The organism is Caulobacter sp. 10L414 (assembly GCF_056395525.1).
The window spans coordinates 109508-160795 of sequence record NZ_JBFTJR010000001.1; the positions used below are offsets into that span (position 1 = coordinate 109508).

Here is a 51288-nt window from a genome sequence, read left to right on the forward strand (position 1 = left end):
GCCCTCATGGGAGCTGGACACGATCATGGCGCTGGGCAGACCAATGCCCGGCGGCTGACCATAGCCTTGGCGCTGACCTCAACGTTCCTGGTCGCCGAGGTGGTTGCCGGCTTGGCCTTCAACAGCCTGGCGCTGCTGTCGGACGCGGCGCACATGTTCACCGACGCGGCCGCCCTGGCCATAGCCTTGACGGCGATCAGGATCGGGCGGCGCAAACCCACGGACACCTTTACTTTCGGCTATCGCCGCTTTGAGATCCTGGCGGCGGCGTTCAACGCCGTGCTCCTGTTCGCCGTGGCGATCTATGTGCTGGTCGAGGGGATCAAGCGGATCGTCGATCCCGAGCCCGTGCAGTCCATGGGCATGTTGGTGGTTGCCGTGCTGGGTCTGGGCATCAACCTGATCGCGATGCGGCTCCTGAGCGGGGCCAAGGACACGAGCCTCAACGTCAAAGGCGCCTATCTGGAAGTCTGGGCTGACATGCTGGGGTCGCTTGGCGTGATCGCCGGCGCCATCGTCATCCGCCTGACTGGCTGGCGGTTCGTTGACCCGATCGTGGCCATCGGCATCGGTCTTTGGGTGTTGCCGCGAACCTGGATTCTGCTGAAAGACTCGACCCGCATTCTGCTGGAGGGCGCGCCGGCGGGGTTGGCGCTGGCCAAGGTCCGGATGAGCATCGAGGCCATCTCGGGAGTGGCCGCCTCCCACGAGCTTCACATTTGGACGACCGGGGCTGACGAGGCCATTTGTACGGTGCACGTCGTCCTGACCGATCAGGCCGACGGCGAAGCGGTTCGCCGCGCCGTTTGCGAGCGGCTTGCCGCTGATTTTGATCTTCACCACGTGACGGTTCAGGTGGAGGCGTCATCCTGCCAGCCGGGGGGACACGGCTAGGGGCGCTGTCCTGGTCAGGAATGGGGAGGGCGAGTTTGTCCATGCGATATGAGCTGACCGCACGCGTTGTGGGCGGGGCGCCGCCCACAATTGGTCTGGAATCTGTGGAGTTCGAGGCTATCGGGCGCGCCGTCGATGGTCTGCGGGACATCTTCTGGATCGAGGAGATCTACGACGCCGTCACCCAGAACTACCGGGCCTATGAGGAAGGGCAGGTTCTGATCACGCTGGCCCACGCTCTTGGCTCCGAAGAGGGGTGGGACGAGATCGATGATGCGCGGCGCGGCTCAGCCCGGCTCCTCGATAACCTTCTCAGCACCGCCCGGGCCTTTCTCGATAGCGCGCCGCAGCGAATGCGCTCGATCGGCGGCGATGCGCTGATGGCGGCGTTCAAGGCGGCGACATCACGGGTCTACGACGACAGCCGCGCCTATCGGTTCATGGACGCTTTGCGCAACTATTCCCAGCACCGCGGCAGCAGCATCAGCGCCATGACGTTCGACCACAAGCGTCAGCCCGCCGGCGAGGACGGTAAGGATTTTAAGCTGGTCTATTCGATCAGGCCTCGCCTGCGCGTCGATGATGTCGAGATGACGTTCAAGGCCCAAGTCCGGCCGCTGCTGCAGGCCCTCAAGGACGACAAGGGCATGATCGACATCACGCCTCTTGTTCGCGAGTACCTGGTGGGTCTGAACCGGATCATGTTGGAGACCCGTGACTTGATCGCGCCGTTCGAGGCGGGCTTCTACGCCGTGCAGGACGATGCGGTTTCACGCTTGGAGGCGGTCTGGCCCGAGGCGCTGGACTATCCGGTGGCGGTGAAGGTGCTGGGCGAGGACGAGGTGGTTTCCCACTTTCTCGCCATCAGCCAACCCGAACGGACCGGCCGTCTGCGCAAGCGCAATGGCAAGATCGCGCACCTGCCGCGTTTGCAGTTGATCAGCTAGTCGCCGACGGCTCGTCCGGGGGACGCGGGCCTTCGGGCCGGAAGGCTTGGCCGATCTTCAAGGTACGCGCGGCCACGCCGAAAACGGGGCGAAGGCGTCGGGGGAGTAGACGCCTTGGATGTGACTGAGGGGGATCGGGTGCGGCGTCGAGAACAGTCCCGCTTCCTGGGTCAGGAACCAGCCGTTGGTGCTCGGAACCCGCTTGGACTGCACGAGCTGTCGGTTCACGTCCCAATCCACGCCGAGCACGGCCGGTTTCGCGCACGCGATGACAATAGGGTCGCCGCCTCGCCGGGCCGCCGCCTCTCGCGCGTGTTTCAACCCGATCTGCGGTGTGGCGGTGAGGCAGACGACATTCTTCGAGCCGAGCGGCCAGTGTGAAGGCGCCGAAGTGATCAGTCCTCCTGTGCGGATGGCGGAGAGAACGGTGTCGGAAGTCCCGTGGAAGAGGACGTCCGGCACGCGGCCGATGACGTCGGCCACCGGCGTACTCCAGCGGATCATTCCGCCCTGACAGACCGATTGCCGGTAGCCCAGGCCCAAGTGGCCTGTGACGCCGGCGGCGATCGTGGAGCTGCGGGGATCGATCGAGAGCGCCCCAGTCGCCATGGCGATCTGCCCGCCCGCCCAGGAGATACGGCCAATGAGCAGGTCCTGACGCAGATGCGCGGCGACCAAGCTCGTCAGTTTAATCAGCGAACGCACTCGGATGCCGAAGTAGGTCTTCAGACGCGTACGCACCGAGGGCGGAAGAACGTTCGTCGCCGCAAAGATGTAGCAGTGCGTCGGCGAGGCCACGACGATGTCGTTGTCCGCGCGGTTTGGTAGCTCTTGGATGAGAAGCAAAGCAAGATCCTGCTGGCGGCGGTGGAGGTTCCAAAGTCCGGTTGGCCGGGATCAGCCGTGGCTGGCGAACACCCGCGTGCGACCGGCTCGGTCAAGAACGAGCAGGGTGTCGAAGCGTTGGCGCGCGCCGCCGGGCTGCTCCATCCCCGGGGAGCCGATCGGCATGCCGGGCACGGCGAGACCCAGAGCCTTGGGCCGCTCCTTCAGGAGCCGGGTGACGTCGGCGGGCGGCACGTGACCTTCGAGCGCGTAACCGCCGACCATGGCGGTGTGGCAGGAGGCCAGAGCATCTGGAATGCCGAACTTGGCCCGAACGGGGGCGAGGTCTTCGCGCTCGACGATGGTGGGCGTAAAGCCTGCCCGGCGCATGTGCGTGACCCAGCCGGTGCAGCAGCCGCAATAGGGGGTCTTATAGACCGTCAACCCTCGCGCCTGGCCAAGAGCGGGGGCGGCGAGGCCGGCGAAACCGGCGGCCAGCAGCAGGCGCCGGCTGAGCCGATGGACGGGGTGAGGCTTGGGCGTCATGGTTGTACTCATACCAGGGCTATACGCCCGGGAGGACACCACCCCTTGGATTTTCTCGACGCCTGTCAGAACCCGTTATTCGATCAGTTTGGTGAGATCCAGCGGCTTGAGATGATCGTCGGGAGGGGTCGAGGTCTTTGGAAACTGGCGGCGCAGGGTGCGAGCCACGTCCCCGATCGCATCGGCTCTGGGGAGGGCGTAGTGGATCAGCAGAGCGACCACATCCTTGCTCGAGAACGAGCGACCTCGCCGGCGTTCGGCATGAAGCCCCTGCAGGCCGTTTCGCCAGGCGACGAGCGCCAGGGCCGGGTCGATCTGGTCGAATAGGGTGGAGAGCCCGGCAGGATCGCGCTCTGCGATCAGCGCCAACAGGATCGCAGCTTCGCTCCAGTAGGAGGGGCTGGCCTGGGTTAGGTTCTTGGCCATTGCCGCGTAGTGCGGCGCGAGCATAGCGCGCAGCAGGTCCGGCCGGGACGCTGCCAGCCTCCCTGCCACCAGGGCGGCTTTCAGCCATTCGACGCTGCTGTAGGGACAGATCGCCACCTGCTTGCCGGCCTGGACGTGGCGGATGGTCGTGTCCGGATTGAGATACGCAAGGTGGAGTGAGAGCTGAGCAATACGTGGTTCGTTTTGCTCGATCAGGGCTTTGACGGCGTTGTGGCCGGCTGGCAGCATTGACGCGACGCCCAGAAGCATCCGGGCGTCACCGATCTCATTCTCCCAGCCCTCGCCGATCGTCGCGTTCACCGCTTTCCAGTCTAGGGCTAGCACCGTGGCTTCGAATTGCTTGGGCGCGACTTTTTGCATGAACAGCAGAAGGCCCGCAGCGGTCTGGAAGTTTCGTGGTGCGCTGAGCGATAGCTTTGCGGCGAGGTCGCTGGGTTTCCAGCAGCGGCACAGCTGACGCGCCACCTGTTTCATCCGCTTGGTGGGGGCCAGCTTCCCGACGTACACCCCAAGGACGTCGTGCAGTCGAAGCGTGTCGCGAACGATGTCGTTGAGTTCATGGAACGCATACAGCGGGTCGGCGCGAACCCTTTCTGCGATCGCCGGGAGAAGCGCTTCAACCAAGTCCAGGCCCAAGGCTTCGTCTAAGTAAAAGAGATGCTGACAGTAGCTCGCAGCCGACGAGAGCCAGGCGTCGGCGGGCCACGACGAAACCAGCGTAAAGCACCGTTGGCGATCCAGCTTTCCAAGGAATTCGGTGTTCCAGGCCTTGTCGCTCCAAGACCGGAGCGCGGAGACAAGCTCAGTGATTTCGGACGCATAAAGCGCTGGCGCCGCATTGATCGCATTGGCGATTGTGGCGGCCGAGACCCGTTGGCGCAGCGCTGCCGCGGTCCCCTCGTGTTCCGAGCTTCGGCTGATCACGGCGCTCAAGGCATAACACGCGCCTTCGGGGGCGCTTTCGACCCAGCCAGCGAACACATCAAGATGCGCCTCGAAGTCAGCCATGGCGTCGGAAAGCTCGGAGCTGGATTCGTTGAAAAACCAGCAGGCTTCCCGGATCTCGGCGGTCRTCGCCGCAGTCCACGCGCGTGATCGCGCAAAGCCAAGCGCGGCTGGAGAGAGCAGGGGGCGCCAGCGTCCGTAGTCGCGCCCGAAGGTCAGTTCTCGCAGCAGCAAAGCAAATCCCCCCAACGGCAAGGCGGGGTCGGTAAGCGCCGCGGTGATCAGGCGGCCAATCAGGGCGCGGCCCTCGGCGGTTTGGCCGTCGAGAATCCGGTCGAGCAGCGCGCCCGCGAGGCGCTGGTGGGGGCAGCGCAGATCGTTCTCGCTGAGGAGAAGGCGCTGGCCGACCAGCCAGGCGACGGCGGCCTTCACCTGTTCGGGGTGCAGCTCACCGCCGACCAGGGTTTGCAGTTGGGGCAGGGCGCAGGGCGCATCGCGGGACGCCAGCTGACGAACTGCCGCCGCCGCCAGCACCAGATCAGCCGAGGCGGCCCTGGCCGAGTCGGCCATCGACCGGGCGCGGCGCCAGCCGCCGCCCAGGGTGAAGCAGAACTGCCACGGAAAGTCGGCCGCCTCGGCCGCTTCCAGGCGATGCTCGAGCCTTTCGTCTCCAATGCGATCGCCGACGCGATGATCAGCGGCCTTGACCGCCGCGAGAGTCTGCTCCGGCGTTGCACGAAGCCCGGCGGCGATCACCTTGACCGCGCGCTTGGCGTCCAGATGGACGGTTCCTGGAGCGCTCGTCTTACCGTCCAGGGAGGTGTGGGTCGTCAGAAGCCGGCGCCTGGCGTCTGTCGCTTCTTCCAGCACGCGCAGCTGGCCTGGATTGGCCAGATGAGCATCGTCAATCAGATAGATCGTTCGTTCGTCGTCGGCGGCGAAGGATGGGATGGCGCCCGTCGGGTCGAGCAGGCGCATGACACGCCATCCATGGGCGCGTAGCGCGTGCGCTGTCTGCAGCGCACAGATCGATTTGCCGGCGCCGGCGACTCCGGCCAGGCGGGCGCTTCCCGCACGAGCCAGGTCCTCCAGCAGTGTCGATACCTCGGGCAGGGTGGGGCAGGCGACCACATCGGCGGGACCCAGCGGTCTCCCCATCAGGGCCGGTCCGAGTCCCCGCTGCGCCTCGAACCGAACCTCCACCCAGTCGAGGGCTGATGTTTGGGGCGGGGTATGCCCCGTGGCGCCCCTGATGGCTTGGAGGAGATCGGCGAGTTGGCCGTTTGAGGGCAGGCCCTTCAACGTCGCCAAGACCTGCCGCAGGACGCCGGAATGCTCGGGATAGAAAGCGCTGATCACGTTCGGCTGCAGAGCGATCAACGCCAGCATCGTCTCCCACCCGAACGCGACCACCGGGAAGAGGCCTTGGGCGAGGCGTTGTTCGGAAACGGCCTGGGCATGGCGTTGGAGGGGGCCGTCGTCTGGCGCCGTTGTTACGAAGGTCCAATGGCCGAGCGGTGGACTGAAGAGCTCGGCCTTGGCCAGTTCAGCGTCGAACTCCTCAATCGTCGCAACGGCGCCGTAGTTGACGTTCTTGCCTTTGCACTGGACGCCGAAAGTTTTCCCAGGTGAGTCCACCGGGTTGCCGAAGACGTCGACACCGAACTGCTTTTGCCCCGAGCGCCCGTGACGGCGGGCGTGTGGATCGGACCAAAGCTCGGCGAACACCGCGCGGGTCAGCTCCTCGAACTTGTCCCAGGATCGCGGGGGTGCGATCTGCTTGTCGAGAAAGTCCATGGCGGCGCGGGGCGTCCCAGCATGCAGGCGACCGATGAATCGGCCCGTGGCCTATCAGCAAAATGGAGCTGCGCCTTGAGTGCAACCCAGGATCGGGAGCTGGCGTCTAGGTGAGCCGGTGGGAGACTTTCTCAAGCGCTGCAACGCCGGATCCGAAACGGGCCATCGCGTCGCGATGCTGCTCCAGCGCGCTGTAGGGCAGGTAGCGCACGCTCAGGTCCGCGATCCGGCTGAAGGCCGGGCGGGCGATCTGCGCACGCACGTCCGCTTCACGCTTGTCTGGCGCGACGAGGAACAGGCTGTGGAGGCCGCTTGCGTCGCCGCCCAGGGCGAGGTCCAGCATCCGCACGATCCCGGAATAGATCGAGGTGGTGTGCTCCACCTCGAAGGCGGCCACGATGGCGCCCGCCGTGTTCAACCACAGCACATCGATCAGGCGGACCGCTTCGGCGCCTGGGCGGCTATCAAGCGCCGGTGGCAATCGCTCCATACAGTGATCGCCCAGGCGGCCGGGACCGCACGGCCGCCCGCGGTCGTTTTGGGCGATCCAGACGTCGTAGCCGAGCGCGCGCCCTAGATCGCGTAGCCAGCCCTGGATTTCGGTATGGGTCCGCGCGTCCGCCTCAGCCGCCGAGGGTTTGGCGGCCTGGGCGCGAACTTTGGCCAAATCCGCTGCCCAGTCAGCTCGCGCAACGGCGTCATTGGTTCGCGGGGGCGGCGCATAGAGTCCGACGCCCAAGTCGAAACAGAACGCTGCTGCCGCTCCAAGGTCGTTGGATAGCAGGTCCCGGTGTTTGCTATTGAACGCGATCAGACCCTGCCGCATCGCAAGGTACTCATCCCATCGGCCAAGCTTCACGTTGGCGCCAGTCAGGGCGTTGTAGCCGCGCACGATCGCGGTATTGAACGGCGGAGCTATGGTCGGGTGCAAGAAGTAGAGGATGTTGGCCACCGCTGGACCCAGGCCTTTGATCTTCAGCGCATCGATCCGGCGGATTTCCGCCAGGACGTGCTCTTCGGTGTCGCAACAGACGCAGGCGTCCAGCAACCGGCCGAAGGCGCGCTGGTTTCCTGGGTGCTCATAGATGTCGGGGATCCGCAGTTTGGGCTTCCACAGAAAGGCATGGTCTGCCCCCTTGAACACCTGTCGCTGCTCGGCGATCGAGTGGACGACAGTCTCTAGGGACGACCCGCGGTAGGTCACGCCAAATCGCTCCGCCTCGATCTCGGCGGCGACTTGCTGGACGCCTCGTCGGATCGATCGGAAGTTCTTCAGGCGATCCTCCCAAAGAAACCAACTTTGATAGGCGCCGCTTGGATCGTTCCGCCAGCGGCTCAGCAGTTCACGCGTCAACTCGTCGGACAATCCCGTTCCCCCTCTTAAGATATGCCCGCTCGGAGCGCTGATCTGCGATTACGAGCTCTCCTGCGTACGGAGATGTCGGACGCCACACCTCAGTCATGGACCGTGCGCGCGGGGGCGAGGCTATTGTGGATGGCGGTCGCGGCGATCGCCGCCTCACCGACGGCGACGCTGATCTGGTTAAGACCTCGCGCGACGTCCCCCGCGGCATAGATGGTTGGAAGGTTCGTGCGCTGGTGCTCATCGACGAGGATACATCCTGATCGGTCGACGCCGACGCCAATCGCCTGGGCGAGGTCCGATTGCGGCTTGACGCCCAGGGCGCCATAAACGACCTCGAAGGGATCGAGCGCCAAGCCATCCATCCGCCGGGCACGCAGCCGACCACGCTCCACCATCAGGTGGTCGGACTGAACAGAAATCAGCGGTATGTTCGCTGCATCGAGAGCCTCGCGACTGCTACGCGAGACCTCATGGTTGGGACCCAGGGTCAACATGCTGACACTGGGGCTGTAGGCGCGAAGGAACAACGCCTCGTTTGCGGCGTGATCGTCCGCCCCGATGACAGCGATCCTATCCAGCATAGCTTCGAAGCCGTCACAGATCGGACAGAACCGAAGTAACCCATCACGGATCGCCTGGTCAGGCTCGGAGATTGGCGGTCGCCGGTCGACCACACCCGTTGCAAAAAGGATGGTCCGGCCGAACACAGCCCGATCGGCTATGGTCGCGCGCCAAACGGTCTCGTCGACCCGATCCAGCCGCGTTACACGGCCCGCCCACTCCACGGGGCCGAACGGCGTCAGTTGCTCGCGCAGCTGGGCAAGCAAGTCCGCCCCACGGATACCCCCGGTGAAACCCGGAACGTTGTGGCTGCGCGGGATCAACGCTGCACGGCTTTGTCCGGCGTCGGCGATCAACACGGTTCGGCGAAACCGCCGCAGATAGAGCCCCGCAGCGAGCCCGGCCGGACCCGCTCCGAGGATCAGGCAGTCGAAGATATCGTCCATCAGAAGCTCCGGATCGAGGGCATGGCCGGGTTGTCGAGGCTTGCCCTTGCACACGTCAGTGGTCGTGGCCGGGATGAGCGTCCGGTTCTTTGGGCGCCATTGTCATCCCTGGCATCGCCATGCCCGGCATCCCGCCTTCCTTCATCATCTCATCGTGGTCGGCTGGGGCGCTCTTGATGGCCGCTTGGTATTGTGCGGGAGACATCGTGGGTAACTGGCGGACAAACGCCACCATGTCCCAGATCAGCTCATCGTTGTGGGTTCGTCCCCACGCCGGCATGGCCGTCATCTTGATGCCGTGTTTGATCGCCCAGAACTGTTCACCGGCGGTGAGGTCTACGCTCTGCCAAAGCTCCGGCGCTTGAGKATAGAGCCCCTGGCTCATCTCGGTCTTTTCGAGGCCAGGCGCGAGATGGCAGCCGCTGCACATCTCGGTGTAAAGACCCGCGCCGCTCGCGATCCGCTTGGGATCGCCCAGGTTCGCTGGCGGCTTAATGTCCGCCGCCCGGACACTGATGGACCGGTCGCGCAGGGTCTGCAGCACCTTGTAGACTGGCCGCGTGTGAGGCGCGTCGGCGCCGATATTGTAAAGCCCCAAGCCTATGGTTAGGCCAACGGCCATCGCCGCTAGCAGTGCAGCTGCGCCCAGCACGACGACGATTCCGAGATGCGTTCTCGGATGTCTCAGATCCCACCCCATCACTTGCATCGGTCTTACCTCCCTTTTGAGTTCTACAAGGCTGAGATCGCCGCCACGGGCCGCGCCTGTTTCGAAAGTATGGTGAGGTCCGCCGCCGCCCCGTGCGGCTACATCGCAGCGATCCGTTGCGCGATTTGCTCCATGAATTTCTTCATCAGGGCGGCCATCATCGGCAGGAAAATCAGGAGCGTGATAAAGATCGCCACGATCTTCGGAGCGTAGACGAGCGTCTGCTCCTGGATCTGGGTCAGGGCCTGAAAAAGACCGATTGCGACGCCGACAACCAGGCCGGCGATCAAAATCGGCGCCGAGATTTCCACCGTCAGCCAGATCGCGGCTCGGGCCACGTCTAGAACTTCGGCGCCGTCCATCAGCGCCCCGGGGAGGGCGCTGGCCCCCGGAAATCACGATGTGGGTAGGAGATCCAAATCCGGTCATCGGCCTTGGGTGTGTTCGCTGCGAAGATTTCGTACGCGGTCGGTCCGACGCCAAAGGTGGCGATGAGGGGCGCCGCCGTCCCCAAAAGGGGACCGGGCCGACGCCGACGTGCGCGATCGTGTCTCGTCTTTTGGCGGACCATAGGATCCCCGCTGTCAGCGCTTTTATGGGGTTACGCATCGGGACCCGCTCACCCCTCAACGCGCGCTAAATCGTCAGATCGGGCCGTGGTTGAACCTGCGCTGGCTTCAAGCTGTCTTGGCGCTTGCGAGAAGATCGATGAGAATCTCGCTACCAAGGTGAGGAACGTTGCCAGGCGCGGTAAGCACCGCTGTCTGGTCAAGCTGAGGACAAGCCTAGAGGTCGACCAAGTACGTGATCGAAACTCCGGATCTGGCTGCTCTTGAGGTCATGGCGGCTCAGCTTGAAGCCAGCGGCCGCTATCGCCTGCTGCGTCGGCTAGAGTCCTGCACCCTGGCGCCGATCACCAACGCCGCACTGCTGAAGGACGGCGTCTACATCGATACGGAAACCACCGGGACGGATTCCTCCCGCGACGAGATCATCGAACTGGCCATGGTGCCGTTCAAATACGACGCCGATGGGCGCATTTGCGCGGTCGGTGAGGCGTTCACCGCCCTGCGCGAACCGAAAGTCCCGATCTCCGCGGAGATTACCCGGATCACCGGCATCACCAACGAAATGGTCGCTGGTCACGCCATCGATCCCAACGACGTCGCCGCCTTCATCGCCCAAGCCGCCGTGGTCATCGCCCACAACGCTCAGTTCGACCGGCGCTTCGTCGAGCGTCTGTGCGAGGCGTTCAAGCTGAAGGGGTGGGCATGCTCGATGAGCCAGGTCGATTGGGCCGGGGAGGGCTTTGAGGGGACCAAGCTTTCGTATCTCGCCAGCCAGTGCGGTTTCTTCTTTGAAGGCCACCGGGCCGAGAACGACTGCCTGGCGGGACTGGAGATCCTGGGCCGTCCGCTGAAGAGCGGTCGCACGGCGCTCTCTCATCTGCTCGAGGTCGCTCGCCAGCCGAGCTGGCGCATCTGGGCCGAACGTTCGCCTTTCGACCTGAAAGATCGGCTGAAGGCGCGTGGCTATCGCTGGAACGGCGAGGAGGGGCCAACCCCCAAGGCTTGGTACATCGACGTGGCCGAGGCTGATCGGGACGCGGAGCTGGAGTATCTCGCCAAGGAGATCTATGGCGGCGAGATCCACCTGCCGACCCGGAAAATCACGGCGTTCGAGCGCTTCTCGGATCGAATCTGAGACAGGGAGCCCGCGTTTGTCGATCAGGGCGGGGCCGGCGCCACGCCGGTCGTTGGCGGCGGTGAGGGCCAGGCGTCGTATCCATAGGCGTAGGTTTCGAGCCGCTTGGTGGGCAGATAGGGTTCTCGATACTTGTTCTGGCGTCCCTGCTCGGAGATCAGGTGCAGGTGCTTTCTGGCCCTGGAGCCGATGACGTACAGGAGCTTGGTGGCGCTGGCTTGCCCCTCCGGATCGCTGAAATGAGGGACCATATCCTCGAGCAGGCAGTAGGCGATCACCGTGTCGAACTCCAAGCCCTTGACCCCATGGATCGAGGAGACGGTGATGCCGGATCGCTCGGAGAACACCTTCTGAAAAGCGCTCAATTCCGACAGGCCCTCGCCGCCCTCCTTGACCAACAGCTTCAGCCGGGCCGTCGAAGCGTCGAAGAACGCGACGTGGTGGTCTTTGATAGTGTCGTAGTCGTCGATCGACAGACCCAGCACGTCCAGTAAGGCGTCGAAAAACAGGCGCAGATAGGTCAAGCCATCCAGCTCGTTCAGGCGGATGCCGTTGCAGAGTCTGAGGAAGTCTCGCCGCGACAGGTGTTCGACGGGCGCGCCGGCGTTGATCAGTTCGCGCAGCACCTCGCCAGCCCAGCGCAGCCGGCGGACAAACAGCGCCGGGTGGGGTTTGGTCAGGACGATCCGGCTGACCTTGTACCAGAAATTGTCCGGGCTTCGGGCGAAGGGAATGGCGCCGGGTCCGTTGAACTCGTACTCTGGCAAGGCCGCGATCAGGGCCCGGGTCATTGTCGCGAGCTTGGCCCATTGCGGCGCCACGACGCAGACCTCGTGCGGTGCGATCTTTTCGACCTCGATGCTACGCCGGATCAGCCGCACCAGTTCGGCCTCCAGGTCCTTCTGGTGGGTCTCTGTGTCGTAGGTGATGAGGCTGGCGAAGTCCCGATGCTCGCCGGCCGCCTCGATGGTGGCCGTCAGCTCGTTGAAGTGTCCGAAGTACTCAACGATCCGCCGCGAGGAGCGGTAGTTTCGCGACAGGTCCTTCTCCACCAGGGCTACGCTGGCCAGGGTGGCGAAGTCGGCGACCGCCATGGCGTGGCCGCCAAGCGAGGCCAGGATCGCCTGGTTGGGGTCGCCGACGATGAAGGCGCGGGTCTCGCCTCCGCCGGCCTTCAGGATCGCGGCCAGAATGCCGTACTGGATCTCTTTGGTGTCCTGGTACTCGTCGACCAGGATACAGGTGAAGATCCGGCTGAGGATCTTGGCGACGGCGTCGCCACGCTTGATGAGCTGATAGGAGAACTTCAGCATCATCTCGAAATCGATCTGGCGATCGGCCTGCAGTCGAGCCCGATACTGCTTGAGGATGGTCTCCACATGCGGGGCCAGTGTGGCGTCCCGGCATTGGAAGATTGTCGAGCTGGTCGTGACATAGTGGTCGCATTCCCACCGCGACAGGCCCGGGACCTTGCTGGCCGCGCACAGCTCGTCGAGCAGCGCGTCGCGCGCTTGGGGGTCGATCACCCGAAATCCATTGCGCAGCGAAGGATGGTAGATCCCGTAGGGCTTGAGGATCCATTCCAGACAGAAGGCGTGGATTGTTCCGATCCAAAGTCGTGAGCTGTCCACGCCCAGGCCGTCGATCCGGTCCTGGATCTCTTCGGCGGCGCGATGAGTGTAGGTGATGGCCATCACGCGCTGCTGGGGGGAGGTCAGGAGGGAGAGTTCGCGGGCGATCCGATAGGTGAGGGTGCGGGTCTTGCCGCTACCGGGGCAGGCGGTGAGAAAAACGCTGCCGGGCTCCATCACGGCGGCGGCCTGCTCGGCGTTGAGGTCATCTTCTGCCCAGACGAACATGGTCAGAGCCTGCTTAGAATTTCCGCGAGCGTCCCTTCCGGGTAGTTCGCAAGTAGGCTGGCCTTCAGCGCATCCAGATCGATCTCGCCGGTGCGGTACTTTTCCACCTCCACGCCCAGCATCAGGATATCGAGCTCGTCCGCGCCGTTGGCTTGCAAGGCCGCGAGTCGATGGTCGATGATCGCCGCGATCGTCGGCGCCGACAGCGGCGCATGGACCTTCAGCAGTGCATCTAGGATGTAGCCTGGCACGATGGTGTCGGCCGTGATCAGTCGGCCCAGCATCACCGCGAACCAGCCCTTGCCGGCCTTGTTGGCCAGGAACAGCACCTGGGGGCCGTACTCATCGAGTTTGCCTGACGCCAGGCGCGCGATGGCCGCGTCGCGATAGGCCTTCTGCACGTAGAGTTCAGGCACGACGTCCACGACGGTCTGGACGTTGCCTGCCTTGATGAAGTCGACCTCGAAGGTGTGATCAGCGAAGTGGCAGCTGACCAGCGGGTTGGCCGCCTCCATGGCCGTCAGGCGCTCGTGACGGTCCGCTCCGGCCTTGGCCGAGCGCTCGGCGACGCCCTTGTCGGTGATTGTCTCTTTGGTGTCGCCCTCATGGACCGTGATGTCGATGGTTGGCGCATCCAAGTCGGTGATGATCGCGCAGCGTTTGCGGATGCGGTCGGCGTGGAAGAGGACCGAGATGTTTTCGAAGCCGGTGCTGCGGATGTTGATCAGGCTGACGCCCATCTCGTCGAGGCTGATCCCGAGCACCTGTTTGACCAGGATAGGGATGAGGATTTCCTCGGCGTCGCCTTCCACGAGGATCACACTCTTGGCGAAGAGTAGGTTGGATCGCACCGCGTCGAGGTAGCGTTCGAGCGCACCGATCTGGTCGGTATCGAGACCGACCGAGGGCTGATAGGCCTCGCAGCTGGCTCCCGACCGCGCCAGGATATTGATGCTGTCGACCTTGCTGACCTCGGAGATGTGGGTCGAGTGGGTCGAATAGATGATCTGGGTCTCGTCGTACTTCAGTCGCTCGAACAGGGTCTTCTGAATGTGGGTGTGGATGTGGGCTTCCGGCTCCTCGATCAGCAGGATGTTGGCGCAGGCCTGCTTGCCCTTCTGGTATTTGAACTCCAGGAGCTTGAGAGTGAGGTAGATCAGGTTGGCGCCGCCCAGGCTGAGATCCTGGACGCCGCCCTCGTGGCCGTCGTCGGCCTCGCCGACAAAGAGTTTCAGGGACTGGAACAGGCGGTCGGCCTCGGTCGGCAGTTCCGAACGGATCGAGAGCTTGGTGGGCGAGTAGGTCACCCCCGCAGCGTCGGAAATCGTCTCGCGGATGTTCCTGCGGACCTCCTGAACGTCGTCGAGGTCGGAGATCTTGCCGTTGAGCTGATCAACCAGGGCCGTGATGGGGTCCATGGTCGCGGCGCTGATCTTGCCGCTTTTGCTCCGCAGCAGCCCCAGGAGCGGATTAGTGCGGTTGTTGCGGAACTCCTCGACCACGTCGCGCAGGGCCTGGATGTACGTGAAGCAGACGTGGTCGTAGATCGTCATCGCCCCCTGGATCCGGAAGCCCAGGCCAGGCGGCTCCAGTTCGGCTGGAAAATGGACGGCGCTGAAATCCCCCACCAGGGCCGTGTAGGCGGCCGGATCGGTGAAGTCGGCCGTGCTCTTGCCGAATAGCGCTGTCTCATAGTCGTCGATGGTCATCTCGGCGCGGATCGCGTCCAGCCCAGCGACGTCACCGGCCGCCAGTTTGGAAAGCTGGACGCGGCGTGGCGCTTTGGGCCGACAGACGAGGGTGTAGCTGGCCCGATCGACGGCGCCGCCCGCGGCGGCGTCACCGGCGCCGTGGAGGAACATGGCCTGTACCGCCTCGTCGTCCGAGACGTCGGCGAAGTCCAAGCTAATGATGATCCAATGGCCCTGCCAATCGGGGCCTAGGCCCCGATGAAAGTCGTCGCGGGTCATGCGGCTGGCCGACCAGGAAAGGTTGCCGTCGAGCAGCAGGCGAATGGCGCGGAAGAGGTTGGTCTTACCCGAGCCGTTCTCCCCGATGATCGTGTTGACGCCGCCTTTGAACGTCACGCTGGTTCGCGCGAAGTTGCGGTAGTTGACCAGCTGCAGTCTAGAAATGTGCATGTACGCTCGCCACGGCCCAGCTTGATTGGGGCACCTTGGCGGATCGCAACTTCGCCGTGAAGTGGTGGAGGCGATACTCGCTATGGCACGGGCGGGATAGGTGGCGTCTTTGCCTCGCCAATCCGAAGGCGCTGTGACTGAAACGCCTTGCGCCACAGGCTTTTCATGAGAGGGCGACGGTATTTTTCAGATGAGCCTGGCTGACCATTTTGGGGATGCAGAGCGGCAGGCCGGATGGAATGAAATGGGCGCCCGCGCACGCTGTCGGTCTCGAACGCGCCGACTCGGCCGGGTGGGGAGAGTTTGGGGAGGGCTGGAGCGTAGTTCGGGGTGGTTTGGGTGTGTTTTTGTGTAAGTATATAGTGTGGATATATATTAGGCTGTACTTGATGCAAAAATCAAATGGCGCGCTATGGCGGTCGTGTCAAGTTGAGAAATTTCCCATAAAAAACAATGTGATAATATTCCGGCGATTTCGTCGGCGGGATAACAAATGTGTGATTAGAAAATCTCTTTAATTACAGTGTCTTGAGTGATTTGAGTATTATTGAGTGGGAGTAATCAAGGAAGGCGCTTTCAGCGCCTTCTTTTTTTGTCTCCAACCCGGACGCCCGCTTGGCGCATAGCCTCAAAACGCCTTGATTTCAGAGCCGTTATCGGTCGGTGACGGTAAATTGCGCCTGCTCTCCCAGGCTCTAAATGGGGCTTTCGCGCGGGGAGGGTAGTGGTTTTGGAGGGCGATCAGGCGTGGGGCCGGGCGGGCGAGATCGCGTCGGACGACGTCGGCAGGCGGCTTGTTCGTGAAGTAATGGGAGCGTCTCGGTCTGGCGCGGTTACGCCCTAGGCCCAGGCGTGTTCTGGATGTCCCAACCAGAAGGCGAGACGACGCATCCTGTCGTGCGATCTTAGCTTGTATCCTTCGCGACCCGGTCAGTAGTCTGCAGCCCAGAGTCGGGGGAGTGATGGTGGCGCTGTCGCGCAGCGAGATCGAGGCGATGGCGCCGGACCAGAGCGCGCTGAAGGCGGCCGCAGGGCTGCTTAAGCCCGCTAAATGGTCTTCTCGGGGCGCGTCGAGCGGCCTCATCTGGGGTGAGTGCCAGGGCTCCGGAGCAAACCCCTATCGGGTCGCGGCCGATACGATCGATATCGGCAGCAAGTGCACCTGTCCGTCGCGCAAGTTTCCGTGCAAGCACGCTATCGCTCTGATGTGGCTGCATGTCGATGAGCCAGGCGCGTTTGCACCGGCAGAGATCCCCGATTGGGTCAGCGACTGGATGGGGCGGCGGCGCAAGTCGTCCGGAACGGCTCCGCCCACCGCCGCCGCAAGGCCGACGCCGGGCCCCAAGAGCCTGGAGGCTGCGACCGCCGAAGAGGTCGTCGAGGCGCTGGATCCCGCCGCCGAGGCCAAGCGCAAGGCCGCGGCCGAAAGGCGGGCGGCCGATGTCCGGCGGCAGGTCGAGGCGGGGCTGGACGATCTGGAGCTCTGGATCTCCGACCAACTTCGCACCGGTCTGGGCGCGTTCCTCGCCGAGATGGGCGAGCGCTGCCGGCGGATCGCCGCCCGCCTGGTCGACGCCAAGGCGGGGGCCTTGGCCAGCCGGCTGGACGAGACGCCGTCGCGCCTGCTGCAGTTGCCGGCCGAGGAGCGGATCGATGCGGCCATCGTCGAGCTCGGGAAGCTGACGTTGCTGGCTCGGGCCTGGCGCGCTTCGCCCGACGATCCGGAACTGCGGCGCGAGGTGATCGCCACCGAGACCCGCGAGGAGTTGATCGCCGCGCCCGACGCGCCGCGCCACGCCGGGGTGTGGGAGGTGCTTGGAGAGCAGATCGCCACCCGCCGCGACGGTTTGGTCAGCGTCTCGACGTGGCTCCTGAATACAGCTGCGGAGGGGCCGCGCTTCGCCCTGTTGCTCGACTATTTCCCGGCCTCGGCCGGACGGCGCAGCGGCGCCTTCGCGGCCGGCGGCCGTTTCAGCGCTGAGCTGGTGTTCTACCCGGCGCGAGCGCCCCTCAGGGCGCTGATCGTCGAACGTCTGGAGGCCGAGGCCTCGTCGCCGGACGGCCAGACCTGGCCGCAAGCTGCGACCAGCGATCCGCTGGCCTCCTATGCCGAAACCCTGCTGGCCGCGCCCTGGTCGCTGGCCGTGCCGGTGATCCTGCCGCCCGGCCGCATCGCCGAGGACGCCGCGGGGCGACCCTGGTGGCTGGGAGAGGGCGGCGCGCTGCCGCTGGAGGGCGCGGCTCCCGATGTGTCGCTGGGGGCTCGGCTCGACGGCGCAGCGGGTCTCTGGAACGGGGCGAGGCTGACGCTTCTGGCGGCGCGGACCAACTGGGGGCGGGTCGGTTTTGACGCTTGAGCTGGAAGACCATCTCGCACGCATCCGGGGCGCCTGGATGTCGGGCCGTGGGGCGGCGGATTACGCGCCTGCGGAGTGGCGTGACGCTGTGGGGCAGGGCGTGGGCTCGGAAGCCGCCCTGGTCGCCCTGGCCGGCCAGGCGCTGCAGGTGCTGTTCCGGCCGGCCGCGCCGCCTCTGACGCCGCGCGCGCTGCTGCCGACCTTGTCGTCGCCGACGCCGCCGGAGGTGACCCGCGCCCGCATCCGCCGCATTCTCGCGACGCGCCGGACGGAGGAGGGCGGCGCCGCGCCCCTGGTCCGCTTTCTGGCCGCTCGCGGCTATGTCATGCACCCGGCCGACTGGTTGCCGCGCGCGACCGACGACTGGACGCCGGCCGTCTATGCGCCATGGGTGGCCTGGGCGGCTTCGGAAGCCAGGCAGGCTGCCTCGAGCGCCCTTACGGCCGAAAACTGGGGCGACTGGCCCTGGGCCGAGCGGCGGGTCGCCCTGGTCGCCTTGCGCCGGGCCGATCCGGCGGCCGCGCGGGCGCTGATCGCCGCCAAGGCCGGCGGCGAGGCGGCCGAGCGCCGCCTGAAGCTGCTGGAGATCCTGGAAGACAGACTGTCGTCCGACGACGCGTCGGTGCTGGGCGGCTTCGCGGGCGATCGCTCCGAGCGGGTCCAGGCCCTGGTCCGCCGACTGCTGGCGCGGCTGGGGCTGGGGGAAGGCGACGTCGCGTCCGCCCAGGAGCTGGCCGCGATGGTGGAACTGGGCCGCGTCGGCCTGATCAAGCGCCGCAATCAGCTCAAGTTGAAGCCTCTGAAGACCCAGGCGCAGGAGAGCCGCAGGATCAACCTGCTCGGCCAGGTCACCCTGGCCGACCTGGCCAGGGCTCTGGCCGTGGATGAGACGGCCCTGTTGGAAAGCATGCCCGTCGGCGAGCCGTGGGTATTGAACAGCTTCATGACCATGGTCGAGGAGACCGCTTCGCCGGCCGCCTGGCGCGCCTTGTTCGACCTGGCGCTGCAGGAAGCCGACACGCCGGTCGAAATGGTCGCCTTGCTGGCCCGGCGGGCCTCGCCAGAAGAGCGGCGCGCCGCCTTGCCGATCGTCCTGGCGCGGGAGGGCGTCTCGAGCTTCCGGAGCAGTCTCGCGATAGCCGGTGATCTGCTGGGCGAAACGGGCCGCGGGGCTCTGGCGTCGTCGCCCGGCTACAAGGAACTGCTCGCGCTCGTCGCGGCCAGCCTGTCGGAAGATAACCGCATCGCAGCGCAGCCTCTGTCCGTGGGCCTGGCCAATCTTGGCCTGCTGCTGGACCGGATCGCCGCCCAGGCGGTGATCGACGCTTGCGTCGCCGCCGGGCTTTCAGCCGCCGATCCGCGACTTGATCCGCTGCATCTCAACATCGCCCTCGAACCGGAGCGTCAGACTTGACCGATATTCTGCGACTGCCCGCGGAGACGACCTACGCCGCCGAGCTCGAGGCCCTGAAGCGCAAGGACGACGCGCCGACCCCGCGCGGCTGGGCGCTGTCGCCCAAGGCCGTGGTCACCTACCTGATGGGCGGCAAGGCGGCGGACGGCACGCCGATCAGCGCCAAATACGTCGGCGACCGCCGGCTGATCGAGACAGCCGTGGCGACGCTGGCCACCGACCGGGCGCTGCTTCTGCTTGGCGTGCCGGGCACAGCCAAGTCCTGGGTGTCGGAGCATCTGGCGGCGGGGATCTGCGGCGACTCCAGCCTGGTGATCCAGTGCACCGCCGGCACTGACGAGAACCAGATCCGCTATGGCTGGAACTACGCCCAACTGCTGGCGAACGGCCCGTCCCGCGAGGCCCTGGTGCCGACGCCGCTCTATCGCGCGATGGAGGCGGGCAAGCTGTGTCGCCTGGAAGAGCTGACCCGGATGGGGTCGGACGTGCAGGACACGCTGATCACCGTGCTGTCCGAGAAGATGATGCCGATCCCGGAGCTGAACGACGCCGTCTATGCGCGGCGCGGCTTCAATGTGATCGCGACGGCGAACAACCGCGACAAGGGCGTGAACGAGCTGTCCTCGGCGCTCAAGCGCCGCTTCAACGTGGTGGTGCTGCCGCTGCCGGACGACATGGAGGAGGAGATCGCCATCGTCACGCGTCGCGTCGGCGAGATGGCCCTGAGCCTCGATCTGCCCGCGCCCAAGAATGTGGCCGAGGAAGTCGCCCGCGTCGTCTCGATCTTCCGCGAGTTGCGCGGCGGATCCACCATCGACGGCAAGGTGACGCTGAAGACGCCTTCAGGCTCGTTGTCGACCGCCGAGGCGATCGCCGTCACCGTCGGCGGCCTCAGCCAGGCGGCCTATTTCGACGGCGGCAAGCTCAATGCAGAGGGGATGGCGCCCAGCCTGCTCGGCGCCATCGTGAAGGATCCGGTGCAGGACAAGATCGTGCTCGAAGAGTACCTCGAAGCGGTCCTGAAGAAGCGCCCGGACTATGCGGGCTACTATCGCGCGCTGGTCGACCTGGTCTGATCGCGTGGCGGCGGACGTCCATTATTTCGCGATCCGGCACCATGGACCGGGATCGGCGCGCCGGCTTCTCGACGCCCTGGAAGCACTGCGCCCGACAACGGTTCTGATCGAGGGGCCGTCGGACGCGTCGGACCTGCTGCCGATGCTGGCCGACCCGGCCATGGTCCCTCCGGTGGCGCTGCTGGTCTATGCCTCGGACGATCCGGCGCGGGCCGCGTTCTGGCCGTTCGCCGTCTATTCGCCGGAATATCAGGCCGCCTGCTGGGCGGTGCGCAATGGCGCGGCCGTGCGGTTCATCGACGTCCCCGCCGCTTGGGGGTTAGCGTCCCGCGATGAGCCGGCTTCTGAACCGGAGGCTGAACCGAGCGATGCAGCTGAAGCGCCCGTGGGCGAGATCGCCGTGCGGCTGGAACGGGACCCGATCGGACTTCTGGCCGAAGCCGGCGGCTACCAGGACGGTGAAAGCTGGTGGCGGGACGTCATTGAGGAGAGCCCGGCGTCCGACGCCGTCTTCGCCGCCGTCGCCGACGCCATGGCGGCCTTGCGCGACGCCGCGCCGCCCGCCGAGGGGCGTGAGGCCCTGCGCGAGGCGCACATGCGGCTGGAGATCGCCAAGGCCGCCAAGGAGCAGGAAGGGGTGGTGGCCGTCGTCTGCGGCGCCTGGCACGAGCCGGCGCTGAAGGCCAAGGTTCCGCTGTCGCGGGATCGAGACCTGCTGAAGGGCGCGCCAAAGCAGAAGGCAAGCGCCACCTGGGCGCCCTGGACCTCGCCGCGCCTGGCGTTCCAGAGCGGCTACGCCGCCGGGGTCACCGCGCCCGGCTGGTGCGGCCATCTGTGGGAGACGCCGCGCGAGGAGGTGACCGTCCGTTGGCTGGGCCGCATCGTCCAGGCGCTGCGCGAAGCCGGCCACATCGCCTCGACCGCCTCGCTGATCGAGGCCCAGCGCCTGGCGGTCGCCCTGGCGGCGATGCGCGACCGCCCGCATCCCGGCTTCGAGGAACTGCGCGAGGCGGCGATCGCCTGCCTCTGTCATGGCGAGCGGCTGGTCTGGGAGACCATAGCCGCCAAGCTGCTGCTGGGCGACGCCGTCGGCGAGATCTCGCCTGACGTGCCTCTGGCCCCGCTGATCGAAGATCTTCAGCGCGAGCAGCGCCGCACCCGTCTCAAGCCCGAGGCGCTGGAGCGTGAACTGGCCATCGACCTGCGCAGCGAGGGCGGGCTGGATCGTTCGACCCTGCTGCATCGGCTGTCGATCCTGGACGTCCCCTGGGGGCGGCAGGTCGACGCCGGCCGCAGTCGGGGCACATTCCGCGAGCGCTGGCAGCTGCGCTGGGAGCCCGAGTTCGCCGTCCGCCTGGTTGAGAACCTGGTCTACGGCCCGACCCTGGCCCGCGCCGCCGCCGGCCGCCTGACCGCGCATTTCGCCGAGGCGGCGGACCTGCCGGCGCTTTGCGGCCTGACCCTGTCGGCGCTGACGGCCCAACTGCCCGACGCCGCACATGCCGGGGTCGAGCGGATCGAGCATCGCGTGGCCCTGACCAGCGACTGCGGCGAGCTGCTGTCTTCCCTTGCCCCGCTGGGAGACATTGTCCGCTACGGCCAAGCCCGACGCACCGACGCGGTGCAATTGGAGACCCTGTTCGTCCGGATCCTGTCGCAAGGCGCTCTGGCCCTGCCGTACGCGGTCAGAGGGCTGGACGCCGAAGCGGCCAAGCTTCTGCGCTCGGCGCTGCTGGTGGCCGACGTCGCGGCGGTGCTGGCCGAGGCCGACCTGACCGACTGGCGCGGGGCGCTGTCGACGGTGGTCGAGGACGAGCAGGCCGCGCCGCTGCTGGCCGGCGTCGCCGCGCGGTTGCTCTACGAGGCCGGGACGATCATGCCCGAGGCGGCCGCGGACCTGCTTGGCCGCATGCTGTCGCCTGGTCGGGCCGTGGCGGACGCCGCCGGGTTCTTCGAAGGTTTCTTCGACGGTGCCGGCGAGCGGCTGATCTACGACCAGGGCCTGCGGGCGGCGGTCGACGGCTGGATGCAGGGGCTGGAGGGAGAGGATTTCACCGCCTTCCTGCCGCTGTTCCGCCGCGCGCTGGGCAATCTGGACCGTATGCAGCGGCGGCGCTTGCTGGACGCTGTCTTCGGGCGGGGCGGGGCGGGCCTGCAGGGCTGGGCGCGTGCCGCCGACGCCGATGCGATCTGGCCCGCGCATTTCCAGCGCCTGACCGACATCCTGACCGCGAGGCCGGCTCAATGAACGAGGAACGCGAACGCCGCTGGCGGCTGGCCGTCGGCGGCGAGGACGAGGCCTTGCCGGCCGGAGACGATCAGCGGCTCTCCAGCGCCCTGACCATGCTCTATGGAGAGGGGGAGGGGCCCGGCGGCGGCGGCAAGGGGCGAGGCGGCCTGGGTCGGTCGGCGCCGAGCGTCGCCCGCTGGCTGGGCGACATCCGCCAATTCTTCCCGACACCCGTGGTCCAGGTGGTGCAGAGGGACGCCATGGACCGGCTGGGCCTGCAGCAGATGCTGCTCGAGCCCGAACTGCTCGGTGCGGTCGAGGCGGACGTCAATCTCGTCGCCACCCTGGTGAGCCTGCGCAACGTAATGCCGGCCAAGACCAAGGCCATCGCCCGCGAGGTCATCGCCAGAGTCGTCGCCGCGCTGATGGAGCGCCTGGAGCAGAAGACCGCCGAGGCCGTGCGTGGAGCGGTCGATCGTGGCCGCCGTACCGGGCGTCCGCGCTTCTCCGACATCGACTGGCCGCGCACCATCCAGGCCAATCTGCGGCACTATCAACCCGAGCATCGCTCCGTGGTGCCGGAACGACTGATCGGCTTCATGCGGCGTCAGCGCCGGCTGGTGGATCTGGACGAGGTCGTGCTCTGCGTTGACCAGTCCGGCTCGATGGCGCCGTCGGTGGTCTACGCCTCGATCTTCGCCGCCGTCATGGCCTCGCTGCCGACGGTGAAGACCAAGCTGGTCTGCTTCGACACCGCCATCCTGGATTTGACCGAGGATCTGGCCGATCCGGTGGAGGTGCTGTTCGGCGTCCAGTTGGGCGGCGGCACCGACATCAACCAGGCGGTCGGATACTGCGAAAGCCGGATCGAGCGTCCGGCAAAGTCGCACTTGATCCTGATCACTGACCTGTACGAGGGCGGCGACAGCGAGGCGCTGGTCGCCCGACTGGCGCGGCTGGTCGCCTCCGGCGTCAACGTCATCACCCTGCTGGCGCTCAGCGACGAGGGCCGTCCGGCCTACGATCCGCAACTGTCCGGCCGAGTGGCGGCGTTGGGCGTGCCGGTTTTCGCCTGCACACCTGATCAGTTCCCCGACCTGATGGCCGCCGCCCTGAAGCGCGAGGACGTACTGGCCTGGGCCGCCAAGGTGGACATCAAGGCGGTCCGGTCCAGCGACCAGGGATAACGAGATCGGTTCGGACGAAATCGGTTCGTCTCAATGTCTGGATGACAGAGTGATCGCAGAGCCGGAAACTGGCGCGCTTCGACCCCGCCTTCACGTCATTTCGGCCGGCCCATCACTCACGGCTCGTCCTTCGTCTCCTGGCGAGCCAGCTTGGCGGCGCCCCAGGCGACGGCGGGAGGAGGGCTGTCGCCGTGCGCGACGGCCACCAGTTCCAGCGTCTGGACGCCTTGCACCCGCGCGGTGAGGTCGACCGGGGGCTGGCCTCGACGCAGGGGCTTGCTGCGGGCGAGCAGCCGGCCGTCGCCATAGACCAGGAACCGCACCTCGCCGAGCGCCGCTGGCGAGGCGTCGTCGACGCCGACCCTGGCCGAGAAGCGCTTGAACTCGGCTTCGGCGCGCACCTCCAGGCGGGAGTTGGCGAGAAGGCCGATACCGTGCGGAATGGAGCGCCCGGCGACCGTCAGCGGCGTGCGATAGGGCGAGGCGTCGATCTGGGCGCCGCCCGGGCGTCCCGCGGCGTTGGCCGGACCGTCGAAGCCGTCGGCGGGCGGCGCCCAGGTCGGCTCCTGCGCGACGTGGATACGCGCGGGCATTTCTGACAGCAGCACCGAGTCGGCCAAGGCCGTGGCGCGGGTCTCGAACACCAGGGTCTCGTGCGGGCCAAGCGCGAAGCGCTGCTCGCCCTTGAAGGGCGGCAGATCCGCCTTGCTCCAGAGATCGCGCAGGGCGATCGGGACGTCGGCGGCCAGCCGCAGGTGCTGGCTGGTCAGGGTGGCGCCGGCCGGCTTGTCGCCGCGATTGAACAGGGCCACCGCCGTGCGGCCGCCGCTCAGGGTTTTGACCAGGATCTGCACGTCGCCCTCGTGGGCCGCCAGGGCCGCCTGGTTGCCCAGCGGGTCCTGGTTGACGGCGATGAGGTCGGCGTTGCCCCAGATGTCGAGCAAGGACCTGGGCGCGTCGCGCAGGTCATAGCCGATCAGCAGCGGCGCATTGACCATGGCCCACAGCGTGAAGTGGCTTCTGGCCTCGGTCAGGTGGGTCTGGTCGAAATCGCCGGCCCCGATGAACAGCATGTCCGGATCGTTCCAGGCGCCGGGGCGGGCGTAGAGCGTGCGGGTGGCGACGCTGTCGAACGAGCGCAGCATCGAGCTCCACCTGGACCCGATGTCCGGGCTGGTGCGCCAGAGGTTGCCGACCTGGCCGCCCCAGGCGCGCACGTCGCCTCGGCCCCAGGTGCAGATCGAAAAGACGTAGTCGCCGTCGGGGCTGTGCCTGGCGATCGACTGGCCGACCTCGACATAGAGGTCGCGCACGGCCTGCGAGCGGTCCGCCGCCGGATCCTTGCGCACGATCAGCGGGTCGCTCGGGCGATAGCCGTTCTTGGCGACCACGGCGGAGCCCGGGGCGTAGTCGGCCAGGCCGCAGGCGTCGACCTTGACGTAGTCGAATCCCCATTCGCCGAAGAACAGGCCTATGTCCTGGTCGACATGGCCTTCAAGGCCGACCTCGCGTTCCTGCACGGTTCCCACCGGCAGGTTCGGCGATTTCAGGTCCCAGGCCTGCGAGCAGCCGTTGCGGCCGACGTCGGTATAGATGCCGGCCTTGAAACCCATGGCGTGCAGGCGGTCGACGAACGGTTTGAACGAGGCCTCGCCGCCGTCCTTGGGCGTGGCGCTCGGAAACAGCGCCGTGCGGATCTGCAGCCGGCCGTCGGAGGTTCGGCGCTGGAGCCACCAGCCGTCGTCGAGATTGACGTACCTGTAGCCGAGCCTCGCCAGGCCCGTATCGCGCAGGGCCTGGGCCGAGCCCATGACCTTGGCCTCGTCCACCTCGGTGCGGAAGGCGTTCCAGGCGTTCCAGCCCATGGGCGGGGTGGCCGCGGCGCCCATGCGCGGCGCGGTCCAGCGACCGGTCGGTTTCAGGCCGTCCTGGGCGAGGGCCGGGGAGACGGCGAGAAGGCTTGCCGCGGAGGCGATCAGGAGTTTGCGCAGCATGTTTCAGGCCTTGGGTTTGACGCGGAAATCATAGTCGCCGGAACCCACCTTCACGGTGATCCGGCCATGTTCCAGGCCGATCTCGGCGGTCTTCAGCGCCGCCAGCGGCCTGCCGCTTTCGCGGACGGCCGGCGGGGTCATGAGCGTTGGCGGGATGCGGGGGCGCCGATGGACAGGTGATGTTCGGCCGCCGCGCACCGGATCAGCGCCAAGAGGTCGACGATCATGGCGCGCATCAGCAGGGATGCTTCATCGGCCTGCCGTCCCAGGATCGCCACGACCAGCGCTTCATGGCGGGTCAGGGCGATGGCGCGCTCCTGGCGTCCGCTGGCGAACCTGATCGAGATGCGCAGGGCGGTGCTCACCAGGTCCTGAAGGCCGACGTAGAAGGGGTTGCGGGTAGCGATCAGGATCGCGCCGTGCAGGGCGATCTCCGCGCCGAGCGGATCGTCGAAGCCGGCGTCGGCGGCCTTGAGCCGCGCCATCGCCGCGCGGATCTCGCGCTGGCCCGCACTGTTGGCGTGGCTGGCGGCCAGGGCGGCGGCGGCCGGCTCGATGCCGAGGCGCATCTCGGTGAACTGCGACAGGTGCCGAAGCGTCGACTTGCGCTCCAGCATCCAGCGCAGGACGTCCGGGTCCAGCACGTTCCACTTCGCCTGGGGCTCGATCGCCGTGCCTTGCCTGGGGCGGCCGGCGAGCAGGCCCTTTGCGACCAGCATCTTCACCGCCTCGCGCGTCGCCGTCCGGCCGGCGCCGTGCTTCACGCCCAGCTCCCGCTCGGTGGGAAAGTCGGCGTTGTCGTAGGCGCCCGCGACGATCGCCTGGCCGATCTGTTCGACCAGGCTGTAGGTCAGGCTAAGTCCCATGGTGTTGCGCATTCTGCCTTCGCCCCCGCGACGCATCAGCCGGAGCGAGAACGTCTTGCAGCCTTGCGGGCGGCATAGATCGGGGTCTGGCGGGGCAGTGCGCGGGCCGGCCTGGGCGTTGGTCCGCCGATGGGGCCGGCGGTCAGTTCGCCGAACCAGGGCGTACTGAGGCGCGTACGCTCGGCCCCCGCCAGCAGTCCGATCATCCCTTTGGCGTAGAGCCTGTTTTCGGCTGTCAGCACCACCTGATCGTTGACCAGGCCGGTGATGCGGCTGCCTTCGAACCGCAGGGAGAGCCTGATCCACTGGCCGGCCGCGACGCCGGCCAGCATGGTGTCGCCCAGGACCAGTTCGCCGCCTTAGCCGTCGAACTTGCCGGCCTTGATCTGGGCCTGCTGCTCAGCGTCGCCGACCAGGGCCTTGGGATCCTTCTTGCCGCGAATGGCGACCAGTCGGCAGCGGCCGTCGTGCGCCAGTTCCAGGAAGTATCCCTTCGGGATGAAGCCGTAGCCGGTGCCGACGTGGTTGATCCGGCCCATGACCGCTGCGGTGTCGCCCGGGTTCAGCCAGACAGTGGTCGAGACCTCGTAGTCGCTCCAGGCCGCGTCGCCGAGGATGGTGTAGGGCCGCCAGTCCGGCGCCCAGGAGATGGTCGGGATCGGGACCGCCTGGCGCAGGCAGCGTCCCTTGCCGTCGGGGCGTTCGGTCAGCTCGAAGGCGCCGGCGATGTCGGCAGTGTAGCGCGGCAGCCAGCCGTGGGCGGCGGGCGCAGCGTAGGTCTCGAAGGTTTCGCGGTAGGGGAAGGGGAAGGGCGCGGGCTTGGGGATCGCCTCGAAGCTTCCCTTCTGCTGCCCGCGGGTGGTCGACAGAGAATAGATCGCATCCGGTTCCGCGATCAGGCTCACCACGCCGTCGACGGGCGTCAGGTCGGCCTGGCGGGAGAACTGTTCGGCGGCGGTGCTGCGCCAGACGCAGAGCGGCTTGGGCGACAGGCCTTCGCCGATCTCGATCCTGACGGTCTGGGTCCGCGTTGCGCCCTGGGTCTCGACGACGAGGCTGTAGTCCGCGCCCGGAGACTTCAGGGTCGTGTAGGAGCCGCCCCCAGGCAGCATGCCRCTGGCTCCGTCGAGATAGGTCCAGCCGATCTCGGTGAACTGACCGTAGTGGGCGTAGCCCCATAGAGCTTCGCGAACCTTGTAGTGGCCGCTCCACGGCTCGTGGGCCAGCACGGTCGCCGGGTCTTCGGAATAAGGCTCGAGCGGATAGAGGCCGGCGATGTCGTACCAATTCACGACCTTGGTCGCGCCGCTCAGGATCCAGTTGTGGTTGAAGGCCCGGACGATGCCGATCGCGCAGTCGAAACCCTTCAGGTAGACGTGGTCTTCGGTGTTCCAGATCGGCTTGCCCATGGCCTTGGCCATCGCCTGCTGCTCGGCGCTGGCGTAGGCGTTGGCGTAGAAGACGTGGGCGCTGATGATGTCGATGGCGTCGCGCAGTTCGGCGTCGGTCGTCATGTCCTTGACGAAGTCGAGCTTGTCCTTGGGCCAGTTGTCGAAGGCGTGGACCTTCACCTTGGAGAAGCCCTTGGCGTCCAGCGTGCGACGCAGGGCTTTGACGAAGGCGTAGTCCTGGCCTTTCTCGTTGCGGCAGCCGATGGCGTCCAGCTCCAGCCCGTAGGCGCCGCGCAGGCCCTCCAGCCATTTGACGTAGTAGTCGACGGCGTCCTGCGACCAGAACTTGCCGCCGCCGATCCAGCCCGGCGCGCTCCAGGCCGTGGCGTCCAGCGACAGGGCCGGATTGCGCTTCTTGGCCTCCTGCAGGACCCACCAGATGTAGCCGCGCTCGTAGCTGAGGTCCTCGCGCGTGTGCATGTGGCTGGGCATCGACCCCTGGGTCGAGTTGCCGTCGCCCGGGATCTCGGCCAGCAGGGCGCTGACCGAGGCGCCGAACTTGGGCTTGTAGAGCAGGTCGAGGATCTGGCTGCGCTGGGGCTCGGGATAGTCCTTGAGCAGCACGGCGGTGGCGCCGCCTCCGGTGACCACGCCGATGCCGTCGAACCGTGCGCCGCCGGCGTCGCCGCGCAGCCTGATCACGTGGGGCGAGGCGGGCTGGGCCAGGGCGCGGCTCAGCGGCGCCAGGCACAGCAGCGAGCCGGCCGCGAGCAGATGCCGGCGTCGCGACGGGTCGAAATTGCCATGCCCATCAGCGGCCGCTTGGCCGCGCGCGCTTACGCGCTCCATTGTTCCCTCTCCCAATTCTTATGTCGTGAACGCCGAGCTGGCTCGGTGTTCGCCGGTCTCCATCGGCGTTGATCGCGATGGTGCATCCCGAGTGTTTCGCGCGGCGAGAGCCGTGAGAAACCGTCTCACCCCTGAGGGGTATGACCAAATTATTGCACGCTCGAAATGAGCGGGCAAGTCATTCGTAGGACAAATATTATTGTTACCAAAAGCCTCAAGTGATAAGAAAAATCAGTGGGATAGCGCTGTAATTTTCGACATGTTCAGAGCGTGAGAGTCGCGTCCTCGGCGGGCGAACAGGCAATCGAGTGGCGCGGAGTAGCCGTGTTTCGGCGGTGCTCGAAGTTTACTGGTATGACCAATCATGTTGGCTCGGAACCTGCTCGCAGGCCCATAGGTGGGCGCTAGATCGCAGTCTTGGGTCTTCCCTCAGGGGGCATGTCCCGGAGGGTGTTCGACTTGGCCCAAGAGTGCTGAAAGCTGGCCCGCGGGCGGCTAGAAAGAGGCAGGCTGCCAGCCGGTAGCGCAGAGATTCGGACCATGCGGGCAGCGACCCCCCACAAGAGCGTCACCGACACCATCGTTCAGGATCTTGGTGCGGCGATCGTGACGGGTCGCTACGAGGGCGTGCCGTTCCCGACCGAGCAGGAACTGTCCGAGAAGTACGGCGCGGCGCGCACGGTTACCCGCGAAGCCGTCAAGATGCTGGTCTCCAAGGGCCTGCTGTCGTCGCGGCGCCGGCGCGGCATCGTCATCGAGAACGAGGACAGCTGGAACCTGCTCGATCCTGACGTCATGCGCTGGATGCTGCAGCGCGAGTTCTCGCTCGACCTGCTGATCGAGTTCACCGAGATCCGCCTGAGCATCGAGCCCGGCGCGGCGGCGCTGGCGGCCAGGCGCGCCGACGGCGACCAGCGGGCCGCCATCGATCACGCGGTCAGGCGCATGTTCGCCGCCGATCGCGGCGAAGACGACCCGCTGCTGTCGGACATCGCCTTCCACGTCTCGGTCCTGCGCGCCAGCGGCAACCGCTTCTATCGGCAGCACTGCGAGATGATCGATACGGCGCTGCGCTTCAGCATCCGCAAGACCAACGACCTCAAGGGCGTGCGTTTCGCCAGCGCCGAGGATCACAAGCGGGTCGCCGACGCCATCCTGGCCGGCCACGTGCGCGAGGCCGAGACCCGCATGCGCGATCTCATCGGCGGCGCGCTCGACCTGATGCAGCGCAGCCGTGACGAGGAGCGCCGCCGGGATCGCCGCTGAAGGCGAGGGCGGGGCGGCGCACGGGCTCATCGTCTAGAGTTTGGCCAACCGGCCTCCGTCGGCGACCAGTTCCGCGCCCGTGACGAAGCGTGCCTCGTCGCTGAGCGCGAAGGCGACGACGGCGGCGATGTCCTGTGGTCGCCCGACATCCTGCGGATCGAGAACCTCAAGGCCCGCCTTGATGTTGGGGCTCTCGCGCAGCATCGGCGTGTCCACCGCGCCGGGCAGCACGCAGTTGGCGCGGATGCCGCGCGGGCTTCCCTCGATGGCCGCCGTTCGGGCCAGCGAGGTCAGGGCCGCCTTGGCCGCGGCGTAGGGGCCGACGAGAGGCGAGGTCTGGCGGGCGTGGATGCTCGAGACGTAGACGAGGCTGCCGCCGGCCTCCATGCGGTTGAAGGCCTGTCGCGTGAAGTAGGCCGCGGCGTAGAAGTTCACCGCCATGATCCGCTCCCAGTCCTGGCCGGTAAGCGCGTCCAGGCCCTTGTAGATCATCGCGCCGGCGACGCTGGCCACGCCGTCGACGCGGCCGAAGCGCTGGATGGCCGCCTCGAACGCGGCCGCCGCCTCGGCTTCCACGCTGACGTCCTGCACGCGAACCATCACCCGCTTGGGGGAGGCCAAGGTCGCCTGGGTGGCGGCCAGCGCTTCGGCGTCACGGTCGATCAGGACGAGGTCGGCGCCTTCGTCGTGGAGGCGTTGAGCGCAGGCCTGGCCGATGCCGCCGCCGGCGCCCGTGATGAGGATGGTCTTGCCGGTGAAGCGCATGGTCACCATTCCCGCAGGTCGCCATGGGGGCCGCGCCAGGCCGGGTTGCGCCAGGCCGGCGCATCGCGGCTGAGCCGGCGGACCTTTTCTTCGTCGATCTCGACGCCAAGGCCTGGGCCGGTGAGCGCCTCGACCGTCCCGTCCTTCACCGAGAAGACTTCGGGGTTGAGCATGTAGGTCAGCAGGTCGTGGCCGTCGGTGTTGTAGTGGATGCCCAGAGACATTTCCTGGATCACGAAATTGGGCGTCGTCAACGCCAGCTGCATGCAGGCGGCCAGGGCGATGGGGCCCAGCGGGCAGTGCGGGGCGATGGCCACGTCATAGGCTTCGGCCATCGCCGCGATCCGGCGTACTTCGGAAATCCCGCCCGCGTGGCTGAGATCGGGCTGCAGGATGTCGATCGAGGCCGAAGCCAGGAACGGCTTGATGTCCCAACGGCTGTAGAGCCGCTCGCCGAGCGCGATGGGCACGGCGGTCTGCAGGCTGAGCTGGGCGATGGCCTCGGGATGCTCGCTGAGCAGCGGCTCCTCGACGAACAGCGGACCCAGCGGCTCCAGGGCCTTCACCAGTTGCCGGGCCATCGGCTTGTGCACCCGGCCGTGGAAGTCGACGCCGGCGTCCAGGCCCTCGGCGCGCACGGCGGCGAGGCGGTCGACCGATGCGGTCAGGGCGCTGGGGCTGTCCAGCCAGCCCAGGTCCTCGACGCCGTTCATCTTCACGGCCTTGAAGCCCTGCGCCTTGCGCACCCGCGCGGCCTCGACGACCTCGCCGGGGCGATCGCCGCCGATCCAGGCGTAGACCGGGATGCGATCGCGCACGCGCCCGCCCAGCAGTTGGTGCACCGGGACCTTCAGGGCCTTGCCCTTGAGGTCCCACAGGGCCTGGTCCAGACCCGACAGCGCCGACATCAGCACGGGGCCGCCACGATAGAAGCCGAGGCGATAGGCGGTTTGCCAGATGTCCTCGATGCGGTCCGGATCGACGCCGATGAAGCGGTCGCGCAGCGAGGCGAAGGCGCCCTCGACGGCCTCGGTGTGCCCCTCGAGCGAGGCCTCGCCCCAGCCGATCAGGCCGTCCTCGGTCTCGACGCGCACGAACAGCCAGCGCGGCGGCGCGGGGAAGGTTTCGATGGATCTGATGGAAGCGCCCGGCGTCGTCTCGGCCTTGGCGCGTGCGGGGTCGTCGACCATGAACGTCCTCACGGGGATGGCGCGAGACTGTCCCGGATCCCCCTTGTTGTTGCCGGAATGGCTAGCACTTAGCCCATCGCTGTCAACGATATATATTACAAATAAGCTGGTGCGATGGGGCGTTGAGTTGGGCTCTGCCGGTTGGGTTTCGCGTTCCTGTCTCGTTCATAGCCCAGCTCGGGTTGGTGTTGGGATCGGAAAGCGGTCTCCGCAGAGCACTGTCAGGCAAGATAAGTAATACAAATATGTTGACGACGAGGCCGCCGCACGGACTTATTGGCCGCGAAAGGCGGGCCCGTCGCTCCTTGCGACCCTGACGGGTACACGCCCAAGCAAGGGGGCGATGTCCAGATGCACACGATGTCGAGCGGCCGAACCGAGCAGGCCGCTTCGGGCCAGCTGAACCTCGCCTACATCTGGACGATCTCGAGCGTGGCGGCCTTGGGCGGGCTGCTGTTCGGCTACGACTGGGTCGTGGTCGGGGGCTCCAAGCCGTTCTACGAACCCTATTTCCACCTGACCAGCGAGGCCCAGGTCGGCTGGGCCAACAGCTGCTCGCTGCTGGGCTGCCTGCTGGGCTCGGTGTTCAGCGGCCTGGTCAGCGACCGGATCGGCCGCAAGAAGCTGCTGATCATCGCCGCGGTCCTGTTCGGCGTATCGTCGATCCTGACCGGTTGGGCGCAGGGGTTCTCGACCTTCGTGTTCTGGCGGATCGTCGGCGGGGTCGCCATCGGCGTGGCTTCCAACATCTCGCCGACCTACATCGCCGAGATCAGTCCAGCCGCCTGGCGCGGTCGGCTCGTCACCCTCAACCAGCTGACCCTGGTGGTTGGGATCCTGGCAGCCCAGGTTGTCAACATGCTGATCGCCGGCGATGTCGGCGGCGCCATGGGGCACGAGGCGATCCGCGACACCTGGCAGGGCCAGTACGGATGGCGCTGGATGTTCACCGCCGTCGCCGTTCCGTCGGTGATCTTCTTCTTCTGCGCCTTCCTGGTGCCGGAAAGCCCGCGCTGGCTGCTGAAGGCCGGCCGTCGCGATCGCGCCCAGGCTGTGCTGCGCAAGATCGGCGGCGAGGCCTATGCGTGCGAGGCCCTGGCCGAGATCGAGGCCGGCCTGGAGCGCGAGCGCGCCGACACGGGCGCGGCCAACGAACTGCTCGCGCCGGCCGTGCTGGGCGTGCTGCTGACCGGCGTCGGCCTGGCCGTCCTGCAGCAGTGGAGCGGCACCAACGTCATCTTCAACTATGCCGAGGAGATCTATCGCGGCGCGGGCTACGACCTCAACGGCGTGATGTTCAACATCGTCATCACCGGCGCGATCAACCTGGCCTTCACGCTGGTGGCGACCGCCACCGTCGACCGGCTGGGACGGCGCACGCTCATGCTGTGGGGCGCGGCGGCGATCGCGGTGATGCACGGCCTGCTCGGGTCGGCGTTCTTCTTGGGGATCCAGGGACCCGTCGTCCTGCTGCTGACCCTGGGCGTCATCGCCGCCTACGCCATGTCCCTGGCGCCGGTGACCTGGGTGCTGCTGTCGGAGATCTTCCCCAACCGCGTTCGAGGGGCGGCGATGTCGATCGCGGTCTCGGCGCTGTGGATCGCCTGCTTCGTGGTCACCTTCACCTTTCCGATCCTCAACCAGCGTCTGGGCGCGGCGGGGACCTTCTGGTCCTACGGCGTCGTCTGCCTGGCGGGCTTCATCTTCATCGCCTTGCGCGTGCCCGAGACCAAGGGGCGAACCCTCGAGGAGATCGAGGCCGCCCTGTCGCGTCGCCGCGATCGCTGATCCGCCCGCGCGCCGAAACAGACACCGTCAGGAACCGTCCCATGACCCTTCGCATCCGGACCCTCGCCCTGGCCACGGCCTCGGCGTTCGCAACGGCGATCGCGGCCCAGGCGGCCGACCTGACGGTGGACGCGACCCGTCCGCCCGCCGCGGTGCGCTCCGAGCACCTGCGCATGGGCGCCTCTACAGCGCCCGACGGCCAGACGCTGGGCGTCAACAACCGCTACCTGACGCGCAATGGCCAGCCCTGGATCCCGGTCATGGGCGAGTTCCACTACACCCGCTATCCGCCCGAGAACTGGAACGCCGAGCTGGCCAAGATGAAGGCCCAGGGCGTCGACATCGTGGCCACCTACATCATCTGGAACCACCACGAGGAGCGCGCCGGCCAGTTCAACTGGGCGGGCGATCGCGACCTCAAGCGGTTCGTCGCGCTGGCCAAGGCCAATGGCCTGATGGTGGTGATCCGCATCGGCCCCTGGGCCCATGGCGAGGTGCGCTGGGGCGGCACGCCCGATTGGGTGGTCAACGCCATGCCCACCCGGCGCGATGATCCGGTCTATCTGACCTATGTCGAGCGCTACTGGCGCGAGATCTACGGGCAGGTCGAGGGCCAGCTCTGGAAGGACGGCGGTCCCGTCGTCGGCGTCCAGCTGGAGAACGAGTACAACGTCGGCGGTCCTGGCGCCGGCGTGGGGCATATCGCGACGCTCAAGACCCTGGCGCGCAAGATCGGCTTCGACGTGCCGCTCTACACGGTGACGGGCTGGGACAACGCGGTCTATCCCAAAGGCGAGGTCATTCCCGTCTTCGGCGGCTATGCCGACGAACCGTGGAGCGCCAGGCAGGGCCGCCTGCCGCCCAAGGAGGTCTACGCCTTCCGCTTCGCCAGCCGCGTCGGCGGGGATCTCGGCGCGCAGACGACGTCGCGCAATCCCGGCACGATCGAGACCGACATGGACAACACCCCGTTCCTGGGGGCGGAGTTCGGCGGCGGCGTGCCGATCATGTATCGCCGCAGGCCCTATCTGTCGCCCGACGACGTGGCCGCCATGCTGCCGGTGCAGCTGGGCTCGGGGGCCAATCTCTACGGCTACTACATGTTCCATGGCGGCCGGAATCCGCAGGGCCGCACCACCCTGGAGGAGGACGACCGCCAGGGCGGCTACAACGGCATGCCGATCATCAACTACGACTTCCAGGCGCCGCTGGGCCAGTATGGGCAGGTCCACCCCGTCGCTGACGCGGTCCGGCCCTATCACCTGTTCATGAAGGCGTTCGGGGCCAGGCTCGCGCCGATGGAGGTGCAGCGGCCAGCCGAGCGGCTGAGCGGCCGCGACGACGTCTCCACCCCGCGCTGGTCGGTGCGCAGCCAGGGCGACCGGGGCTTCCTGTTCTTCAACAACCACGTGCGGCAGTTCGAAACCCCGGTCCAGGCCAGGACCCGCTTCGAGGTCAAGCTGCCCGGCGGGCTGGTGGCCTTCCCGAGCCGTGCTGTCGACATCCCCGCCGGCGCCTATTTCGTCTGGCCGATCAATCTGGATCTCGACGGCGCCAACCTGGCCTGGGCCAGCGCCCAGCCGCTGACCCGGCTCGAAGACGCCGACGGGCCGGTCTACGTCTTTTCGGCCACCAGGGGCGTGCCGGTGGAGATTGCCTTCTCGGCCGATGTCGAGGTCACGCTGAACGGCAAGCGCCTGAAGGCCGCCGGCGGCCGCGTGGTGACCCCGACCCTGACGCCCGAGGGCGTGCGCGAGCTGGCCGTACGCGTCCCTGGCGGCAAGCGGGTCCGGATCGTGCTGATCAGCGCCGAGCAGGCCAGGCAGGCCTATCTGCTGCCGTTCGGCGGCAAGGAGCGGCTGGTGCTCAGCGAGGATCCGATCTTCGCCGATGGCGAAGGATGGTCGGTGCGGTCCAAGGCCGACGCGGGCTTCCATCTCTCGGTGCTGCCCGCGCTGGACGCCGCGCCGGTCGCCAGCCTGCCGCTGCGCCGCGTGAAGGGGCAGGGAGCCTTCCAGGTGTTCGAGGCCCAGGCGTCCGCCAAGACCCTGACCGCCGGGATCAAGCCGCTGCGCGAGCCCCAGGGGATGCCGGCTCCGGAGATCGGTGGTCGGGCCAAGGCCGTGCTCCAACCCTATGCCGAGCAGTACGGGCGCTCGGGCGCCTGGACGCTGAGCCTGCCGAAGGGCGCGCTCGACGGCCTGAGCGAGGCCTGGCTGGAGATTGACTATGCCGGCGACGTGGCGCGCCTGTTCGACGGCGTCGAAATGCTGGACGACCAGTTCTACTACGGCCCCAAGTGGGAGGTGGGGCTGAGCCGCTTCGGCGACAGGCTGGGCCGCGACTGGACGCTGACGGTGCTGCCGCTGCGCGCCGACAATCCGCTCTATATCCAGCCCGAGGTGAAGGCGCCGATCCCGGCCGGCGGCCAGGTGGGCGAGGTGAGGGGCGTACGGATCGTTCCGGAGTACGAACTGCGGCTGACCTCGGGGACAAGCAAGTGACGGCCAGGGAGTCCTTCACGCGGCGCTAGGCGGCGCCGGGCGGACCGATGTCGTGGCATGAGGCGCCTGTGGTGCGAGCTCTGGTTGTTCTTTGATGCGTCTTGGCATACCGGTTGCTGATTGTCGCCAAGTCGACACAGTTTGCGACCCAGCGCACCAAGATGACGCCCGACCCGTCCCGATATTCCGTCTCGAGCGCCTTCGCCACGTTCACCGACCCCGAGACGATGGCGCTGGCGATCGGCGACATCAATTCGGGCGCGAAGCCTCTTCCGCTCGAACGGGGCAGCCTGCGGTTCGACGGCATGCTGGCGCGGGCGAGCTTCGGCGGACTGAATCTGGGCATGGGCCGGTTCGCTCAGGGGATCGCCCAGGCCGCGGCCATCCCCGGCGTCCACACCTTCATGTTCGCCACCGAGCCGGGGATCATGCGGCGGGTCTCGGGGCGCAAGCTCTTCGGCCGGCACATCTTTCACTTCCGGCCCAACGAACGGACCGTCACGAGCTCGCCGCCCGGCATGCCCTGGGCCTTCGGCATCGTGACCATGCCGTTCGAGCGACTTACGGCGCACGCGCCCGATCTGATGGGCGCCGGGCATGGCGCGCCGCTGGACGATGACCGCATGTTCGTCGCGCCGGCGGCGGCGATGAATGAGCTCATCGCGCTGATGGGCGACATTTCCGGCGTGATCCGGAGCCGGCCGCATATCCTCGCCGAGCCGCAACCCTCCAAGGCCCTGGCTGGCGCGGTCGTAGACAGGCTGATGGCCTGCCTCTCACAGGGGCTGGTCAAGCCGGACAGGGCCGCCCTCGGGCGTCATCGCCAGATCGTCGCCCGCTTCGAAAGCGCGCTGGAGGAGCGGCCGGAGGAGATGCTGTCGCTGGGCGACATCTGCAGGGTCGTGGGTGTTGCCGAGCGGACGCTGAACCTGGCCTGCCAGGAATTCGTGGGGGAAAGCGCGGTGCGCTACGCCCGCAATCGCCGGCTGGACCTTGTCCATGCGCGGCTGCAGGCTTGCGATCCCGCCACCACGCTGGTGACCAACATCGCCATGGACCACGGCTTCTGGGAGCTGGGCCGTTTCGCCCAGGCCTATCGCCTGCGTTTCGGCGAGCGTCCTTCCGACACCTTGCGCCGGAACGCGCACTGATCCTGCCGCTCCAAGCGCCGCTGTTCATGCTGGGATTGCATAGGCGCTCACCCGTCCCGCTGGCAGGGACGGTCGACACGCGTCATGCGGATCATCGACGCGGCGCGCGTAAGGCGCCGCCGTCGGCCGCTGCTTGCGCGTGCGTTTCAGGGGGATCGGGCCAGGCCCAGCCGAGCGCGTCGCGTGATGCGTTCCAACGTCCCTGCGGTTCAGGAGAGGCTCGCCAAGACGGGCCTGGCAGGTGTCAAAGTGCGGCAGTCGTTCAACAAGGCGCGGGTCATCCGCAACTCGGTCTCGCTCACGGTGCTCGCGCTGGCGGTCGGCCTCGGCGCCCCGATGGCGCAGGCCCGGCAGATCACCAAGGGCGGGGGCGACGGCGCCGGCTATACTCCCCACACGCCTCAGGGCGGTATCGCGGGCGGCGGCGGCGGGGCCTCCGGCGCTGGAAGCTACGGCGGGGCGGCGGCGACTGCACCGACCGGCTCGGCGGAAGCCGGGGCGGGTGCGGCCGGAGGGCAGCCTGGGGCGCTGAACGACCTTTCGGCCGGCGGCGGCGGCGCGGCCGGCGGCGGCGCTGGTGGCGCTGGCGGCCTGGGCTCGCAACTCGCCACGACCGGAACCGCTTCGTTGACCGTCGACCTCATCGCGACGGACGGCGCGAACGGTGGTGCGAGCGCGGCGGGCGGCGGCGGCGGCGGCGGGCTCGTTCTGACGGGGACGAACGTTCAGCTGTCGACCGCGGGCTATGACGTCACGGGGGGCGACGGCGGCGCGGGCAGCGGCGGCGTCGGCGGTGGCGGTGGCGGCGGTGGCGGCGGCGCCGGACTGGTGTTGCTGAACGGCGGCTCGGTGACCGTGGGCGGCGGCGCGGGCGGTTCGGCCAGCGCCATCACGGGCGGCGCGGGCAGCTCGTTCGGCAACGGCGGCGCCGGCCTGTTCCTCTACAGCGGCGGTTCGTTGAACGTCGTCAGCGGCACGATCACGGGCGGGGCAGGGGGCACCTTCGCCAGCTGGGCCGGGGCCGGCGCCGCCGGCGTGCTCAGCAACCTGGGAACCATCACGAACGCCGGCGCGATCACGGGCGGCGAGGGCGGCTACGGCTATTCGAACGGCGGCGCGGCCGGAAACGGCGTGATCGCCTGGGGCGGCAGCATCGAGAACAGCGCGACCGGCGTCATCGCCGGCGGCGTCGGCGGGCGTGGCAACGGCGGTTTCGGCAGCAACTATTCCGGCGCGGGCGGTGCGGGCATCGTCTTCACGGGCGGCCAGCCGGGACTGCTGGTCAACGCCGGAACGATCCAGGGCGGGGCGGGCGGTCGGCCCTCCAACGCGATCCAGCCGGGCGCCGGCGGCCGGGGCGTGGTCGGCGCCAGCACCGGCTCCACCACCATCATCAATTCGGGCACGATCATCGGCGGCGTGAACAACCGCTCCCAGCGCGCCTACGCGATCGAGCTGTTCGGCAGCGACAACCGCCTGGAGCTGCACGCGGGCTCGTGGATCCGTGACGTCGTGGCGGTGACCGGCGGCGGCACCAACAACGTGCTGGCCCTGGGCGGCGCGGACGACGACATCTTCAACGCCTCGCATATCGGATCGGACGGGTCCGTCGACGGCTACGGCCTGATGGGCTTCGACACCTTCGAGAAGCTGGGCGCCAGCACCTGGACCCTGACCGGCACGGGCAACCAGACCTGGTCGGTGCTGGAAGGCGTGCTGAAGGGCGACAGCAACAGCCTGGCCGGCAGCGTGGTCTTCGGCAGCGGCGCCGGCAGCCGGGGCGTCATCTTCGACCAGGCGTTCGACGGTGCCTATGCCGGCCAGATCTCCAGCGGCGGCACGGTGACCAAGGCTGGCGCGGGAACGCTGACCGTGAGCGGCGAGATCGCATCGGACTGGACGATCTCGGGCGGCGGCGTGATCGCCGGGACGGATACGATCCGTGGCGCCATTGCGATCGCAGCCGGCGCGTTCCTCACCTTCGACCAGAGCAGCAACGGAACCTATGGGTTCGAGCTTTCGGGCGCTGGCGCGTTCCGCAAGGCCGGCGCGGGCAAGCTGATCCTAACCGAAGACTCGTCGGCCTTCACTGGCGCGACGGCCGTCAATGCGGGAACCCTGTCGGTCAACGGCTCCCTGGCGGGATCGACCGTGACCGTCGCCTCCGGCGCCACCTTGGGCGGTTCGGGAACGGTAGGTGACACTATCATCCAGAGCGGAGGCCATCTGGCGGCCGGCAACTCGGTTGGTACGCTGACGATCGTGGGGGACCTGACCCTCGCGTCGAGCTCAAACCTTGACTTCGAGCTGGGCGCGCCGGGCGCCTCGTCGGCCTCGCCCGGCGTCAGCGACCGCCTGGTCGTCAGCGGCGACCTGGCGCTGAACGGCGTGGTCAACCTCTCGCAGAGCGCCGACCCAGCCGACGGYGTCGCCGGCATCGGCTATTATCGCCTGATCACCTATGGCGGCGCCCTGACCGCCAACACGGCCACGATCGGAACCAAGCCCTTGCTTAGCAACGTGAACTACGCGCTGCAGGCGGGCGGCGGCCGGGTCGACCTCTATATTAGCACCGCCCTTGTTCCCGGCGACGACACCCTGCAGCACTGGCAGGGCGGCGACGGCGTGTGGAGCGCGACCAGCACGCAGTGGCTGAACGACGGCGGCAACACCCCGTACGCCTGGGCGGGCAAGTACGCGATCTTCAAGGACGCCGGCGTCTTCACGGGCGGCGCGGTGACGGTGGACGGCGCGCAGAGCTTCATCGGCCTGCAGTTCGTCGACGAGGGCTATGAGCTGGGGGGAACCGGCCAGTTGGTCACCGTCCCGGGCACGAGCGAGATCCGCGTTCTAGCCGACCTCGCCAAGATCGGCGTGGGGATCACCGGCGCCGGCGCGATCACCAAGACCCAGGCCGGCACGCTGGTCCTGACCGGCGCCAATACCTATGCCGGCGGGACCACGATCGATGCGGGCACGCTGCAGATCGGCGACGGCGGGACTTCGGGCTCGATCGTCGGCAATGTCGCCAACAACGGTGTGCTGGTCTTCAACCGGTCGGACGCCACCACCTTCGACGGCCGGATCGCCGGCTCGGGCGCGGTGCGCATCCTGGACGGCGGCGTGACCTTCACCGCCGACAACATCTATACCGGCGGCACGACCATCGCCGCGGGCGCGCAACTGAACCTGGGCGCCGGCGGCGCGAGCGGTTCGATCGGCGACGTCGTCGTCAACGGCGCCCTGGCGTTCGATCGCTCCGACAACTTCACTTTCTCCGGCGTTATCACCGGCTCGGGTGTTGTTCGTCAGGTCGGTTCGGGCCAGTTGGCGCTGACCGGCAACAACTCGGGCTTTACCGGCGCGATTTTCGTCGATGCGGGAACCCTGACGCTCAACGGGTACATGCCCGGTTCGACGATCACCGTCGGCTCTGGTGCGACGCTGAACGGCGCGGGCGCGCTGGGTGACGTCACCGTACTGAGCGGAGGCTATCTGGCGCCGGGCGCCTCCATCGGCTCGATCTCGATCGGAGGCGACCTGACCCTGGCCGCGGGCTCCAACCTCGACATCGAACTGGGCGCCCCGGGCTTCTCGTTGACGTCTCCCGGCGTCAGCGACTACCTGACGGTCAACGGCGACCTGACGCTGAATGGCGTGGTCAATCTCGTGGGAACCACGCAGCCGGGCTTCGGCACCGCCGACGTCGGCTACTATCGCCTCATCACCTATCGCGGCGCCCTGATCTCCAATACGGCGACGATCGGCTCCACGCCGTCGCTGAGCAACGTGGACTACACGCTGCAAGCGGGGGGCGGCCGGGTCGACCTCATCATCACCAGCACGCTCATTCCCGGCGACAACACCCTGCAGCACTGGCAGGGCGGCGATGGGATCTGGAACGCCGACAACAAGCAATGGCTGAACCAGGGCGGCAACACCCCGGATGACTGGGCCAGCAACTACGCCGTCTTCAAGGACGCCGGCGCATTCGCCGGCGGCCAGATCACGGTCGAGGATAGCTTGAGGTTCAAGGGCCTGCAGTTCGTCGACGAGGGCTATGAGCTGACGGGGACGGGGCGTCTGCTCACCGCCGCGGCGGGCAGCGAGATCCGCGTCCTGGCCGACGTCGCCAAGATCGGTGCGTCGATCACCGGCATGGGCCGGATCATCAAGACCGAAGCTGGGACGCTGATCCTGACGGGGGACAACTCTTACGGCGGCACCACCATCCAGGCCGGCACGCTGCAGGTCGGCGACGGCGGCGTGGCGGGTTCGATCGTCGGCGACGTCATCAACAACGGCGTGCTGGCCTTCAACCGGTCTGACGCCATCACCTTCAACGGCCTGATCTCTGGTGCGGGCGCGGTGCGCATCCTGAACGGCGGCGTCACCTTCACCTCCAACAACACCAATTCCGGCATCACGACCATCACCTCGGGCGCGCAACTGAACCTCGGTGGGGGCGGGACGAGGGGCGCCATCGGCGGCGATGTGGTCGCCAACGGCGCGCTGCTGTTCGACCGTTCGGACAGCCTGACCTACGCCGGCTCCATCAGCGGCTCGGGCTCTCTGCGCCAGGTCGGCGCGGGCAAGACCGAACTGACCGGGGTCTCCGGCGCCTTCACCGGCGCGACGACCGTCGAGCGGGGCGTGCTGGCGGTGAACGGCGTGCTCGGCGGCGCGCTGGACGTCTGGTCGGGCGGCCGCCTGCAGGGTGTCGGCACGGTGGGAACCACCGTCGTGTCGGGCACGATCGCGCCGGGCAACTCGATCGGCGTACTCAATGTCGCCGGGGGCGTCACCTTCAAGCCGGGCTCGGTCTTCGAGGTCGAGGCGAACGCGGCGGGGCAGTCGGACATGATCCTGGCCTCCGGCCTGGCCACGATCCAGGGCGGGACCGTCAAGGTGCTGGCGGGCGCGGGAGACTATCGGCCGCAGACCAACTACCTGATCCTGCACGCCAACGGAGGCCTGGCGGCCGGAAGCAAGTTCGACGGCGTGACCTCGAACCTGGCCTTCCTCGACCCGTCGCTCAGCTATGACGGCTTCAACGTCTATCTGCGGCTGCGGCGCAACGATATCAGCTTCACGGACATCGGCGTGACCCCGAACCAGGTCGCGGCGGGGGCTGGGGCCCAGCAGCTGGGGTGGGACAACCCGGTCTTCGACGCCGTGGTCAACCTTTCGGCCGAGCAGGCGCGCGACGCCTTCGACCAGTTGGCCGGCTCGGACTACGCCAGCCTGCGCGGCTCGCTGATCCAGGACAGCCGCTTCGTGCGCGACGCGATCCTGGCGCGGGGCGACTTGGCCGGCGTCGAGGGATCGTCGGCCTGGGGAGAGACCTTCGGCGGCTGGGGCTCCATGAAAGGCGACGGCAACGCCCAGAGCTACGACCGCGACGTCCAGGGACTGGTGACCGGCTACGACGGTTCGCTGGGCCGGGACATCCGCGCCGGCGTCGCCGTGGGCTACAGCGCCGGCGACCTGAAGACCGCGCGCGCCAGGCACGACGTCGAGACCTATCACCTTGGCGGCTATGTCGTGGCCGAGCGCGGCGGGGTGTCGTTCCAGCTCGGCGGCGCCTATGCCTGGCATGAGGTCGAGGCCTCGCGCCGCGTCGGGTTCGGAACGTTCGGCGAGACGCTGTCGAGCGACTACTCGGCTCGCACCTATCAGGCGTTCGGCGAAGTCGCCCTGAAGCGCGAGGTGGCCGGCACGACCGTGCAGCCGTTCCTGGGCCTTGCCTATGTCGGCTTGACCGGCGCCGATGTCGCCGAGCAGGGCGGCAGCGCCGCGCTGCATGGCGGCGGCGACGAGCACCTGACCTATGGTTCGGTCGGCGTGCGCCTGAAGAGCGACCTGAAGGCTGGAGACCTGGGCCTGCGTCTGGCCGGCTCGGCCGCGCTGCGCCACGCCTTCGGCGATCGCGCGCCGACCATCGACCTGGGGTTCACTGGCGCGCCCGGGTTCGGGATCGTCGGCGCTCCGATCGACAAGGACACCCTGGCCGTCAATCTGGGTCTGGAGGCCGACCTTGGCCGCAGCGCCGTGATCGGCGTGACCTATTCCGGCGCCTACGGCGATCGCCTGAGCGACCACGGCGCCCGCGCCCAGGTCAGCTGGAGGTTCTGATTGCGTTGGCGAGGCGACCAGACACTCTGGTCGCCTCGCTGATGGTCTAGAGCGCGATGATGCCGCGGCGCAGCGCCGTGGTGACGGCCTGGGTCCTGTCGTTGACGTCGAGCTTGGAAAAGATGCTGCGGATGTGGGCCTTCACGGTCTCCTCGGACAGGGAGAGCCGGTAGGCGATCGTCTTGTTCGCACCGCCGGCGGCCATGCATTCCAGCACCTCGATCTCGCGGGCGCTGAGCGGCTCCTCGGCGGCGTGCACGGCGATCTCCTGGGCGACCTCGGGCAGGACGAAGCGACGACCGGCGTGCACCAGCCGGATGGTGTCGAGCAACTCGTGGCGGAGCGAGGACTTCAGGAGGTAGCCGCTGGCGCCGGCCTTCAGGGCCCGGACGGCCTGGGCGTCGCCCTGATAGGTTGTCAGCACCACGATGCGCGCGTCGGACGCCGTCTCGCGGATGGCGACGATGGCGTCCAGCCCGTTCATGACCGGCATCTGCAGGTCCATCAGGATCACGTCCGGACGCAGTTGCCGGAAGGCGTCGACGGCCTGCCGGCCGTTCTCGCATTCGCCCACGATCATCATGTCTTCCTGCGGTCCGACCAGGGCCGCGACGCCCTCTCGAAAGACGGCGTGGTCGTCCACGGTAAGAACGCGGATGGGGCGGCTGGTCATCGTGGCTTCGCGCCGGGCAGGACAAGTCTGCGCCACCAGTACCATGCGTGTCCGCCGTCCAGATAGGCGGCGCCGGCCGGCACCTGGACCTCGACCTCGGAGCCGCCGTTCGGGCGGGTGGAGATCGCCAGTCGGCCGCCGATGCGCTCGGCCCGTTCGCGCATGCCCTTGAGGCCGTAGTGGCCCTGGCGCTCGCCCGCCTCGCGCACCGCCGCCGGCAAGCCGACGCCGTCGTCGCCGACCGACAGCGAAAGGCGGCCGCGGCCGAAGGTGAGGCGGACGGAGATGGCCGAGGCCTTGGCGTGGGCGATGGCGTTGCGGATCGCCTCTTCCGCGATCCGCAACAGTTCCTCGCCGACGATCGGCTCAGTGGCCCTGGCGTCGCCTTCGATCACCAGGTCGATGGGCGGGGCGTCGCCGTCGCCAAGCGCGCCGACGATTTCGCCGAGGGCTTCTGCGAGATCCGCGCGCGCCGCCTCGTTCCTCAGGTCGCGGACGCGGGTCCGGCCTTCGGCCAGGACGACGTCGGCGCGGTCGAGGGCCTGGTCGATCTCCTTGCGCAGCGGGTCGTCGCCCGACAGCCGGTTGGCCACGGCCTGGAACCGCAGCATCAGGCTCTGGAAGCCCTGCAGCAGGGTGTCGTGCAGTTCGCGCGCGATGCGCTCTCGCTCGGCGGTGCGAACCTGGAAGCGGGCCTCGAACGCGGCGGCCACCTGGCGGACGCGCAGGCTGTAGAGCGCCCAGGCCAGCAGCATCAGGACGGCCGCGATCAGAAGCTTGAACCAGATCGACTGCAGGAAGGTGGGCGCGATCGAGACCTCCAGGTTCGCGCCGGTGCGGTTCCAGACCCCGTCCTCGTTGGCGGCGATGACCTGGAAGCGATAGGTCCCCGGCGCCAGGTTCGTATAGAACGCCTGTCGGCGCGACCCGGGATCCACCCAGTCCGCATCGTGGCCCTCCAGTCGATAGAGCACCTGGGTCCGACGGGGCATGGCCAGGTTGATCGCCGCGAACCCGATGGTGATGTCGGACGACCCGGCCTTCAGCCGCACGTTCGCGGGGTCCTTGATCGTATTCTGCCCGCTGGTCAGCGAGGTGATGGCGACGCCGGGCGCGACCGGGTTGGAGCTCAGGCGGGCCGGATCGATCCAGGCGATCCCGTCGATCGTGGCCAGCCACAGGCGACCGTCGCCGCCGCGGGCCATGCTCTCGCTGTTCTGGGCGTTGGGACCGTTGGGCAGGCCGTCCTCGTAGCTGAAGATGCGCGCAGACATCACGAAGGCGGGGTCGGTAAAGGCCTTTTCCAGGTCGGTGGTCCTGACCCTCGAAAGGCCGCCCGCGCCGAACAGCCAGGTATCGCCCTCGGGCGTCTGGGCCAGGCCGGTTGCGTAGCGCAGCGGCTTGGCCTGGCTCAGCGTCAGGCGAGCCGGACCGTCGGTAGACATCAGCGCGGCGCCGTCGCGCCCTGACATCAGGATCCCCTTGGTGGTGGCGTGCAAGGATCGCACGCCGCTGGTCCCCTTGAGGGTCGCAGCGAACGACCGCGCCTCGGCGAACCCGCCGTCCAGCCGGGTCAGGGTCGAGGGATCGGTCAGGGCCCACAGGCGGCCTTGCGCGTCCCTGACCATCAGGGTTGGGTCGGATGTCGCCGAAAGGTCCTTGGCCGGGACCGGGCGCCAGCTTCTTCCGTCCCGCCAGTACATTCCGCTGGTCGACGCCGGCAGCCAGAACCGTCCGCTGGAGTCCGGCCCGCAGTCGTAGAAGCCGGTCTCGCTCGGGGGCGCGGGAAACTCGGTCCGGCCGCCGCCGTGAAGCCGCACGATCCGGTCGGCGGCCGCGATCCAGATCGACTTGTCGCGATCCTCGCAGATCGCCCTCGGCTCGGTCATCGAAAAGAGACGCACCGGACGCTGGCCCGGATCGACCCGGTAGATGGCGTCGGTCTGGCCGATATAGACGGCGCCGGAAGAGGCCGTCATCAGCAGGTCGCCGTACTTGGCGGCGGCCGTCAGTTCCGGTTCGACCACGATGCTGGGCGTGCTGAAGTGGTCCAGGCTGCGCGGGCCGCCGTACCACAGGGTTCCTCGTCGATCGACGTACAGCAGGGAAGGGCGGGGCGAGGACATCAGGGTTCGTTCGCCCGTCTCGTAGGCGGGGGCGGCGGCAGCGCTCTTCTCGGCCTGCACGAGCTCTGCGACCCGGCCGAAATCCCGGCCCTTGACCCAGAGGTCGCCATTCCTGTCGAACGCGGCCGCCAGCCAGCCGGGGTCCTGGCTGGTCCAGCGGAAGGGCCGGGACGGCGGCGCCGGCCAGCGACCTCCCGGTCCCGTCAGGCGGGCGCCGCCGTCCGCGCGCACCAGCCAGACCCTTCCGTCCGCATCGGCGGCGAGCAGTCCGCCCGTGCCCAGGGGCGTGTCCACCCGCTCGAACTTCACGCCGTTCGGCGCGCGCCGCAGCACCGACTTGTTGTAGCCCAGCCAGAAGGCGCCGTCGGCCGAGACCAGCGCGTCGCGCAGCATCTGGCGATCCGGGTTCGGCGAGATCCGCTCCCAGCGCCCGTTCTGATAGCTAAGGAACGGCTGGCCGATCTGCGCCACGCCCGCCCAGATCGCGCCGTCCGGGCTCAGGGTGAAGGTGACGACCTCGCCGCGGGGCGGCGGCGCCTCGATCAGCTGCAGGCGGCCCTGGCGGAACACGCCCAGCCAGCCTTTCGAGTACCAGGCCCAGACCGTTCCATCGCGACCGATCTGGAGTTTCCGAGGGTGGCCGTACTTGTCACGGTCGATCTGGGCGTCCATGGGCTCGAACGCGAGGCCGTCAAAGCGGAACAGCCCGTCGCGACTGGCGATCCAGACGAGGCCGCTGGCGGTCTCGGCCATGGCGTGCGGTACCGACGGCGCGCCGTCGTCCCGCGTCCACACCTCGTGCTTCAGCTGGCCCATGGACAGCGCATAGGGCTGGGCGGCGACCTCGAAGGCTGCGGCCGCGCAAAACAGCGCTGCCAACAATCCTCGCCAAAGCCCAACTGGTCCCGACGCCATCGCCACCCCCACAGCCGCCCCGTTTATCAAACACTGTTCTGCAAGGGGGCGGAAGGCATCCCCGATCGGGGGACCGCGCGATAGCTAGATCGGCGTTTCCCGGCGCGCGCGGAGGGTTCAAGACCGCTCGATGAAGATGACGGTTCCGATCTATCCCGGTGGAGCGCTCGGTGCGGGCCTGGTGGTGCTGCGGCTCTCCATGGTCGCCGCCGGCCTGAACCTAGGCCCTGTCCCGCAGCTCGGCGGGGCCGGCCAGTGGCTTGTGGCGATCTTCTGCGTTTCGCTGGCGCTGGGCGCGGGGACGCGTTGCGGCGCGCTCGTCGGCGCCCTGGCGGGGCTCGCCGTCGGCGCTCTCCAGCACGACCCGGCGATGGTCGGGGGGCTGGCCGCCCTGGTCCTGGCGGGACCCGGCGCCTACTCCATCGACGCCCGGGTGTGGGGGCGGGTCCGCGTCGGGCCAAGGTCGCGACGGTAGCGTAGCGCTCGCCCCAGCGAGCGCCCGCCGGATCGCCGGACGCTCGATCGGGCGATCGCGGGCTCCCCCGTTCGAGCTTTCCAAGCCGGCCGACCGCGACATCATTGTCCACCGAAGGCGCCGGTCGTTCGGCGCTGGACCGCGGGGAGACGGGGATGCTTTTCAGCGAAGCCGCCAGCAAGGCCAGGACCTTGCCGGACAACCCCTATCTCACCGGGCTGCACACGCCGATGACCGAGGAGTTGACCCTCGAGGACCTGCCCGTCACCGGGGCTATCCCCGCCGGGCTCGACGGCCAGTATCTGCGCATGGGGCCCAACCCCATGGCCCCCAATCCGCAGAAGCATCACTGGTTCGCGGGCGACGGCATGGTTCACGGCGTTCGCCTGCAGGGCGGTCGCGCGGCCTGGTATCGAAACCGCTGGATCCGTTCGGACGCCGTCGCCAAGGCGCTGGACGAACCGCGCACGCCGGGGCCTCGCCACCTCTTCGACACGGTGAACACCAATGTCGTCGGCTTCGCCGGCAAGACCCTTGGCGTGGTGGAGGCCGGCAGCACGCCCGTCGAGCTGGACGAGATGCTCCAGGCCGTGCGCTACACCAACTTCGATGACACGCTGAAGGGCGGGTTCACCGCCCATCCGCATCGCGATCCGCTGACCGGCGAGATGCTGGGCGTCTGCTACGACGCCAGCAAGTGGCGGGCCCTGCGCTTCGTGGTGCTGGGCCCCGAGGGCAAGGTGCGCCGCGAGGTGCGGGTCCCCGTCAAGAACGGGCCGATGATCCACGATTTCGCCTTCACCCGGCGCTTCGCGATCATCCTCGACCTCCCCGTCACCTTCTCGCTGACCGCCGCGATCACCGGCCATCACTTCCCGTATCGTTGGAACGAGGGGCGCGGCGCGCGGGTCGGGCTGCCGCCGCGCGAGGGCAAGGGCGCGGCCGTCACCTGGCTGCCTGTCGATCCCTGCTTCGTCTTCCATGCCATCAACGCCTATGACGCGCCGGACGGGACGGTGGTCCTGGACGTCATCGTCCACGACAGGATGTTCTGGCGGCGCACCTCGGGGCCGGATTCCGAGCAGTGCGCCTTCGAACGCTGGACACTCGATCCCGTGGCCGGAACGGTCGAACGGGTCGTCATCGATCCCGCGCCGCAGGAGTTTCCGCGCCCCGACGAGCGCCGGCTGGGCCAGCCCTATCGCTACGCCTACACCATGGCGCTGACCGATCCGTTCCTGGGGACGGGCCTCTTCAAGCACGATCTCGTCGAGGGGACGCGCCAGGCGCACGACTTCGGACGCGGCCGGCATCCCTGCGAGTTCATCTTCGTGCCGGCGCATGCCGATGCGGGCGAGGACGAGGGCTGGCTGATGGGCTTCGTCATCGACGCCGACACGCGAACCACCGACCTCGTGATCCTCGACGCCCGCAGGTTCGAGGACGCCCCGGTCGCCAGCATCCACCTGCCGCACATCGTGCCGCCCGGCTTCCACGGAAACTGGATCGCCAACGCCGACTGAAGTCCAACGCCGCCAGCCTCTAGGAGAACACGGATGCGCTTGCTTCCGATCAATCGGTTACTTCTCGTCGGCGTTCTCGCCGCCGCCAGCGCTGTGGGGCAGGCGGCGCTGGCCGATCCGGGCGACAAGCCGGGCACGATCGTCCTGGTGCACGGCGCCTTCGTCGATGGCTCGGGCTGGGCGGACGTCTACCGGATCCTTCGCCGCGACGGCTACAAGGTCGTCATCGTCCAGAACCCGACGACCTCGCTGGCCGACGACGTCGCGGCCACCCGGCGAGCGATCGCGGCGGCCGAGGGCAGGGTGGTGCTTGTCGGCCATTCCTACGGCGGCGTGGTGATCACCGAGGCGGGTTCGGATCCCAAGGTCTCGGCCCTCGTCTATGTCGCGGCCTTCGCGCCGGACCAGGGGGAGTCGGTGTCCTCGCTGGTGGCCAACGCGCCGCCCGGCGCGCCGGCCCTGCCGATCCTGCCGCCGGTCGATGGCCTTCTGCTGCTGGACCGCGCCAAGTTTTCCGCCGCCTTCGCCGCCGACGTCACGCCCGAAGTCGCGCGCTTCATGGCCGACTCCCAGCAGCCCTGGGGCGCGCAGGCCCTGGAGGGCAAGGTGACCGCGCCAGCCTGGCGGGTGAAGCCCAGTTGGTACCTGGTCGCCAAGGACGATCACATCATTCCGCCGCCGGCCCAGCGCATGATGGCCAAGCGCGCCGGCGCCACCGTGCGCGACGTCGCCGCCAGTCATGCGGTCTATGTCTCCCAGCCGGGTGTGGTCGCGTCCTTGATCGAGGAGGCCGTGGTCCGCTCGGCGGAGAAGGGGGCGCGATGAGCCCGGTCGCTGTGCGCGCAGCATCGTTCGCAGCCTGTGAATTTGCTTCCAGAGTTCTGCGATCGGGACCCGGCTACTGGGCGGTGGGCCGGCGTTTTATTCCAGATCTCGAGCCGGGCGACGCGCCCGACACGACACCAGATGGAAGGTTGAGACGATGACGCTCAAGGATATCCTGCCCGGCAAGCTCGGTTTCGGCGCCGCGCCGCTCGGCAACATGTTTCGCGACATTCCCGAGGACGAAGCCCTCGCCACCGTGGAAGCGGCCTGGAACGACGGCATCCGCTATTTCGACAACGCCCCGTTCTACGGCGCCGGCCTGGCGGAGATCCGCATGGGCCGGGCCCTGGCCGGCAAGCCGCGCGACCAGTACGTGATCAGCACCAAGGTCGGCCGGGTGATCCTGGACGAGGTGGAAGACGTCAGCGCTCGCGATCTCGGCGAGAAGGGCGAGGTCTTCAAGTACGGCCGTCCGAACAAGATCGTGAACGACTATTCCGAGGACGCCACCTATCGCTCGATCGAGGACAGCCTGAAGCGGCTCAACACCGATCACATCGACATCGCCTTCGTCCACGACGTGGCCCAGGACTTCTACGGCGACGAGTGGCTGGGCGTGTTCGAAAGCGCCCGCAAGGGGGCCTTCAAGGCACTGGACCGGATGCGCGACGAAGGCGTGATCAAGGCCTGGGGGCTGGGCGTCAACCGCGTCGAGCCGATCGAACTGCTACTCGATCTGGACGAGCCGCGCCCCGACGCCTTCCTGCTGGCGGGCCGCTACACTCTGCTCGACCATGATCGGGCCCTGCAGCGCGTGACCGGCAAGGTGGTCGAACGCGGCCTGGGGATCGTCGTCGGCGGTCCCTACAGCTCCGGAGCCCTGGTGGGCGGACCCAACTTCGAATACGCGCCGGCGACCCCGGCCATTCTCGACAAGGTGGCCCGGATCAAGGCTGTCGCAGACCGTCACGGGATCAGCATGAAGGCCGCCGGTCTGCAGTTCGCGCTGGCCAATCCGGCCGTGGCGGCCGTCATCCCCGGCGCCAGCCGTTCCGAACGCCTCGCCGAGGACCGCTCGGCCCTGGACGAAACGATCCCGACCGATTTCTGGCGCGAGCTTCGCGCGGCGGGCCTGGTCAACCCGGCGGCCCCGTTGCCCGGCGCCGCCTAAACCCAAACCCCTTCCATCCGCACCGTCGCTCGACGGCCGAGGCTCGCTTCGGCCGAAGGGCTTGCGCACGCCTCGATCAAAGCAGTGAAAAGGAGACAGATCATGCGTAACCCGACATCCCCCGGCGCGGCCGATCCCGGTCGTCGCGAGATGCTCCGCACCACCGGCGCGGTGATGGCCGCCGCCGCCGGCGCCGCGATCGCGGGCCCCGCCGCCGCGCAGGGCGCCGT

Annotated in this window: 35 protein-coding genes; 17 read left to right on the forward strand and 18 right to left on the reverse strand. The window is 67.8% G+C overall.

Annotation, left to right across the window (positions count from 1 at the left end; translation table 11 throughout):
- Positions 1-6 precede the first annotated feature (6 nt).
- Both AC1DCG_RS00565 and AC1DCG_RS00570 read left to right on the forward strand, forming a co-directional pair.
- The gene (locus AC1DCG_RS00565; RefSeq protein WP_477036472.1) at positions 7-894 is read left to right on the forward strand and encodes a cation diffusion facilitator family transporter; all 888 of its coding nucleotides are present in this window, start codon (positions 7-9) and stop codon (positions 892-894) included.
- A 41-nt stretch (positions 895-935) separates the two neighbouring features.
- Positions 936-1841 (forward strand): hypothetical protein, encoded by a 906-nt coding sequence (locus AC1DCG_RS00570; RefSeq protein ID WP_477028004.1) that lies wholly within the window; start codon positions 936-938, stop codon positions 1839-1841.
- A 57-nt stretch (positions 1842-1898) separates the two neighbouring features.
- On the opposite strand, the gene AC1DCG_RS00575 is transcribed toward AC1DCG_RS00570, so the two are convergent.
- The 7 genes from AC1DCG_RS00575 to fliQ form a co-directional block, all read right to left on the reverse strand.
- Complete coding sequence (locus AC1DCG_RS00575; RefSeq protein WP_477028005.1) at positions 1899-2687, reverse strand: hypothetical protein; 789 nt, start codon at positions 2685-2687, stop codon at positions 1899-1901.
- 51 nt (positions 2688-2738) lie between these two features.
- Positions 2739-3212 carry a DUF411 domain-containing protein gene (locus AC1DCG_RS00580; protein ID WP_477028006.1) on the reverse strand — a complete coding sequence of 158 codons (474 nt, stop codon included), beginning with the start codon at positions 3210-3212 and terminating at the stop codon, positions 2739-2741.
- A 75-nt stretch (positions 3213-3287) separates the two neighbouring features.
- Positions 3288-6401, reverse strand: a complete 3114-nt coding sequence (locus AC1DCG_RS00585; RefSeq protein ID WP_477041334.1) for a hypothetical protein — start codon at positions 6399-6401, stop codon at positions 3288-3290.
- 106 nt (positions 6402-6507) lie between these two features.
- Complete coding sequence (locus tag AC1DCG_RS00590; RefSeq protein WP_101715353.1) at positions 6508-7767, reverse strand: type II restriction endonuclease; 1260 nt, start codon at positions 7765-7767, stop codon at positions 6508-6510.
- Between the two features lie 89 nt (positions 7768-7856).
- Positions 7857-8774 carry an NAD(P)/FAD-dependent oxidoreductase gene (locus tag AC1DCG_RS00595; protein ID WP_477028009.1) on the reverse strand — a complete coding sequence of 306 codons (918 nt, stop codon included), beginning with the start codon at positions 8772-8774 and terminating at the stop codon, positions 7857-7859.
- Between the two features lie 55 nt (positions 8775-8829).
- On the reverse strand, positions 8830-9483 hold the full coding sequence (locus AC1DCG_RS00600) for a c-type cytochrome (protein WP_477041335.1): 654 nt from the start codon (positions 9481-9483) through the stop codon (positions 8830-8832).
- A gap of 98 nt (positions 9484-9581) precedes the next feature.
- Positions 9582-9848: a flagellar biosynthesis protein FliQ gene (gene fliQ, locus AC1DCG_RS00605; RefSeq protein WP_180896966.1), complete on the reverse strand. Its 267-nt coding sequence runs from the start codon at positions 9846-9848 to the stop codon at positions 9582-9584.
- A gap of 439 nt (positions 9849-10287) precedes the next feature.
- On the opposite strand from fliQ, the gene AC1DCG_RS00610 reads away from it, so the two are divergent.
- Positions 10288-11187 carry a 3'-5' exonuclease gene (locus AC1DCG_RS00610; RefSeq protein ID WP_240633744.1) on the forward strand — a complete coding sequence of 300 codons (900 nt, stop codon included), beginning with the start codon at positions 10288-10290 and terminating at the stop codon, positions 11185-11187.
- Between the two features lie 23 nt (positions 11188-11210).
- Here the strand turns inward: AC1DCG_RS00610 and AC1DCG_RS00615 are convergent, their stop codons facing one another.
- On the reverse strand, positions 11211-13046 hold the full coding sequence (locus AC1DCG_RS00615; RefSeq protein ID WP_101715357.1) for a UvrD-helicase domain-containing protein: 1836 nt from the start codon (positions 13044-13046) through the stop codon (positions 11211-11213).
- A gap of 2 nt (positions 13047-13048) precedes the next feature.
- Positions 13049-15187 carry an ATP-dependent nuclease gene (locus AC1DCG_RS00620; protein ID WP_477028011.1) on the reverse strand — a complete coding sequence of 713 codons (2139 nt, stop codon included), beginning with the start codon at positions 15185-15187 and terminating at the stop codon, positions 13049-13051.
- 962 nt (positions 15188-16149) lie between these two features.
- Here AC1DCG_RS00620 and AC1DCG_RS00625 point away from each other — a divergent pair.
- From AC1DCG_RS00625 to AC1DCG_RS00645, 5 genes are all read left to right on the forward strand, one after another.
- Positions 16150-17544, forward strand: coding sequence for an SWIM zinc finger family protein (locus tag AC1DCG_RS00625; RefSeq protein ID WP_477028012.1), 1395 nt, complete (start codon positions 16150-16152; stop codon positions 17542-17544).
- A gap of 100 nt (positions 17545-17644) precedes the next feature.
- Positions 17645-18958, forward strand: coding sequence for a DUF5691 domain-containing protein (locus tag AC1DCG_RS00630; protein WP_477028013.1), 1314 nt, complete (start codon positions 17645-17647; stop codon positions 18956-18958).
- Positions 18955-20034 (forward strand): ATP-binding protein, encoded by a 1080-nt coding sequence (locus tag AC1DCG_RS00635; protein ID WP_477028014.1) that lies wholly within the window; start codon positions 18955-18957, stop codon positions 20032-20034. The genes AC1DCG_RS00630 and AC1DCG_RS00635 overlap by 4 nt, the downstream gene beginning before the upstream one ends.
- On the forward strand, positions 19997-22282 hold the full coding sequence (locus AC1DCG_RS00640; RefSeq protein WP_477028015.1) for a DUF5682 family protein: 2286 nt from the start codon (positions 19997-19999) through the stop codon (positions 22280-22282). Before AC1DCG_RS00635 ends, AC1DCG_RS00640 begins: the two co-directional genes overlap by 38 nt.
- Complete coding sequence (locus AC1DCG_RS00645) at positions 22279-23451, forward strand: VWA domain-containing protein (RefSeq protein WP_477036476.1); 1173 nt, start codon at positions 22279-22281, stop codon at positions 23449-23451. The genes AC1DCG_RS00640 and AC1DCG_RS00645 overlap by 4 nt, the downstream gene beginning before the upstream one ends.
- 116 nt (positions 23452-23567) lie before the next feature.
- On the opposite strand, the gene AC1DCG_RS00650 is transcribed toward AC1DCG_RS00645, so the two are convergent.
- Genes AC1DCG_RS00650 through AC1DCG_RS00670 form a run of 5 tightly spaced genes read right to left on the reverse strand, consistent with a single transcriptional unit; the run spans position 23568 to position 28551 of the window.
- A complete protein-coding gene (locus AC1DCG_RS00650; RefSeq protein WP_477036477.1) occupies positions 23568-25445 on the reverse strand; it encodes an NPCBM/NEW2 domain-containing protein in 1878 nt (625 codons plus the stop codon).
- A 3-nt stretch (positions 25446-25448) separates the two neighbouring features.
- Positions 25449-25586: a hypothetical protein gene (locus AC1DCG_RS00655; protein WP_477028018.1), complete on the reverse strand. Its 138-nt coding sequence runs from the start codon at positions 25584-25586 to the stop codon at positions 25449-25451.
- Positions 25583-26323 (reverse strand): FadR/GntR family transcriptional regulator, encoded by a 741-nt coding sequence (locus tag AC1DCG_RS00660; RefSeq protein WP_477028019.1) that lies wholly within the window; start codon positions 26321-26323, stop codon positions 25583-25585. Before AC1DCG_RS00660 ends, AC1DCG_RS00655 begins: the two co-directional genes overlap by 4 nt.
- Positions 26324-26346: 23 nt before the next feature.
- Positions 26347-26643, reverse strand: coding sequence for a hypothetical protein (locus tag AC1DCG_RS00665; RefSeq protein ID WP_477028020.1), 297 nt, complete (start codon positions 26641-26643; stop codon positions 26347-26349).
- Positions 26644-26670: 27 nt separating this feature from the next.
- Positions 26671-28551: a glycoside hydrolase family 30 protein gene (locus AC1DCG_RS00670; RefSeq protein ID WP_477028021.1), complete on the reverse strand. Its 1881-nt coding sequence runs from the start codon at positions 28549-28551 to the stop codon at positions 26671-26673.
- Positions 28552-29091: 540 nt separating this feature from the next.
- On the opposite strand from AC1DCG_RS00670, the gene AC1DCG_RS00675 reads away from it, so the two are divergent.
- On the forward strand, positions 29092-29817 hold the full coding sequence (locus tag AC1DCG_RS00675; protein WP_477028022.1) for a FadR/GntR family transcriptional regulator: 726 nt from the start codon (positions 29092-29094) through the stop codon (positions 29815-29817).
- Positions 29818-29850: 33 nt separating this feature from the next.
- Here AC1DCG_RS00675 and AC1DCG_RS00680 read toward each other — a convergent pair whose 3' ends face one another.
- Together AC1DCG_RS00680 and dgoD are read right to left on the reverse strand one after the other, a co-directional pair.
- The gene (locus tag AC1DCG_RS00680; RefSeq protein ID WP_477028023.1) at positions 29851-30582 is read right to left on the reverse strand and encodes an SDR family NAD(P)-dependent oxidoreductase; all 732 of its coding nucleotides are present in this window, start codon (positions 30580-30582) and stop codon (positions 29851-29853) included.
- 2 nt (positions 30583-30584) lie between these two features.
- Entirely contained in the window at positions 30585-31772 is a 1188-nt protein-coding gene (gene dgoD, locus AC1DCG_RS00685; protein WP_477028024.1) for a galactonate dehydratase, read from the reverse strand.
- A gap of 351 nt (positions 31773-32123) precedes the next feature.
- Here dgoD and AC1DCG_RS00690 point away from each other — a divergent pair, with 351 nt between their 5' ends.
- The 4 genes from AC1DCG_RS00690 to AC1DCG_RS00705 all read left to right on the forward strand — a co-directional run bounded on the left by AC1DCG_RS00690 (position 32124) and on the right by AC1DCG_RS00705 (position 43350).
- Entirely contained in the window at positions 32124-33560 is a 1437-nt protein-coding gene (locus AC1DCG_RS00690) for a sugar porter family MFS transporter (RefSeq protein WP_477036478.1), read from the forward strand.
- Positions 33561-33601: 41 nt separating this feature from the next.
- Complete coding sequence (locus AC1DCG_RS00695) at positions 33602-36064, forward strand: beta-galactosidase (protein WP_477036479.1); 2463 nt, start codon at positions 33602-33604, stop codon at positions 36062-36064.
- Positions 36065-36177: 113 nt separating this feature from the next.
- Entirely contained in the window at positions 36178-37215 is a 1038-nt protein-coding gene (locus AC1DCG_RS00700; protein ID WP_477028027.1) for an AraC family transcriptional regulator, read from the forward strand.
- A gap of 249 nt (positions 37216-37464) precedes the next feature.
- Positions 37465-43350, forward strand: a complete 5886-nt coding sequence (locus AC1DCG_RS00705) for an autotransporter domain-containing protein (RefSeq protein ID WP_477028028.1) — start codon at positions 37465-37467, stop codon at positions 43348-43350.
- 46 nt (positions 43351-43396) lie between these two features.
- Here the strand turns inward: AC1DCG_RS00705 and AC1DCG_RS00710 are convergent, their stop codons facing one another.
- Both AC1DCG_RS00710 and AC1DCG_RS00715 read right to left on the reverse strand, forming a co-directional pair.
- A complete protein-coding gene (locus tag AC1DCG_RS00710) occupies positions 43397-44023 on the reverse strand; it encodes a response regulator (protein ID WP_477028029.1) in 627 nt (208 codons plus the stop codon).
- Positions 44020-47028: a sensor histidine kinase gene (locus tag AC1DCG_RS00715; RefSeq protein ID WP_477028030.1), complete on the reverse strand. Its 3009-nt coding sequence runs from the start codon at positions 47026-47028 to the stop codon at positions 44020-44022. The genes AC1DCG_RS00710 and AC1DCG_RS00715 overlap by 4 nt, the downstream gene beginning before the upstream one ends.
- 166 nt (positions 47029-47194) lie before the next feature.
- On the opposite strand from AC1DCG_RS00715, the gene AC1DCG_RS00720 reads away from it, so the two are divergent.
- The 4 genes from AC1DCG_RS00720 (at position 47195) to AC1DCG_RS00735 (ending at position 51058) form a co-directional block, all read left to right on the forward strand.
- A complete protein-coding gene (locus tag AC1DCG_RS00720; protein ID WP_477028031.1) occupies positions 47195-47539 on the forward strand; it encodes a hypothetical protein in 345 nt (114 codons plus the stop codon).
- A gap of 155 nt (positions 47540-47694) precedes the next feature.
- Positions 47695-49062: an 8'-apo-carotenoid 13,14-cleaving dioxygenase gene (locus AC1DCG_RS00725; protein WP_477028032.1), complete on the forward strand. Its 1368-nt coding sequence runs from the start codon at positions 47695-47697 to the stop codon at positions 49060-49062.
- A 33-nt stretch (positions 49063-49095) separates the two neighbouring features.
- Complete coding sequence (locus AC1DCG_RS00730; RefSeq protein WP_477028033.1) at positions 49096-49887, forward strand: alpha/beta hydrolase; 792 nt, start codon at positions 49096-49098, stop codon at positions 49885-49887.
- A gap of 157 nt (positions 49888-50044) precedes the next feature.
- Complete coding sequence (locus tag AC1DCG_RS00735; RefSeq protein ID WP_477028034.1) at positions 50045-51058, forward strand: aldo/keto reductase; 1014 nt, start codon at positions 50045-50047, stop codon at positions 51056-51058.
- The last annotated feature ends 230 nt before the right edge of the window (positions 51059-51288 follow it).

Coding starts and splice junctions, on each gene's coding strand:
- AC1DCG_RS00565 (WP_477036472.1), top strand. CDS start 7: ATGGGAGCTGGACACGATCATGGCGCTGGGCAGACCAATGCCCGGCGG.
- AC1DCG_RS00570 (WP_477028004.1), top strand. CDS start 936: ATGCGATATGAGCTGACCGCACGCGTTGTGGGCGGGGCGCCGCCCACA.
- AC1DCG_RS00580 (WP_477028006.1), bottom strand. CDS start 3,212: ATGACGCCCAAGCCTCACCCCGTCCATCGGCTCAGCCGGCGCCTGCTG.
- AC1DCG_RS00595 (WP_477028009.1), bottom strand. CDS start 8,774: ATGGACGATATCTTCGACTGCCTGATCCTCGGAGCGGGTCCGGCCGGG.
- AC1DCG_RS00615 (WP_101715357.1), bottom strand. CDS start 13,046: ATGTTCGTCTGGGCAGAAGATGACCTCAACGCCGAGCAGGCCGCCGCC.
- AC1DCG_RS00620 (WP_477028011.1), bottom strand. CDS start 15,187: ATGCACATTTCTAGACTGCAGCTGGTCAACTACCGCAACTTCGCGCGA.
- AC1DCG_RS00625 (WP_477028012.1), top strand. CDS start 16,150: ATGGTGGCGCTGTCGCGCAGCGAGATCGAGGCGATGGCGCCGGACCAG.
- AC1DCG_RS00640 (WP_477028015.1), top strand. CDS start 19,997: ATGCGGGCTACTATCGCGCGCTGGTCGACCTGGTCTGATCGCGTGGCG.
- AC1DCG_RS00645 (WP_477036476.1), top strand. CDS start 22,279: ATGAACGAGGAACGCGAACGCCGCTGGCGGCTGGCCGTCGGCGGCGAG.
- AC1DCG_RS00650 (WP_477036477.1), bottom strand. CDS start 25,445: ATGCTGCGCAAACTCCTGATCGCCTCCGCGGCAAGCCTTCTCGCCGTC.
- AC1DCG_RS00655 (WP_477028018.1), bottom strand. CDS start 25,586: ATGACCCCGCCGGCCGTCCGCGAAAGCGGCAGGCCGCTGGCGGCGCTG.
- AC1DCG_RS00660 (WP_477028019.1), bottom strand. CDS start 26,323: ATGCGCAACACCATGGGACTTAGCCTGACCTACAGCCTGGTCGAACAG.
- AC1DCG_RS00665 (WP_477028020.1), bottom strand. CDS start 26,643: ATGCTGGCCGGCGTCGCGGCCGGCCAGTGGATCAGGCTCTCCCTGCGG.
- AC1DCG_RS00675 (WP_477028022.1), top strand. CDS start 29,092: ATGCGGGCAGCGACCCCCCACAAGAGCGTCACCGACACCATCGTTCAG.
- AC1DCG_RS00680 (WP_477028023.1), bottom strand. CDS start 30,582: ATGCGCTTCACCGGCAAGACCATCCTCATCACGGGCGCCGGCGGCGGC.
- dgoD (WP_477028024.1), bottom strand. CDS start 31,772: ATGGTCGACGACCCCGCACGCGCCAAGGCCGAGACGACGCCGGGCGCT.
- AC1DCG_RS00690 (WP_477036478.1), top strand. CDS start 32,124: ATGCACACGATGTCGAGCGGCCGAACCGAGCAGGCCGCTTCGGGCCAG.
- AC1DCG_RS00695 (WP_477036479.1), top strand. CDS start 33,602: ATGACCCTTCGCATCCGGACCCTCGCCCTGGCCACGGCCTCGGCGTTC.
- AC1DCG_RS00710 (WP_477028029.1), bottom strand. CDS start 44,023: ATGACCAGCCGCCCCATCCGCGTTCTTACCGTGGACGACCACGCCGTC.
- AC1DCG_RS00720 (WP_477028031.1), top strand. CDS start 47,195: ATGAAGATGACGGTTCCGATCTATCCCGGTGGAGCGCTCGGTGCGGGC.
- AC1DCG_RS00725 (WP_477028032.1), top strand. CDS start 47,695: ATGCTTTTCAGCGAAGCCGCCAGCAAGGCCAGGACCTTGCCGGACAAC.
- AC1DCG_RS00730 (WP_477028033.1), top strand. CDS start 49,096: ATGCGCTTGCTTCCGATCAATCGGTTACTTCTCGTCGGCGTTCTCGCC.
- AC1DCG_RS00735 (WP_477028034.1), top strand. CDS start 50,045: ATGACGCTCAAGGATATCCTGCCCGGCAAGCTCGGTTTCGGCGCCGCG.